Origin of the sequence: Leptospira selangorensis (assembly GCF_004769405.1) — a bacterium.
Taxonomy (GTDB): Bacteria; Spirochaetota; Leptospiria; order Leptospirales; family Leptospiraceae; genus Leptospira_B; species Leptospira_B selangorensis.
Map to the genome: position 1 here is coordinate 173,015 of NZ_RQES01000024.1, position 57,671 is coordinate 230,685.

The 57,671-nt window shown below is 39.8% G+C and carries 51 protein-coding genes and 2 pseudogenes (1 of these 53 cut by a window edge); 32 read left to right on the forward strand and 21 right to left on the reverse strand.

From position 1 onward, the window contains the following. Positions 1–16 precede the first annotated feature (16 nt). Positions 17–484 carry a bacterioferritin gene (gene bfr, locus EHO58_RS18740; RefSeq protein ID WP_100711546.1) on the reverse strand — a complete coding sequence of 156 codons (468 nt, stop codon included), beginning with the start codon at positions 482–484 and terminating at the stop codon, positions 17–19. Positions 485–615: 131 nt separating this feature from the next. Between bfr and EHO58_RS18745 the strand changes: the two genes are divergently transcribed. The 4 genes from EHO58_RS18745 (at position 616) to EHO58_RS18760 (ending at position 4,740) form a co-directional block, all read left to right on the forward strand. Further along, entirely contained in the window at positions 616–1,740 is a 1,125-nt protein-coding gene (locus EHO58_RS18745; protein ID WP_135680923.1) for a thiolase family protein, read from the forward strand. After that, positions 1,740–2,762, forward strand: a complete 1,023-nt coding sequence (locus tag EHO58_RS18750) for a glycosyltransferase family 9 protein (RefSeq protein WP_135680924.1) — start codon at positions 1,740–1,742, stop codon at positions 2,760–2,762. The genes EHO58_RS18745 and EHO58_RS18750 overlap by 1 nt, the downstream gene beginning before the upstream one ends. A gap of 2 nt (positions 2,763–2,764) precedes the next feature. Next, positions 2,765–4,054, forward strand: coding sequence for an aminopeptidase P N-terminal domain-containing protein (locus EHO58_RS18755; RefSeq protein ID WP_135680925.1), 1,290 nt, complete (start codon positions 2,765–2,767; stop codon positions 4,052–4,054). A 254-nt stretch (positions 4,055–4,308) separates the two neighbouring features. Continuing rightward, positions 4,309–4,740: a hypothetical protein gene (locus EHO58_RS18760; RefSeq protein ID WP_135680926.1), complete on the forward strand. Its 432-nt coding sequence runs from the start codon at positions 4,309–4,311 to the stop codon at positions 4,738–4,740. A gap of 197 nt (positions 4,741–4,937) precedes the next feature. On the opposite strand, the gene EHO58_RS18765 is transcribed toward EHO58_RS18760, so the two are convergent. Then, complete coding sequence (locus EHO58_RS18765; RefSeq protein WP_135680927.1) at positions 4,938–6,116, reverse strand: M20 metallopeptidase family protein; 1,179 nt, start codon at positions 6,114–6,116, stop codon at positions 4,938–4,940. Positions 6,117–6,242: 126 nt separating this feature from the next. On the opposite strand from EHO58_RS18765, the gene EHO58_RS18770 reads away from it, so the two are divergent. Beyond that, entirely contained in the window at positions 6,243–7,460 is a 1,218-nt protein-coding gene (locus tag EHO58_RS18770; protein WP_135680928.1) for a PQQ-dependent sugar dehydrogenase, read from the forward strand. 2 nt (positions 7,461–7,462) lie between these two features. Here EHO58_RS18770 and EHO58_RS18775 read toward each other — a convergent pair whose 3' ends face one another. Next, positions 7,463–9,037, reverse strand: coding sequence for an FAD-dependent thymidylate synthase (locus EHO58_RS18775; protein WP_135680929.1), 1,575 nt, complete (start codon positions 9,035–9,037; stop codon positions 7,463–7,465). A 152-nt stretch (positions 9,038–9,189) separates the two neighbouring features. Between EHO58_RS18775 and EHO58_RS18780 the strand changes: the two genes are divergently transcribed. Together EHO58_RS18780 and EHO58_RS18785 are read left to right on the forward strand one after the other, a co-directional pair. After that, entirely contained in the window at positions 9,190–10,179 is a 990-nt protein-coding gene (locus EHO58_RS18780; RefSeq protein WP_135680930.1) for an aldo/keto reductase, read from the forward strand. Between the two features lie 3 nt (positions 10,180–10,182). Next, positions 10,183–10,782, forward strand: a complete 600-nt coding sequence (locus tag EHO58_RS18785) for a TetR/AcrR family transcriptional regulator (RefSeq protein ID WP_135680931.1) — start codon at positions 10,183–10,185, stop codon at positions 10,780–10,782. Positions 10,783–10,877: 95 nt separating this feature from the next. Here EHO58_RS18785 and EHO58_RS18790 read toward each other — a convergent pair whose 3' ends face one another. From EHO58_RS18790 to EHO58_RS18805, 4 genes are all read right to left on the reverse strand, one after another. Next, the gene (locus EHO58_RS18790; RefSeq protein ID WP_135680932.1) at positions 10,878–14,168 is read right to left on the reverse strand and encodes an efflux RND transporter permease subunit; all 3,291 of its coding nucleotides are present in this window, start codon (positions 14,166–14,168) and stop codon (positions 10,878–10,880) included. Positions 14,169–14,294: 126 nt separating this feature from the next. Beyond that, the gene (locus EHO58_RS18795) at positions 14,295–15,023 is read right to left on the reverse strand and encodes a class I SAM-dependent methyltransferase (RefSeq protein WP_135680933.1); all 729 of its coding nucleotides are present in this window, start codon (positions 15,021–15,023) and stop codon (positions 14,295–14,297) included. Next, entirely contained in the window at positions 15,023–16,327 is a 1,305-nt protein-coding gene (locus tag EHO58_RS18800; protein WP_135680934.1) for an adenylate/guanylate cyclase domain-containing protein, read from the reverse strand. The genes EHO58_RS18795 and EHO58_RS18800 overlap by 1 nt, the downstream gene beginning before the upstream one ends. A 39-nt stretch (positions 16,328–16,366) precedes the next feature. After that, positions 16,367–17,740: an MptA/MptB family glycosyltransferase gene (locus EHO58_RS18805; protein WP_135680982.1), complete on the reverse strand. Its 1,374-nt coding sequence runs from the start codon at positions 17,738–17,740 to the stop codon at positions 16,367–16,369. A gap of 80 nt (positions 17,741–17,820) precedes the next feature. Between EHO58_RS18805 and EHO58_RS18810 the strand changes: the two genes are divergently transcribed. From EHO58_RS18810 to EHO58_RS18825, 4 genes are all read left to right on the forward strand, one after another. Beyond that, on the forward strand, positions 17,821–18,306 hold the full coding sequence (locus EHO58_RS18810) for a DUF4395 domain-containing protein (RefSeq protein WP_100724610.1): 486 nt from the start codon (positions 17,821–17,823) through the stop codon (positions 18,304–18,306). Positions 18,307–18,327: 21 nt separating this feature from the next. Then, positions 18,328–18,669: an arsenosugar biosynthesis-associated peroxidase-like protein gene (locus EHO58_RS18815; protein ID WP_100724611.1), complete on the forward strand. Its 342-nt coding sequence runs from the start codon at positions 18,328–18,330 to the stop codon at positions 18,667–18,669. Between the two features lie 14 nt (positions 18,670–18,683). Further along, positions 18,684–19,727, forward strand: a complete 1,044-nt coding sequence (arsS, locus tag EHO58_RS18820; protein WP_135680935.1) for an arsenosugar biosynthesis radical SAM (seleno)protein ArsS — start codon at positions 18,684–18,686, stop codon at positions 19,725–19,727. Between the two features lie 159 nt (positions 19,728–19,886). Next, complete coding sequence (locus EHO58_RS18825; protein WP_135627284.1) at positions 19,887–20,420, forward strand: LIC20153 family lipoprotein; 534 nt, start codon at positions 19,887–19,889, stop codon at positions 20,418–20,420. Between the two features lie 31 nt (positions 20,421–20,451). Here EHO58_RS18825 and EHO58_RS18830 read toward each other — a convergent pair whose 3' ends face one another. After that, positions 20,452–21,054 carry a TetR/AcrR family transcriptional regulator gene (locus tag EHO58_RS18830; RefSeq protein WP_135680936.1) on the reverse strand — a complete coding sequence of 201 codons (603 nt, stop codon included), beginning with the start codon at positions 21,052–21,054 and terminating at the stop codon, positions 20,452–20,454. 106 nt (positions 21,055–21,160) lie between these two features. Here EHO58_RS18830 and EHO58_RS18835 point away from each other — a divergent pair, with 106 nt between their 5' ends. The 7 genes from EHO58_RS18835 to EHO58_RS18865 all read left to right on the forward strand — a co-directional run bounded on the left by EHO58_RS18835 (position 21,161) and on the right by EHO58_RS18865 (position 29,801). Beyond that, positions 21,161–21,874 (forward strand): nitroreductase, encoded by a 714-nt coding sequence (locus tag EHO58_RS18835; protein ID WP_135627282.1) that lies wholly within the window; start codon positions 21,161–21,163, stop codon positions 21,872–21,874. 117 nt (positions 21,875–21,991) lie between these two features. Further along, a complete protein-coding gene (locus EHO58_RS19840; RefSeq protein WP_135627436.1) occupies positions 21,992–22,075 on the forward strand; it encodes a potassium-transporting ATPase subunit F in 84 nt (27 codons plus the stop codon). 9 nt (positions 22,076–22,084) lie between these two features. Then, entirely contained in the window at positions 22,085–23,767 is a 1,683-nt protein-coding gene (kdpA, locus tag EHO58_RS18845) for a potassium-transporting ATPase subunit KdpA (RefSeq protein WP_135680937.1), read from the forward strand. 11 nt (positions 23,768–23,778) lie between these two features. Beyond that, positions 23,779–25,869: a potassium-transporting ATPase subunit KdpB gene (gene kdpB, locus EHO58_RS18850; protein WP_135680938.1), complete on the forward strand. Its 2,091-nt coding sequence runs from the start codon at positions 23,779–23,781 to the stop codon at positions 25,867–25,869. After that, positions 25,866–26,435 (forward strand): potassium-transporting ATPase subunit KdpC, encoded by a 570-nt coding sequence (kdpC, locus tag EHO58_RS18855; RefSeq protein WP_135680939.1) that lies wholly within the window; start codon positions 25,866–25,868, stop codon positions 26,433–26,435. Before kdpB ends, kdpC begins: the two co-directional genes overlap by 4 nt. Positions 26,436–26,443: 8 nt before the next feature. Then, on the forward strand, positions 26,444–29,119 hold the full coding sequence (locus tag EHO58_RS18860) for a sensor histidine kinase (RefSeq protein WP_135680940.1): 2,676 nt from the start codon (positions 26,444–26,446) through the stop codon (positions 29,117–29,119). Between the two features lie 10 nt (positions 29,120–29,129). Next, positions 29,130–29,801 carry a response regulator gene (locus EHO58_RS18865; RefSeq protein WP_135680983.1) on the forward strand — a complete coding sequence of 224 codons (672 nt, stop codon included), beginning with the start codon at positions 29,130–29,132 and terminating at the stop codon, positions 29,799–29,801. Here the strand turns inward: EHO58_RS18865 and EHO58_RS18870 are convergent. From EHO58_RS18870 to EHO58_RS18880, 3 genes are all read right to left on the reverse strand, one after another. Next, positions 29,798–31,957: a cation:proton antiporter domain-containing protein gene (locus EHO58_RS18870; RefSeq protein WP_135680941.1), complete on the reverse strand. Its 2,160-nt coding sequence runs from the start codon at positions 31,955–31,957 to the stop codon at positions 29,798–29,800. The genes EHO58_RS18865 and EHO58_RS18870 overlap by 4 nt on opposite strands. 77 nt (positions 31,958–32,034) lie before the next feature. Next, entirely contained in the window at positions 32,035–32,895 is an 861-nt protein-coding gene (locus tag EHO58_RS18875) for a penicillin-binding transpeptidase domain-containing protein (protein WP_135680942.1), read from the reverse strand. Then, entirely contained in the window at positions 32,892–33,398 is a 507-nt protein-coding gene (locus EHO58_RS18880; RefSeq protein WP_135680943.1) for a hypothetical protein, read from the reverse strand. Before EHO58_RS18880 ends, EHO58_RS18875 begins: the two co-directional genes overlap by 4 nt. Positions 33,399–33,592: 194 nt before the next feature. Between EHO58_RS18880 and EHO58_RS18885 the strand changes: the two genes are divergently transcribed. From EHO58_RS18885 to EHO58_RS18915, 6 genes are all read left to right on the forward strand, one after another. Next, a complete protein-coding gene (locus EHO58_RS18885; protein WP_208728867.1) occupies positions 33,593–34,744 on the forward strand; it encodes a DNA methyltransferase in 1,152 nt (383 codons plus the stop codon). A gap of 105 nt (positions 34,745–34,849) precedes the next feature. Further along, a complete protein-coding gene (gene flgG / locus EHO58_RS18895; RefSeq protein ID WP_008590869.1) occupies positions 34,850–35,647 on the forward strand; it encodes a flagellar basal-body rod protein FlgG in 798 nt (265 codons plus the stop codon). A 5-nt stretch (positions 35,648–35,652) separates the two neighbouring features. Next, positions 35,653–36,561 carry a flagellar basal body P-ring formation chaperone FlgA gene (gene flgA, locus EHO58_RS18900; protein ID WP_135680945.1) on the forward strand — a complete coding sequence of 303 codons (909 nt, stop codon included), beginning with the start codon at positions 35,653–35,655 and terminating at the stop codon, positions 36,559–36,561. Between the two features lies 1 nt (position 36,562). Further along, entirely contained in the window at positions 36,563–37,228 is a 666-nt protein-coding gene (locus tag EHO58_RS18905; RefSeq protein ID WP_135680946.1) for a flagellar basal body L-ring protein FlgH, read from the forward strand. Further along, positions 37,225–38,292 (forward strand): flagellar basal body P-ring protein FlgI, encoded by a 1,068-nt coding sequence (locus EHO58_RS18910; protein WP_135680947.1) that lies wholly within the window; start codon positions 37,225–37,227, stop codon positions 38,290–38,292. Before EHO58_RS18905 ends, EHO58_RS18910 begins: the two co-directional genes overlap by 4 nt. Then, positions 38,289–38,762 (forward strand): rod-binding protein, encoded by a 474-nt coding sequence (locus tag EHO58_RS18915; RefSeq protein ID WP_208728871.1) that lies wholly within the window; start codon positions 38,289–38,291, stop codon positions 38,760–38,762. The genes EHO58_RS18910 and EHO58_RS18915 overlap by 4 nt, the downstream gene beginning before the upstream one ends. On the opposite strand, the gene EHO58_RS18920 is transcribed toward EHO58_RS18915, so the two are convergent. After that, the gene (locus tag EHO58_RS18920) at positions 38,759–39,340 is read right to left on the reverse strand and encodes a TetR/AcrR family transcriptional regulator (RefSeq protein WP_135627270.1); all 582 of its coding nucleotides are present in this window, start codon (positions 39,338–39,340) and stop codon (positions 38,759–38,761) included. The genes EHO58_RS18915 and EHO58_RS18920 overlap by 4 nt on opposite strands. Before the next feature lie 185 nt (positions 39,341–39,525). Here EHO58_RS18920 and EHO58_RS18925 point away from each other — a divergent pair, with 185 nt between their 5' ends. The 6 genes from EHO58_RS18925 to EHO58_RS18955 all read left to right on the forward strand — a co-directional run bounded on the left by EHO58_RS18925 (position 39,526) and on the right by EHO58_RS18955 (position 45,783). Further along, the gene (locus EHO58_RS18925; RefSeq protein WP_135680949.1) at positions 39,526–41,130 is read left to right on the forward strand and encodes an FAD-dependent monooxygenase; all 1,605 of its coding nucleotides are present in this window, start codon (positions 39,526–39,528) and stop codon (positions 41,128–41,130) included. Further along, a complete protein-coding gene (locus EHO58_RS18930) occupies positions 41,127–42,230 on the forward strand; it encodes a VOC family protein (protein ID WP_135680950.1) in 1,104 nt (367 codons plus the stop codon). The genes EHO58_RS18925 and EHO58_RS18930 overlap by 4 nt, the downstream gene beginning before the upstream one ends. Before the next feature lie 9 nt (positions 42,231–42,239). Next, positions 42,240–43,187, forward strand: a complete 948-nt coding sequence (locus EHO58_RS18935) for a fumarylacetoacetate hydrolase family protein (RefSeq protein WP_135680951.1) — start codon at positions 42,240–42,242, stop codon at positions 43,185–43,187. A gap of 1 nt (position 43,188) precedes the next feature. After that, positions 43,189–44,004, forward strand: a complete 816-nt coding sequence (locus EHO58_RS18940) for an SDR family oxidoreductase (RefSeq protein WP_135680952.1) — start codon at positions 43,189–43,191, stop codon at positions 44,002–44,004. A gap of 12 nt (positions 44,005–44,016) precedes the next feature. Further along, entirely contained in the window at positions 44,017–44,421 is a 405-nt protein-coding gene (locus EHO58_RS18945; RefSeq protein ID WP_135627265.1) for a DUF2721 domain-containing protein, read from the forward strand. Between the two features lie 411 nt (positions 44,422–44,832). After that, positions 44,833–45,783, forward strand: coding sequence for a sensor histidine kinase (locus EHO58_RS18955; protein WP_135627263.1), 951 nt, complete (start codon positions 44,833–44,835; stop codon positions 45,781–45,783). Between the two features lie 34 nt (positions 45,784–45,817). Here the strand turns inward: EHO58_RS18955 and EHO58_RS18960 are convergent, their stop codons facing one another. Genes EHO58_RS18960 through EHO58_RS18975 form a run of 4 tightly spaced genes read right to left on the reverse strand, consistent with a single transcriptional unit; the run spans position 45,818 to position 50,802 of the window. Further along, positions 45,818–48,070 carry a YhjD/YihY/BrkB family envelope integrity protein gene (locus EHO58_RS18960; RefSeq protein ID WP_135680953.1) on the reverse strand — a complete coding sequence of 751 codons (2,253 nt, stop codon included), beginning with the start codon at positions 48,068–48,070 and terminating at the stop codon, positions 45,818–45,820. Continuing rightward, positions 48,067–48,954, reverse strand: a complete 888-nt coding sequence (locus EHO58_RS18965; RefSeq protein WP_167483239.1) for a class I SAM-dependent methyltransferase — start codon at positions 48,952–48,954, stop codon at positions 48,067–48,069. The genes EHO58_RS18960 and EHO58_RS18965 overlap by 4 nt, the downstream gene beginning before the upstream one ends. Continuing rightward, positions 48,930–49,565, reverse strand: a complete 636-nt coding sequence (locus tag EHO58_RS18970; RefSeq protein WP_135680955.1) for a class I SAM-dependent methyltransferase — start codon at positions 49,563–49,565, stop codon at positions 48,930–48,932. The genes EHO58_RS18965 and EHO58_RS18970 overlap by 25 nt, the downstream gene beginning before the upstream one ends. Continuing rightward, a complete protein-coding gene (locus tag EHO58_RS18975) occupies positions 49,552–50,802 on the reverse strand; it encodes an ATP-grasp domain-containing protein (RefSeq protein WP_135680956.1) in 1,251 nt (416 codons plus the stop codon). Before EHO58_RS18975 ends, EHO58_RS18970 begins: the two co-directional genes overlap by 14 nt. 484 nt (positions 50,803–51,286) lie before the next feature. On the opposite strand from EHO58_RS18975, the gene EHO58_RS18980 reads away from it, so the two are divergent. Continuing rightward, on the forward strand, positions 51,287–52,150 hold the full coding sequence (locus EHO58_RS18980; protein WP_135627258.1) for a flagellar hook-basal body protein: 864 nt from the start codon (positions 51,287–51,289) through the stop codon (positions 52,148–52,150). 7 nt (positions 52,151–52,157) lie between these two features. Here the strand turns inward: EHO58_RS18980 and EHO58_RS19895 are convergent. Continuing rightward, positions 52,158–52,457, reverse strand: a pseudogene (locus EHO58_RS19895) (transposase); the annotation flags it as partial. Between the two features lie 315 nt (positions 52,458–52,772). After that, positions 52,773–53,422 (reverse strand): annotated as a pseudogene (locus tag EHO58_RS18990) (tyrosine-type recombinase/integrase). A gap of 219 nt (positions 53,423–53,641) precedes the next feature. Here EHO58_RS18990 and EHO58_RS18995 point away from each other — a divergent pair. Beyond that, positions 53,642–56,077, forward strand: coding sequence for a P-loop NTPase fold protein (locus tag EHO58_RS18995; RefSeq protein WP_135680958.1), 2,436 nt, complete (start codon positions 53,642–53,644; stop codon positions 56,075–56,077). 128 nt (positions 56,078–56,205) lie between these two features. Here EHO58_RS18995 and EHO58_RS19000 read toward each other — a convergent pair whose 3' ends face one another. From EHO58_RS19000 to EHO58_RS19010, 3 genes are all read right to left on the reverse strand, one after another. Next, positions 56,206–56,565, reverse strand: a complete 360-nt coding sequence (locus EHO58_RS19000) for a hypothetical protein (protein WP_135680959.1) — start codon at positions 56,563–56,565, stop codon at positions 56,206–56,208. 73 nt (positions 56,566–56,638) lie between these two features. Then, on the reverse strand, positions 56,639–56,884 hold the full coding sequence (locus EHO58_RS19005) for a hypothetical protein (RefSeq protein ID WP_135680960.1): 246 nt from the start codon (positions 56,882–56,884) through the stop codon (positions 56,639–56,641). 620 nt (positions 56,885–57,504) lie between these two features. Next, positions 57,505–57,671, reverse strand: partial view of a hypothetical protein gene (locus tag EHO58_RS19010; RefSeq protein ID WP_135680961.1) — the 3' portion only. 289 nt of this gene lie beyond the right edge of the window; the window shows 167 of its 456 coding nt (coding positions 290–456); the start codon falls outside the window, past its right edge — the gene reads right to left on this strand; the stop codon is at positions 57,505–57,507.

The window sequence follows — 57,671 nt, forward strand, 5'->3', positions numbered from 1 at the left end:
TTTTGGAATTCAATGCTTAGGCGATTTGTTGGGCCAAATAATTTTGGACCCCAATGGTTTTGATGATCTCTAGCTGGGCCTCGAGCCAGTCGATATGCTCCTCCTCGGAGACGAGGATCTTCTCGAGCAATTCACGTGTGCCGTTGTCTTTATTCTTGGTGGTAATTTCTATCCCACGATTCAAACGTTCTACGGCATTATACTCTACGTCTAAATCATTCTTTAGGATACTTTCGATATCCTTGCCTACATTGATCTTCATGTATCTTTGCAGATCAGGAATTCCGTCCAGGAAGAGTATACGTTCGATCACTTGGTCTGCGTGATTCATCTCTTCGATGGATTCCTTCTTCATGTAAGAAGCAAGCTTGTCATAACCCCAGTTCTTGTTCAACTTAGCGTGGATAAAATACTGGTTGATTGCTGTGAGTTCGGCGGAGAGCACTTCCGCTAAGATTTCGAGGACTTCTTGGTTTCCTTTCACGTCGTTTCTCCTACCTGAGATCACTATAAACGAGAGTGCCTATTTTGAAAAGCGAGATTCGAAAAAAGGCGTCGTCGTCTCTTAAGTTTTTGACTTTGCTCGAAATCAGGAGCAGTAAAATTTGTAGGAATATGACCTCGGCCTATGTGCTCGACTCTCATTTAAGTAAATTTGGCAAGACTGAGTCCGACTATCAATCGCTATCCTATGATACTGCGAATCATTTACTTAAGAAGAATCCGGGTTTTATTCCTGAATTTCTAATATTTGCATCTATGGCCCCGGAACGTTATACTGGGGAAATTTTTTTACCGGCAAAGATCAAAGAAGATCTTGGACTTTCTTCCTTATTCGCGATCCGTTCAGAGACTGCATCTTCTAGTGGGGCTTCTGCTCTGCATCTGGCCCGTTATCTTCTTCTATCAGGAAAATTTAAAAGAGGAATAGTGATCGGAACGGAGGTAATGAGCAGGCTTCCTAGAGAAGAGAATAATTTACTCTTGGGTTCGGTACTTTCTTCCCAGCAAAGGAATCTGGCAATGTCAATGGCCCAGGGTGGGGCATTGACCGCTACCAGGTATTTAAGGGATTTTGGATATACTAGAAAGGAACTTTTTAGATTATCTAAGAAACTTCATGATAACGGCCTTGAAAATAAGATCGCACATATTCAAAAAAACTTAAGCGAAGAGGAATATTTTTCCTCCCCGATGTTCTCAAGTCCATTATGTTTATATGATATTTCTCCATTGTCCGACGGTTCCTGTGCATTACTCTTGGAAACGGATCCGGCAAGATTGAAGAAGGACCGCAAAAAAATTGAGATCACCGGCACTGGGCATGGTTTAGGCCAAGTGAACGGGGTTCCTGGCGGACTTAGTTTTACTGCATCAAAATCTGCATTCGAGCAGGCTTATGCAGAATCTGGTAAAAAACCTTCCGATATTAAAGTCGCGGAACTTCATGATGCATTTACGATTTTTGAGATCATTGCAGCTGAAGATGCAGGTTTATTTCCTCAAGGTAAGGCACTTGCGAATGTGGCAGAGGGAATCACTGACAAAAGAGGAAGGCTTCCCATCAATCCATCCGGAGGGTTGAAAACAAGAGGTCATCCAGTCGGAGTTTCCGGCTTGGCACAGATTGCGGAACTTTGTGAATTTATGAACCAGAATGATTTGGATACTGCACTCAGTTTATCCATCGGAGGATTGGGTGTGAATAATTTTGCAACTATCTTAGAGGCAAAAAGGTAATGTCTGAAAATATTTTAGTCATCCAAACTGCATTTTTAGGGGACCTGATCCTAACAACTCCTCTATTTCGAGAGATCAAGAGAAGGTTTCCTGGTTCAAAAATGACAGTGATCGTGAATAAAGGAACCGAATCCGTTTTGGAAGAAAATCCTTGGATAGATGAGATCATTCCTTTGGATAAGAAGCAGATCAAATCTTCTTTTTTCGGATTTTGGGATTTTTGCAAAGAATTAAGAAAATATAATTTTACCATTTGTATTTCTCCACATTTTTCATTTCGTTCTTCTATTATTTCTTTTTTAAGCGGGGCCAAAAAAAGGATCGGATACCGAACGGCAGGGTTTTCATTTTTATTGAATGAAAGAAAGCCTAGAGTATTAAGAGGACCCCACGAGGTAGACAAACTTCTTTCTCTCATTTATTCAGAAGAAGAAAGGAAAAATATTTCGAGGCAACCTGAACTGTTTTGGAAACCGGAATCAGTTGCCGGAATCCAATCCGAAATGAAGAAGAACGGTTTAGAAAAAGGAAATTATATCCTGGTATCTCCTTCTTCCGTTTGGGAAACAAAACGTTTGCCAGCGGATAAATTCAAAACAGTCAGTAAACTTCTACATGAAAGAACCGGATTAAAAATTGTTCTAACAGGCGGCAAAGGAGATAGTAAACTTTGCGAAGAAGTAGGAGAGGGTTTCGGGATCAATCTTGCAGGAAAGACTAGTCTTCCCGAGATGAGTTATCTGATGAATGGGGCAGCACTTCTTGTGACCAATGACTCTTCTCCCATTCATTTTGCTTCCGCATTTAATGTTCCAACTTTGGCCGCTTTTGGTGCTACAATCCCGGCGTTCGGTTATACTCCTTTGGCAAGTAGAGCATTTATATCCGAGGTAAATGGTCTAGACTGTCGTCCTTGTGGGATTCATGGCGGAAGGGTCTGTCCTAAAAAACATTTTCGTTGTATGTTGGAACAGGATACGGACAGAATGGTGGAAGAAGGAATTCGTCTAATAAAAGGATAATTATGGACCAAAACATTTTTAGAAAACGGATCCGAGAAATTCAGAATCTTTTAAAAGAATCGGAAGTCCTACTCATCTTTGCTGCTCCTCAGAAGATCCGTAATAGAGATGTGGAGTATAAGTTTAGGCAGGACTCAGATTATTATTATCTGACAGGTATTGAGGAAGAAGACGGTGTTTTGGTCTTACGTAGGGACTTCTCTTCTCATTTTGCACTTCCTAAAGATAAAGAAAAAGAAATTTGGACAGGGATTCGTCTAGGCAAAGAAGAAATTAAGAGAAGATTAGAACTGGATCAAAGTTTTGATCTTGGAGAATGGGATTCTAAAATTTCCGATATTCTCACAAATCAGTTCACCTTATATCATTTTTTCGGAAAGGACTCCAAAAGAGATTCAGAGTTACTCGAACTAATCAGCTCATTAAATAGAAGATTGAGAGAAGGTAAATTCGGCCCTCAAAGATGGGAGATCCCTAATTTTCTTCATGAAATGAGAATGTTAAAATCTCAAGAAGAGATCGAAAAATTAAAAGAGTCTTCCAGGATCACTGCTCTCGGTCACGAAAGATTATTCAGAGAAACTAAAGTAGGAATGTACGAATTCGAGTTAGAGTCCATTCTTGAATCTGAATATTTGAAACATGGGGCCTGGGGTGGGGGTTACGGTCATATAGTTGCCGCAGGAAAAAATGCAACCATTCTGCATTATACCACCAATCGTGCAAAGATCGGTGATAACGAACTTATTTTAGTGGATAGCGGAGCTGAGAAGGATTATTATACCGCAGACGTTACTCGCGTTTTCCCTTCCGGGAAAAAATTCACTTCAGAGCAGAGAACCATCTACCAATTAGTTTTGGATGTGCAGAAACAAGCGATCTTGGATACAAAACAAGGCGTCGAATTTAATGCTGTACATGAGAAGACCGTTAAAAATTTAACCTCCGGATTGATCGATCTGGGTTTATTGAAGGGCGAACTTTCTGAAGTTATTGAGAAAGGAGAATACCGCAGGTTTTATATGCATAGGACCGGTCATTATCTTGGAATGGATGTACATGATGTGGGGCGCTATTTCGAGAATGGAAAAAGTAAACCTATGCAGAACGGTCTTGTGGTAACAGTAGAACCTGGATTATATTTTGATCCTACAGATGAGACAATTCCTGCAGGTTTCCGAGGTATCGGCGTTAGAATAGAGGATGATGTTTTGGTGAATGGGGATACTCCTATTGTTCTGACATCTATGATCGCAAAAGAAGTGGATGAAATTGAGGCGATGAGGAACTGATATATTTTTTCAATTCAATTTCCATGATATAGACCGGAATATTGATTCCGCGATATTCTTAATCTGTGGAGACCCTGTCGGCTTTTTGGTTGACTGAGGCTTCGATCTCTTGTTTACGTCTCCAAACTTTTCGTCTTAGCGCTAAAACTCGACCTAAGATGAACTAAATTCAAAAATTTTAATATTCTTCCCGTTTTTCATTTGAAGATAACTGCTCTATATTATGGATTCGATCTCAACATTCGGGAGCGAATATGGAAGAAGTTTTTAGAAAACAAATTTTAGAGAACAAAGGAATGATCCAAATTGATTGGAGAATCCCTCTGGAAATGGAATCGATTTGGAGAGATGCTGTCTTATATTTAGGAGAGCCGAAGGAGATCCTACAATTCATGATTTCCTCTTTTAAAGAAAGAAAGCGAACGGGTAGAATTCTAAAAGTCGACTTTGAAAAAGTAAAAAGTAGCGATTCCAGAAAAAGGATCAGGGTGTATGGCTCTGATTATTGGGAAGCTATGGGTTACGCTCATGAAAGAAATGTGTCTACTAGCAGTTTTTTAAGTTCACATTTGAGAATGGAGTGGATCTTAAGTTCGGGATTTCGGTCGATTCGGAAAGAAAATCCGGAACTGAAAAAGGAAACTTCTAAAAACGAAGAAAAGTTTCTGCCCTGGGACGCAGCGTGAATGCTGCATGGAATGTTGGAATTCCAACATTATATGTGGGTGTAAATTGGAGTTGTGGTTTAGAGGTTTTTAGTGTATAGGGGAAATGGCTTCTCCCACAAGCCCACCTCCTCCACCCGAACTTGGGTGGGGGCGGTTTCCCTTCTATGTAGGAGTTCCAACAAACGGTCGATCCCGCATCAGGAACTCCTACATCTTCAGTTACTTTCCAAATAAAGTCTGATTGCTTCCTTCATCACAGATAAACCGATCGGCAGAGAAGTTTCATCTATATCAAACTTAGAGCTATGATGTGGATGGATAAGGCCTTTTTCTTCATTCATGGAGCCTACGAAAAAATAACATCCAGGGACCTTCATTAAAAATGCAGAGAAGTCTTCTCCGCCCATAGTCTTTGCATGTTCTTCTGTAACTGAATTTGGACCTAAAATATTCTCCGAAGCCTTTCGGACAATATTTGCCATTTCTGGATGATTGATTGTTGGGGCGTTTGTTCTTTCGTAATGAATGGTCGCCTTTGCGCCGAAAGCAGAAGCAGTATTCTCCACGACTCTTTTGAATAATTCAGGCGCCTTATCAAACATTTCTTTTGTGAATGTTCGGATCGTACCTTTTAGCTCAGCAGTTTCTGATATTACGTTAAATGCATGTCCTGCATGAAATGCGCCTACTGTTACCACACAAGAATCCAAAGGATCAGTGTTTCGTGATACGATACTTTGCAGAGCGGTGACTATATGAGAGCCTACTAATATAGGATCCACTGTATGTTGAGGCATAGCTCCGTGACCGCTAATCCCTTGCACAGTAATTTGGAATTCATCTACTGCGGCCATCATCGGGCCGTCTACGATCCCTACTTTACCTACAGGAATATGATTCCAAACATGAAGAGCCAATGCGGCAGAAACATCATATTTTTCTAATATTCCTTCCTCTATCATTCGGTCCGCACCTTGGCCACCTTCTTCTGCCGGTTGGAATACCAATAAAACTCTTCCTTTAGGAACTATTGCGCTTGGACTTTCTTTTAGTTCCGAGGCAAGCCCCATTAAAACAGAAGTGTGAGCGTCATGCCCACATGCATGCATAACTCCATTATGAACTGAAGTGTAATCCGTCTTATTTTCTTCAAAAATAGGAAGAGCATCCATATCCGCTCTTACCAAAAGAGTTTTGCCCGGTTTTCCTGAATCTATCAAACAAGCAATCCCAGTTTTTGCGATCCCAGCTTGGAAACTATAACCTAAGGATTCCAAATGTTTGGAGACGAAATCCGCCGTCCCAACTTCTTCATATCTAAGTTCAGGATGTTTGTGAATGAATCTGCGGTATTGGACCAGTTCTGCGGTCCTTGTAGGGGAGATTGTTTTCATGATCTGTTCTAGGATGATTTACTCTGAAATCGGTTTTTAGTCCCTCCTTTTTTTATTTTTTCGAAAAGAGAGAAACCTGGTCTTTCGGCTTGTTTTCTATGTTAGAAGGATCATAAATTAAATAAGATGGGACTTACATCTAAAATCCAAAGGATCTGCATTTATACGATCTTCTTATGTTTTCTATCTTTTGCACAATGTTCTAAGCCCAATCATTCTAATATTCCACTTCTTCCTTTCTTATCAGGATGTAGTGAAGATAGAAACCCTCCTTGTTTGAAACTTACCGAGATTGCTTCCGGGTTCAATGCTCCATTGTTTCTTGTTTCTCCATCTGGAGATACGAGTCGGATCTTTGTTTTGGAACAAGGAGGAAAGGTCCGCTTAATCAAAGACGGCACTCTTCTTACTTCACCTTTTTTAGATCTTGGATCAGAAGGCCTGGATCTAATTTTATTCTCAGGAGAAAGAGGCTTACTCGGTCTAACATTTCATCCAAATTATAATTCTAACGGAAGGTTTTGGGTGAACTATACTCGCAAATCGGATGGGGCTACTGTGGTTGCAGAATATGCCAGATCTTCTTCCGATCCTAATCTTGCAAACTCAGGTTCCGGTTCCGTTTTGTTTACAGTTAACCAACCATTCACTAATCATAATGGAGGAATGCTGGCCTTCGATACTGGAGGTTATCTTTTGGTAGGAATGGGTGATGGAGGAGGGTCCGGTGATCCGAATAACGAAGCCCAGAATCTGGAATCTTCTCTGGGTAAAATTTTAAGGATAGATATAGATAATTATCCTACACCCGCTCCTGGAAATAGGCCTGCAACCGGATTAGAAAATCCTCATATATGGGACTGGGGTCTTAGAAATCCTTGGAGATTTAGTTTGGATCGGGGAACCGGAGATTTATACATTGCGGATGTAGGGCAAAACGATTACGAAGAATTGAATATAGAACTCGCGAACACAGGAATTAAAAATTACGGATGGAGGCTCACGGAAGGAAATCATTGTTATAACCCTTCTGTCGGATGTAATACTTCGGGGATCAGTTTTCCGAAATTAGAATATAGTCATTTTGTAGGAAGTTCTATCACTGGCGGTTATGTATATAGGGGATCGAACTTTCCTGAATTAAACGGAAGATACTTTTACGGCGACTTTATTACAGGTAAGATCTGGTCCATTCTTTGGGATGGTACCAAAGTAAATGGCCTCATAGAACATACTTCCGAAATGGGATTTTCTTCCAATGTATCTTCTTTTGGTGAAGATGCAAATGGAGAAATCTACGTGGTAGACTATAACGGAAAAATTTTCAGAATAGAAATACGATAGAACTACAGAGTTCTATCGTACTCATCCAGTTCTCTTTTCCAAACTTGGGTTCCGCAATAATGGTCCCCTTCAGGGCAATAAGGTTTGATATCACCTTGTAAGCGGATCCAGCAAGGAGCCTTGATCCATTTTGCGATCTCCGGTTGGACCTTTGTCAGATCTATAAGTTCATTGATAGAAGCCTGGAAAATTTCTTCCTGAGCATTATAACAGGTTCTCGCTCTCCATTTATGATGAAGATTTAATAGATCCCCACTTTCATAAAAACGGACCGGGAAAGCATTCGGAAGAAGATAAGAAGCATGTTCAGGAGATCCTCCTGCTTCAATAAAACGGTTCAAATTCTTGAAAATACCGTCCATTTTTCTTCTATAAGTTTCTTCTAATTGAGGATATTTTAATACTACTTTAGGAACGATATAGTCCGGCATTCCGGTATATTGGCTCATTAGTACCGGACGAGAACCTGGCACCATTCTATGTCTTTGGTCTTGGCTATCCGCAGAGTGAGAAATTCTCTTTTTGAATGAATAATGGACATTGAACATCGCTCTGGAAAGAGGACTCATTGTGGTTTCATTTAAAGTAGAAGTCAGATGTTTGTTCTTAGAAGGATCCATCACGAGTCGGATTGCTTCTTCATCATTTAGCGAATTTTTAGATAAACCTAAAACCGCACGGACAGAAGAAGCCAAAACTTCAGGTCCATTAGAAGAATAGGAAACCAATCTTGCGTAACGATTGTCCATATCCTCATCGAATTCTCTTACAAAATTTTTAGCTGCTTCCGGTCTATATTCGGAATGTCCATCTTGGTAGAAGTCTTTGAAAAATTTATACTCTGCAGTTTCTTCCAGAGGGATCGGGTCATCCATTTCTTCCACATAAAGAGGATCGATCTCTTTTACTTTTTCTATCATCTCTTCTACAACTAAACGTTGTTCCTCAGGTGCATCGAAAGAATTCATCAATCGATGGTATCTATGAAGGGTAAGCCCGTTTACCGAGTGATATAAATAAGTATAAGTTCCTAAAGGAAGAAGGTAACGCGCTACTTCTAAGCATTTCTTCTTAATTGGAAGCTGCCATTTTTCAGGATAATTTGCGCGAGCCTTATAAACTAGGAAATATTCGTCCTGGATGAATGAATGTAATAATTCCACATATTCAAAATATGCGTTAGATGCATATTCTATCGCTTCCAGATAATATTCTTTCTGTTTTCCTGAAAGAGTAGGTGGGATATAATAATTTTCCTTTTTAACTTCTACGTATCTTTGGCTCACCTGTTCCGAGTTATAGTACGGATGAGAATGTAGAAAGGACCAAACGAACTGACGGGATACCTTGTCCAATGTGAATATAAAATGAGGATGTTGTCTTGTGGTGAGGTGGCCGGCCTTCTTAGTGGATTTGGCTACCTTGTCCCTGATCTCCAGAGATTTTTCAGTGCGGATCATATCCTCAGGGAGCAAAATCCCCTTGGAAGAATAGCAAGTCCGAGCGGAAGCGATCGCTAGATTGAAAGGTTCTCTAGTCGCATCTAAAAGTTGAACGATCGGTTTTTGGTGATCCATGGATTTGCTACTCCGGAACGCTAGAATGGTATTATGTCGGAAAGCGAAAAGCAAGAAATGTGGGAATTCCCACAAAAATCAGGTTCAGAAAAGGCTTGCCATTTAGTTACAAATAATAAAAAATGTAAATTGTAACTAAATGGAGGTTTCGAATGAAACTGAGAAAATTAGGCAAAAACGGCCCCGAGGTTTCCCAAGTCGGTTTGGGTTGTATGGGGATGTCGGACTTTTACGGAACAAAAGAGACCAGAAACAGGCAGGAATCCATCGCGACCATTCATGAGGCCTTAGATTCAGGGATCAATTTTCTGAACACCGGAGACTTCTACGGGATTGGTCATAACGAACTTTTGATCTCGGAAGCGTTGAAGGGTAGAAAAACCAAACCAATGATCAGTGTGAAGTTCGGCGGACTTCGCAATCCAAATGGCGCATTCATAGGATATGATTTCAGACCGAACTCTGTGAAAAACTTCGCAGCACATTCTCTTACCAGGCTTGGAGTAGATGTGATCGATATTTACCAGGCTTCCAGGGTCGATCCGGAAGTTCCAATCGAGGACACTGTAGGTGCGATTGCAGATTTGATCAAGGAAGGATATGTACGTTATCTTGGACTTTCGGAAGCTTCTCCTGAAAATTTAAGAAGGGCTCATAAAGTTCATCCGGTCACTGCTTTGGAAATTGAATATTCTTTAGCAACTCGTGTGATCGAGAAGGAACTCCTTGAAACTGCGAGAGAGCTTGGAGTCGCGATCGTTCCGTACGGAATTGTGGGAAGAGGACTTCTTACCGGAAAGATAGAAAGTTCTTTAGGAGTTGCCGATTTTAGATCCATTTCTCCTCGCTTCCAGGGAAAAAACCTTGAAGCGAATTTGGAGCGTGTGAGTCTGCTTCAAGAGCTTGCAAAGAAGAAGGGTTGTACTACTGCCCAACTTGCTATCGCTTGGGTGCTTCATAAAGGAGAAGATATTTTTCCTCTGATCGGTTCCACAAGAAGAGAAAGTTTAAGGGAAAATTTAGAAGCTCTTTCGGTCCAATTAACTCCGGAAGAAGTGAAAACCTTGGATGATACTTTTCCGGAAGGAGCCTTCCAAGGAGATAGATATCCTTCTCATTCGATGCAGCTCGTCGTAAAATGAGAGATGCCTAAAACAGGTTTAAAGCCAGAAGAACTACAAGAAAAAGTGCTCGATGCCGCTGAAATTGAGATCAGAAGAAACGGTGTCGAGCGTTTGAAACTTACTGACGTGGCTAGAAATCTAAATCTTAGCCACGCCGCATTATATAAACATTTCGCAGACAAAGAAGCATTACTCGATTCCATTTCTAAAAGATGGTTGGATCGTATCGATCTTGCTCTCGCAGAAGTTTCCTCGAAAACAAGTCCATTGGAAGAAAGAATTTTAGAGTGGCTAATGACTCTTCATATGATGAAAAGAGAGAAGGTCCAGTCGGATCCAAGAATTTATACTGCATTCAATAATTCCGCAGAGAAAACAAGACCGTTCGTTAAAAAACATATCCAGACAATGTATATACAACTGGAAGCGATGGTCCAAGAAGGAATCCAAAAAGGATTATTTTTTTGTAATACTCCTAAGGAAGGAGCAAGGATCATTTTCGAAGGGACTGCCGCCTTCCATCATCCTAGAATGGTATTCGATAATATAGAAGAAGATCGGATCGAGTTTTTAAGATCCGTTGTGTCCACACTCCTGTCTGGATTAAAAAGTAAAAGATAAGGGCGGCTCCTCGCTTCGCTCGGACCAGGCTACTTCGGGCTGCGCTATCGCTCCGGTCCTTCGGACTTCCCCTGCGTATCCTTGCCGCGGGGAATTTACTTCCTCTTCTTCCCCCCGTTTTTGGAACGTTTGGATTTAGAGCTTCCCACTTCTTCCGGTTCTTCATGAGTAACCTCTTCTGAATCCCAGGAAACTTCTTCCAATGTTTGTGGAATTCTTTCATGGGCTCTGGAAGCTTGGAATTCAGACTCTAATTTTCTTTTACGAGCTTCTTTTCTTCTTTCCTGGTCTTGGTAAATATTCAGTAGGAATTCCATCACGATAGGAAGAAGTACTCGAGAAAGAACTGTCGCAACGATTACTCCGAAGATCACCACGGTTGCCAAAGGTCTTTGCACTTCCGCTCCAGCCATGGTAGATATCGCCATCGGAATAAATCCGACTGCGGCAATGATCTCAGTTGTCATTACCGGACGAAGTGAATGAAGTCCCGCAGACAACACCGCTTTGGAGATAGTGATACCTTTTTCTAATTCTTCTTTGAGAGTGGAGGCGTATACAACCCCGTTCAATACTGCGATACCGCTCACCGCGATAAATCCAACACCGGCAGGAATACTGAAAGGAAGTCCTCTAAGCACAAGGCCTATGATCCCTCCCGCGACTGCGAGTGGTACTACGATGAATACTCCCGCTGCATAATAAATATTTCCGAATGCAGCGATTAACATCACGAAGATGATTCCGAGTGCGATTGGAACTACGAGCATTAATCTATTTTTCGCTCTTTGGAAGTTCTCGAACTGACCACCCCAATCCGTTCTATAACCTTCCGGTAGAGTTTTTTCTATATCGGCTGTGACTTTTTGTGCTTCATTTACGAAACCTACTAAGTCTCTTCCTCGTACGTTTGCTTCTACCATGATCCTACGTTTTAACGACTCTCTGTAAATTGCCGCAGGACCCTCTACAAATTCGATGGTCGCTACTTGTCCCAGAGGAACCGTAACTCCGGTAGAAGTCATGACCGGAATGTTTTCCAATTTATCCAGATCCGAAACATCTAACTGAAGACGAACTACTAAGTCGAATCGTTTGAATCCTTCGAATACTTTTCCTGCCTTTCTTCCTATACGTAATGATTCTACGGTGGTTAAGATCTCTTCTGCGGCTACGCCGTAACGCGCCATCTTCTGTCTGTCTGCTTTGATTTGGATTAAAGGAAGCCCTAGAACTCTTTGTACTCTTAAGTCTGCAGCTCCCGGAACCTTCTTGATCTTATCCGCAAATTTGGATGCGGTATCTTTTAGGGTTTGGAGATCATCTCCATAAATTTTAATTACCACGTCCGCTTTAGATCCGGAGAGAAGTGCATTTACCCTGTTTTCGATCGGTTGTGAAAGTGAGATCGTACTAGAAGGAACTGATTTTAAGATCGCGTCCTTCATTTTATCCATAAGTTCGTCTCGGGAAGAAGCGGATGTCCATTCTTTAGGAGGAATGAGTTTCACCATGGATTCTCCTTCTTCCGTTCCTATCGGTTCCGCTGCTGACTCACCTCGACCCATCTTACTAACTACACTCGTTACTTCAGGGAACTGAGCTATTACCCTCTCTATTTCGGTATTCGTATCTCTGGAATAATTGATAGAAGTAGAGGGTAATCTTTTGATATCTATCGCAAATTCTCCCTCATCTATTCGGGGAAGGAATTCGGATCCTAAAGTAGATCCTAATATTAGAGAAACTGCAAATACGCCTAGGCCTGCTCTTAAGAATAACTTTTTGTTTGCCATTCCGAAGTCGAGAAGTTGCATATACAGCTCTTCCGCTCTGTCCCAAAACTTACTATGATGGAATACTGGAGTTTGGAATAAGATACTCGCCGCAGCGGGAAAGGTTGTAAGAGAGAATAAAAGCGCCATGGCAAGTGAGATTGCAACAGTCATCGCCATAGGTTTGAACATTCTACCTTCTACACCTTCTAATGTCATGAGAGGTAGGTATACTAGCAAGATAATCCCTACGGAGAAAGCTGCTGCTCTCGCCACCCTCACACAGGAATCGGTAATGATCTGTTCTGCCGCAAGTTTCCTATCTTCTTGTGAATTCTGTTGTTCATAGAATGCTTGTTTTAAGATAAAACCGTGAAGAACTGATTCCAACATCACAATGGTTCCGTCCACTAAGAGTCCGAAGTCCAATGCTCCCAAAGACATTAAGTTACCGACGATACCGAACATTCTCATGAATATTGTGGCGGCAAGCATTGGGATCGGAATGGATAAGCTGACTAGTAACGCACCTTTCACTGTTCCTAGTGCAAAGATCAAAACTATGATTACGAGTACCGCAGCTTCTGCCAGGTTTGTGAAGATTGTTCCTAATGTTCTTCCGATAAATTCTGAACGATCATAGAATGTTACGATCTTCATTCCTTCCGGAAGTCTGGCTCTTAGTACTTCTATTTTCTCTTTGACCTTTTTCACTACTTCCAAAGAGTTTTGGCCCATAAGCATCATTGCAGTGGCGCCTACTACTTCTCCCTTAGCATCTTTGGTCATAAGTCCGAAACGAAGTGCCGGACCGGTTTCTACAGTTGCGATCTGGCCTAAAAGAAGTGGAACTCCGTCTCTTTCTGTTTGGACTGCAACGTTACGGATCTCGTCCACGGTTTTGAACTGGCTTTCTCCACGGATCACGATCTGTTCCGCACTTTTGGTGATATAACCGCCACCTGTGTTTTGGTTGGCTGTTTCTAATTTATCACAAAGTTGAGATAATGTAATATTATGAACTGCTAATCTTTGGGGATCTATCTTGATCTGATACTGTCTTGCTTCCCCGCCGATGATATTTACGTCGATAATCCCTTCGGTTGATTTAATCTCCCTTGCAAGTTCCCATTCCATATAAGTCCTGAGCTCTTCCGGATTATGGCGATCACTTGTTAGAACGAATTCATAAATATCTCCAAGACCGGTTGCGATAGGGGAAAGTTCAGGACTACCATAACCTTTAGGGATCACAGCCTCTGCCGCTCTTAACCTTTCGTTAATGAGTTGCCTTGCGAAATAAATATCAGTCCCATCTTTGAAAATTACAGTAACACTACTCACTCCAGTTCTGGAAATAGAACGGATCTCTGTTACATGAGGAACTCCTGTAAGTTCCATCTCAATAGGATAAGTAATGAACTGCTCTACTTCTACAGGAGAAAGACCAGGGGACTGAGTTACAACGGAAACCTGAACGTTTGTAATATCGGGGATTGCGTCGATAGAAAGTTGATACGCATTATACAAACCTATTATGGTGATTCCTGCAGTGAGTATCAGGACGAAAATCCTGTTCTTAATGGAGAGACGTATCAGTTTATCTATCATGGAAGGGTTCCGGGCAAGGATACGTACAAATTCCCAGTAACTCCCGACTTGTCGAACGGTTTTTGGGGAAAAGGATCTCTTAAAAGTAACTATAGAAAGGAACTGATCTGAATATAAAGGGTCTAATCAAAACTTTTCAAAAAGTAAAAACTTCATCCCGTTTTTCTCATCCTTTCTTTTAAGTCCAAAATTTTTCTGAGAAACAGTTTTGATCAAATCATCGATAGGAAGGATCAGTTTGTTATACGAACTTGAAGTAACAATCCAACCTTTATCAGTTTTCTCGTGAAATATATCCGTAATATCCACTTTGTTCTGAATGAATTGTAATTGGCAGGTGAAAATTCGAGATTCTTCCGAACGGACCACGAATATACTTTTATCTCCTGGTTTTCCATAACTCAGATCTCTATAACCTAAAATTAATTTACTTCCTGGAGAAAGAAAGCTAGACCAAAGACTTACTGTTGTCTCCCAATCTTTTTCCGATTCTAAATGAGTGATCGTGTCCCCCATACATAAAAGGATTTCCGGAGAAACACCTTGGTATAAATCCCTGGATCTGATATCTGCAATCTTTGTTCTGATCTTTGTGTCCGGTTTTCTGGCCTTGATCTCAGATAATAATTTTTCATTGAAGTCTATTGCTAAAACTTGAAATCCTAATTCTTCCAAAGGAATGGATTGTATCCCACTTCCTGCTCCTAGATCCCAAGCGACCCCGTTTCCTTGGGGAGAAATCTCAAAAGATCTGAATAATTCCAGTTGGTCTTTTTCTTTAGCGGAAAGATCTCCCAACATCCAGGAATATTTTTCAGCTAAAAAGTTTTCGTAATGTGATTCCGGAGTTTGCATCAGGTTAATTTATAGATCAGGACTTCTTTTTCTCTTCCCTTTACTTTTACCGGGGGAAGTGACTCTGCTTCTAAGAAATGTTTTACATGTTCGTAAACCGTATCCGTGGCTAAAATTTCACTCCCGAAGTCTTTATTCAATTGTTCCACTCTGGACGCAAGATTGACTGTGTCTCCGATAATAGTGTATTCTTTCCTTTGGGAGGAACCTACACTTCCGGTCATTGCTTCTCCGAAATGCAGACCTATCCCGATCTTAGTTTCAGGGATCTTGCCGGAGACATTCATTTCTATTACTTTTTTCTGGATCTCTAATGCGGCAGAGACTGCATTCTTTGCATCTTTTCCATTATCAGAGAGTGGGGCGCCGAATACCGCCATAAACCCGTCCCCCAAAAATTTGTTTATAATACCATTATGTTTATTCACGATCTCTATCATATCTTCGAATAATGTATTCAAATAGGAGATTACTTCCGAAGGACTTTTGTCTTCGGAGAATTTTGTAAAGTTTCGGATATCTAAGAACATTACGCATACGTCTTTGTTTTCGGAGGCGGTATCCGCTTTTTGGCTCATCAATTTGTCCACTACGGATGGGGAAACATATTGACCGAACATTCCTAAAATTTCGTTTCTTTCTTCCAGACGTTCTACAGAGTTTTTAAGGATCTTTTTCAATCGTAAACCTACTAGCCCGGCTACGATCCCTGATGCTAAAAATAATCCGGAACGCATATATGTAGGAACTTTGGAATAGAAGAAACTATAGGCGGATTCTCCACTTAAAGGAGAGTCCGGAACAAAAAATAAACCTGTGATCAAATATTGGGTCGCAGCGATTGCTCCAGTAAATAGAGAAAGTCCAAACTCCATTCTTAAAACTGAGAGTATTATAAAAATAAAATATAAATTCGAGATAGGGGAGTTTGAAGGAACTACCGGGTGAGAATGTTTTTGGATCAAAATGAATAATATGATCCCGGGAAGGGAAGTTTCTATCAATGCGTTTCCGAATCTGGGTAGAAGTGGAAGTTTGAATTCTCTTTTTTTAAGATAATTCAGCAATTTTAAAAATCCGAATTCGTAAACAGTTCCGAATGCTAAAGCACCTATCAATACTTCGAAAGGGAATTCTATCCCTGTGCTTTGATTAAATTCTTCTTTTAAAAATAAGAATAGGATACTCCAGGAAATTCCTGCGAATGCAAAAGCGGCCAAAAGGATCTTACTTCGGATCTGTTCACTGGCCAGGATCTCTTTTTCCAGGGTATTAGATAAGGTTTCGAAATGTCTGGATAACATGGATGATTCCTAAGAAAGGGGAGAATTTTCGAAGTATATTTACCTTCTTCTATCTTTAAGCAAGAGAAAATTTTCTAAGAAGAAGGTCCCAAACACGAGAGAATATTCCAAGACCAGGGCCCAATTTTTGTCATAAAATGGAGAAGAGGAATAAGTAGAATAAGATAGTATCCAGACGGAAGATGCGACCAAGGGCCAAATCGTTTTTGTGAATACGGAGGCTGCAAGTATCGGAAGAAAATACCAAGGATGTACTGTGCTGGAAAATAAATAATAAATTCCGCATAAATGTATCCACACCGTAAGCAGAAGAGCGGTTTTGTTGTTTGTTTCTATTTTAGAAACTTTAAATGAATAAAAACAGATCGTGAAAATACTTAAGATCCCGAGTATGATCCCTGTAGAATAAGGATACCATGTATACCGGATCAAGTTTTTAAGAAGATAATAAAATCCTCCATGGAATTCGAATAATGTAAAATAGACTCCGATTCCTTTTCTCCAATGTTCTTCTAAAATTTTTCCTCCCGCTCCTGAGAATAAAAACCAAAAAAGTGCAGATCCAAATATTAGAATATTGGCGCCGAAAAAGAGTGAAATACTGCGAGCAGTTGACCTTCTGCACCAGTAAAAAAACAAAAAGGGTAGGGCTAATAAGGGAAGTATTTTGGTGAGGATAGAAGCCAGATAAAATATAGATCCTTTGAAAACTTTTCCGTTTTCCCAGGAGAGTATTCCTAAAAATAAAAAGAAAAATAGGATAGGCTCCGGATGGCCGTTCCCGATCCCTTCCCAAAGAACGAGCGGGTGGAGCCAGTATTTCAGGAAATTTCCGGATCCTTCTTCTTTTTTTCTTTTTGAGAATATATAAAGAATTCCTAATTCAAATAAAATTAAAATTCCTTTCCAGATGGAGATTGCCCAGAAAACGGAAATCCCTTTTTTTAAGAAGAACACCGGAACTAAAAATAAGAACTGCAATATGGGAGGATATACCGAATAATAATTGGGGGAATTCATTTTGGAGAGTAGTTCTTTCTCCAAGTTTTGGTCGAATCCCAAACTTACATTTATGGGAAGTTCAGAGTAAGGAGATAAACCTTCCGAGACCAAAAGCCCATCCCATAAAAAACGAAATGTATCTTCCGACAAAAATACTGGAGTAAATAAAAACCAAATCCTAAGTAAGATCCCGGCCCAGATACCGATCTTCTCATTTCCTTTTGAAAAGAACTTTAGAAATATAAAATAGAGACTTATGCTAAGGAAGAATGCTCCGCAGAGTTGCCAGATATCACTTCTTCTAAAGAATACTGGGAAGAAGGCGAGCGGGAGTGCCCAGAGGAGTAAAATTGTCGAAGTGACTACAAAACCCCGGCAATTATTTGTATATCGTACAATTATATTAACCATTTCGTTCAATATAGCGAAAATATTCTTGAATTTCCGAGAGTCGGAGTCTAACTAGGCGAAAAGGCATTGGGCAAGAAAGAATGATTCGAATCGGTAATTTTCCAGATACTGTCAATGAATATGCTGCAAGGACCGTTGCGGGCCTGGTTGTCATCTTAAGTTTGGCCGCAATAATTACGCAATCGCTTTGGTTGGTAGGAGCACTTTTCTACGGATTTTCAGCCAGAGTATTGTATGGACCGAAGTTTTCACTATTTGCAAAACTTGCGATACATGGGATCGTACCGTTACTCGGTCTTGGATCCAAAACAGTGGCAGGTCCTCCTAAGAGGTTCGCACAATTCGTAGGAGTGATCTTCAGCGGGACTGCATTTGTTCTGTTATTTTTAGGACAGGTATTCGCCTTCCAAGTTGTGCTTGGTGTTCTTGTACTTTTTGCAAGTTTAGAATCCATTTTAGGGTTTTGTGCTGGTTGTTTTGTTTTCGGATTTCTGATAAAATGGGGATGGATCCCAGAAGAAGTCTGCGAGAAGTGCAATAACCTACAATTCGTAATTAAAGAATAATTAAAATGATGGAGGCCTTTCGTGGCACAGGAAACAACCTATTATAAACCGGAAGATCTGAAAAAATTCGGAAATATCGGAGAATTCGAGCCTGACCTGGCAAAAAAGTTTTTCGACTATTACGGAGCAGTTTTTGCGGATGGAGCGTTATCTGCTAAGGAAAAATCATTGATCGCTCTTGCTGTAGCACATGTAGTACAATGTCCTTATTGTATAGATGCTTATACCACTGACACTGTAGAAAAAGGTGTAACCGAAGAACAAATCTGGGAAGCAATCCATGTAGGCGCTGCTATCCGTGGAGGAGCGACCTTAGTTCATAGCGTTCAAGCATTAAATAAAGTAAAAGAACTCGGTATATAAGGAGTTTCTAAAGTATGAGATCCCTATTAGCAAGAGGGAGCGAGCTCGCTTCTTCCAAAGAACAATTGAAAATTCTTACGGAAGTTTCCGGAAAGCTGGGTCTGCCTAGTTTTTCAGAAAAATTAAAAGAAGCAGGGCTCTATCCTTTGCGCCCGACAGGGGTAGACATACTACAAGTGAACGTGGGGAAACTCTGCAACCAGACCTGCAGGCATTGTCATGTGGATGCCGGTCCGGATCGCAGAGAGATCATGAGTAAGGAAACCATGCAGGAATGTTTGGTTGCCTTGGCCACGCCGGGTGTTACTACCTTGGACATCACCGGTGGCGCACCTGAGATGAATCCTAATTTCAGATGGTTCGTGGAAGAAGCTTCCAAATTAGGGAAGAAGATCATGATCCGTTGTAATCTTACCATTCTTCTTGCAGGAGAAAAATACAAAGACCTTCCTGAATTTTTCGCAAAACATAAAGTGGAAGTGGTTTCTAGTCTTCCTTATTTCCAAAAAAGAAGAACGGATGCCCAAAGGGGAGAAGGTGTATTCGATCGCTCTATAGAAGCATTAAGAAAGTTAAATACTGTCGGCTATGGTATCTCCGGTTCCGGACTTGTATTAAATTTAGTATATAATCCTGTGGGAGCATTTCTTGCGGGCGGTCAGTCCACTCTGGAAAATGATTTCAAAAAGGAATTAAAACAAGTACACGGAGTTGAATTTAATTCGTTATTCGCACTTACTAATATGCCTATCAGCCGTTTTTTGGAATCATTACTCGAAAACGATAATATAGATGCCTACTTAGAAAAACTTGTGACTGCATTTAATCCTGTAGCAGCGACTGCAGTTATGTGCCGCAACACGTTAAGTGTTGGTTGGGACGGAAGCCTGTACGATTGTGATTTTAACCAAATGTTAGATATGAAGATAGAAGATAAGGTAAGTAAAATATCCGAATTTAACAAATCAGTATTGGATTCCAGAGAGATCCTATTACACCAACATTGTTATGGATGTACTGCGGGAGCAGGCTCTTCTTGCGGTGGTTCCATCGCTTAAGAAAAAAAGTAAAGAAACCTGCCTTTTTTTCCAAATATCAAGCCAGAATGACAGAAATAAATATCAATTTCGGCATTTTCTTAAATATTGAGATTGAAACTCAGACCCGTTCTTGGGAAACGAGTATAAGGAACGACTGTTCTGTGGAGACAAACTCAAATGAAACAAAAAGCTATATGGTTATTATTGGTGCTTCTACTCTCGGCCTCTTTCGTTGATTGTAAGAAAGACGATGGTGAAGACCTAACAAACTTGGCAATTTTAAACACGCTTAGTGGTGGGGGAGATTGTTTAGTAGATTTCCCTGGTAAAGCAGCGGTAGGTGTGAACCGTACTCGCGTTACTGCTGGAGCTACTGGTGTACAAGTTATATGGGGAGCAATACCTTTCGTAAATCACCCGATTGCAATCGTAGAAACTCTTGGAGTTCAAACTGGTGATACTATTGTTTTTCATGGTTTGGATGTAATTGACAATCCGAATTACTCTGGGACTCAACCTACCATTTATGCGGCTTCCGATTGTCCTCTACCTGAATCGGCTTTATTTAACAATAATACAACTGTTAAATTTAACGTTTCAGGATCTGATCCATATAACTATCAAAACACTGTGTCTGGATCTTTTTACTTTTTACTTTATATAGTTGGCGCGGGAACTCCTCCAACTGTAACTGTTGATTTCCAAAATTAATTCAATAAACCTTTTCTCCGATCTGATTTCTTCAGATCGGAGATTTCTTCCCTGAATTTTTAATAATTGCATCTACCATTTCAGGCAAATCGTCTAACGCTGAAATTTTTCCTGTCAATTTCCAGATCTGCAATACTCCTTCGTAGCTAGCGAAAATTTTTCGAGCCAAGGATTGAGTATCTGCGTTTTTGGGTATCTGTCCTTTCTTCTGTCTTTCTTTTAAATAGATAGCTAAGAAGTCTACAGTTCTTAAGGCTAATTTTTTGACTTCTTCCGAGATAGAAGGAGAGGTGGATGCAATTTGAGCGGCCGTGTTTGCCATAGGGCAACCTGCGAATTCGCTATTTCTGGTCTGCCTTCTTAGAATATGTGTCCAGGCTTGTATAAAATCTCTCGCAGTCTCAGACCTGGATTGTAGTTTTTCTAATAAGACTAGTTGTTCTTTCCCATAAAATTCTATATATGCCTTTCCCAATAGATCCTTGGAAGGGTAATAATCATAAAAGCTTGCCTTTGCAGTTTGGGACTCTTGGATAATTTGATTGATCCCCGTATTCCCATAACCTTGGGTTTGGAAAAGCCTAACTGCGGTTTCCAAAATCCTATCTTTTACCCCTTTTTCTTTGGTTGACATTTTCTTTTTCCTGAGATCGAATAACAGACAGACTTGTCTGTCTGGTTCTTTCTTCTTCCAGAAAGACCGAAATTTATTAAAATGCAAGTCTAAATCGGAGGTCTATATGTCTTCTTTATCCTCAGAAACAGAATCAATCGATATATCAGGAATTGCTTCCAGTGTAGAAGAAGCTGTCTTCACTCGTCATAGTATCCGGGATTATCTTTCCAAACCTGTGGAAGATTCCGTATTAAAGGAATTATTCTCCAAGTCTTTGAGAGCACCCAGTTGGAAAAATAGTCAACCTTGGAAGGTGCATGTGGTGAGCGGTGCCAAACGGGATAAAATGGCGGAACTATTACAAGAAAGAGCTAAACAATCGGAAACTCCTGTGCCTGATACGATTTGGCCTACCGGTTTTCCATCGGATGCTAAGCGTAGAATGTTCGATCTTGGTATGAAGATCTACGGTGCTGCAGGGATTGAAAGAAAGGATAAGGAGGCCAGGGATAAGTTTATGCTTCGTAACTTCGAATTTTTTGGAGCTCCTACAGCGGTATTTATCACAACAGAATTCGAACTCAATTTTTATATCGCATTAGACATAGGCTGTTTTTTGAACACAGTTATGCTTCTTGCCAGAAGTTATGGATTAGGGACTGTTCCTCAGGCTGCATTATCCGCCTTCCCGGAAGTGGTCCGAAAAGAATTGGGATTGGCGGAATCCGAAAAAATAGTCTGCGGTTTAAGTTTGGGTTATCCTAAGCCGGACTCCGTATTAAATAAGTTTCATACACCCCGGGAAGAAGTTTCAGATTTAGTAAAATTCTATACTTAAATCTTAACGCAAAATTAACGCGTTTATAGGCTCCTCTCACGCAGGTTCGCATTGACGAATTCCAAAAAACAGGTTAAGTTTTTGGAATAGACGGAATGTTTCTGCCTGGGAGGAATCTTGTCTTATACATTTCTTATCGTTTTAGTCATTACATTATGCGGTTATCTCTCCTTCTCCATTTTAAAACCGGAAAAATTTTAGGGGATACCGATGAACGGAAACGACTCGATCTTCTTCTTTTTATATTTTGCGGTTTTATTTCTTCTCTCTCCCTTTTTAGGAATTTATATAGCGGACGTTCTCAAGGGAAAAGTTTCCAAACAATTTAGATTCTTTTCCAGATCGGAGTCTTTTCTATATAAGATTTCCGGAATAAAGGAAGATCAAAATTCGGATTGGAAAGGATATCTTTTTGATATCTGTATTTTTACCCTTTTGGCTTTGGCTGCAGTAGTTTTAGGCCTTCATTTTCAGAATCTTCTTCCTGGAAACCCGGAAGGTAAGTCAGGACTTTCTTGGGATCTGGCTTGGAATACTTCCGTAAGTTTTGTGACGAATACGAATTGGCAGGCTTATTCTGGCGAGGTTTCTCTTTCTTATTTTAGCCAAATGTTACTTTTAGGAGTACAGAATTTTGTAAGCGCCGGGGTCGGGATTGCTGTGCTTGCGGCTATGGCAAGGGGAATGAGCTCTAAGCCGGGCGAATATCCATCCGGGATCGGTAACTTCTATGTTGATCTGACAAGAAGTATATTATATATTCTTTTACCAATTTCACTCTTGGTCTCATTCATTTTGGTTTCCCAAGGTGTAGTCATGGATTTTTCCAAATATGTGGATGCTATTGGGATCGAAGGTCATTCTTTTAAAATACCTCTTGGGCCCGCTGCTTCTCAAATTGCGATCAAACAATTAGGGACGAACGGGGGTGGATTTTTCGGAGTAAATTCTGCTCACCCTTTTGAGAATCCTACCGTATTTTCCAGCTGGATTCAATGTATTTTGATCTTACTTCTTCCTGGGGCATTACCTTTTGCTTATGGAAGATGGGTGGGTTCTTGGAAAGCAGGTCTATCTATCTTTTTCGGAATGACTCTTCTTTTTGTCCTAAGCCTTTCTATATCTCTTTGGTCGGAAAGTAATTTCGCCGGGAATTGGGAAGGGAAAGAAACCAGATTCGGAGTGGCCCAAAGTATCCTTTGGGGAATGGCGACCACGGCGGCTTCTAACGGTTCAGTCAACGCAATGCATGATAGCTTTTCTCCTCTTTCCGGAGGGTTAGCTATTTGGAATATTCTTCTGGGAGAAGTTGTATTCGGTGGTGTGGGGGTTGGGCTTATAGGAATGTTATTCTATGTTGTCCTTACGGTATTTATCGCGGGACTTATGGTAGGAAGGACGCCGGAATATTTAGGTAAGAAGATAGAAGCAAAGGAAGTAAAACTCGCACTTATCGGAGTGTTGGTTCCCGGGCTTTGTATTCTTTTGTTCACTGCATTTTCTCTTCTCTATGAATCGGCTCTTTCTTCTAGAACAAATTTGGGACCTCATGGTCTGACTGAAATTTTATATTCATTTGCTTCCGCTTCCGGGAATAACGGATCTGCGTTCGCCGGTTTGAATGTGAACACTCCATTTTATAATCTTACTCTTTCATTCTGTATGCTTGTTGGAAGATTTGCAGTGATCGTTCCTGCTCTAGGGTTAGGTGGTGCTTTATTGGGGAAAAAGATCGCTCCAAAGGGAGATGGTACGTTCTCGACGGAAAGTCCTCTGTTTGTGTTACTTCTTCTTTCCGTGATCTTTTTGGTAGGAGCTCTAACATTCCTGCCCGTTTTGGTTTTGGGACCGGTGAGTGAACATATTCTTTTACATTCCGGTTCTAAGTTTTAGGATTTAATATTATGAAAAACAAAAATGCTTCTTTTTCCCAAGATCCAAAGTTTTTTCTAAAACCAATTTTGGATTCTTTCGTAAAATTGGATCCAAGAGTTCAATGGAAAAATCCTGTCATGTTCATCGTTTATATAGGAGCAATATTAAGTTCTTATGATCTGATTTTTCATCCTGTAAATTTGAGTTTTGGTCTGCAAATTTCTATCTGGTTATGGGCGACCGTTCTGTTTGCAAATTTTGCGGAGGCGCTGGCAGAAGGTAGGGGAAAGGCAAAGGCTGAATCCTTGAAAAAAACAAGAAAGGAATCCAAGGCAAATAAACTAAACGGAGGTTCTGTTATTATAGTTCCTTCTTCCGAATTAAGGACCGGAGACAAGGTGGTTTGTCAGGCAGGTGATCAGATCCCTGGTGACGGCGAGGTGGTAGAAGGTATCGCTTCTGTAGATGAGTCCGCGATTACAGGGGAATCTGCGCCTGTGATCAGAGAATCCGGTGGAGATAGATCTGCAGTCACCGGAGGTACAAAAGTTTTAAGTGATAAAATTATTGTCCAGATCACAACGGATCCCGGAAAAACCTTTATAGATAAGATGATCTCACTTGTGGAAGGAGCTTCTAGGCAGAAAACTCCGAATGAGATCGCACTCTCCATTCTTCTTTCCGCATTATCTTTGGTATTCTTGGTTGCGATTACTTCTCTTGTTCCCGCCGTATTCTATAGCCAAAGAGAAGGTGGGGGAAATTTAGGACTCTCCGGTTCCTTTCCTGCGTTAGTTGGTCTTTTGGTGTGTTTGATCCCTACTACGATCGGCGGACTTCTGTCTGCGATAGGTATCAGCGGTATGGACAGGTTAATGAGAAGGAATGTAATCGCTAAATCGGGTAGGGCAATAGAAGCAGCCGGAGATATTGACGTTCTTTTATTGGATAAAACAGGGACAATTACCTTGGGAAATAGAATGGCGACCCGATTTGTTCCTGCTCCGGGTATTGTAGAAAAGAAAATAGCGGATGCAGCACAACTTGCTTCTCTCTCGGACGAAACACCGGAAGGGAGATCCATTGTAGTATTAGCGAAAGAAAAATTCGATCTAAGAGGAAGGAACTTATCAGAGTTAGGCGGTAAATTTGTTCCGTTCACCGCTAAAAGTAAAATGAGCGGTGTGGACTTCGATCCTGATGCGGAGGGAAAAACAAGACCAGCAATCAGAAAGGGGGCCTCTGACTCCATCCGAAATTATATTGCAGGTTTAGGCGGAGAATATCCAAAAGAAATTTCTGACATAGTAGATGAGATCGCAAGAGAAGGAGGAACTCCTTTAGTAGTCTCGGAAGGAAGAGAAATTTTAGGAGTCATTCATTTAAAAGACATCGTAAAAGGTGGGATTAAAGAAAGATTCGCAAGGTTAAGACAGATGGGGATTCGGACAGTAATGATCACTGGTGATAATCCTTTAACTGCCGCAGCTATCGCTGCAGAAGCTGGAGTGGATGATTTTATCGCAGAAGCAACTCCGGAAACAAAACTAAAACGTATCCGTGAAGAACAGTCGGGCGGAAAACTTGTAGCGATGATAGGTGACGGAACAAATGACGCGCCTGCTTTAGCCCAAGCGGATGTAGGTGTTGCAATGAATACCGGAACCCAAACTGCAAGAGAGGCGGGGAATATGATCGATCTGGATAGTAATCCTACCAAACTCATAGAAATTGTGGAAATCGGAAAACAACTTCTGATGACAAGAGGTTCTTTGACCACCTTTAGTATCGCAAATGACGTATCTAAATATTTCGTGATCCTGCCTGCTATGTTTGCGGGATTATTTCCGATCGGTGGAATAGGAGCTTTATCTATTTTGAATATTCTAGGTTTTGCAAGTCCTGAATCTGCAGTTTTAAGTGCGGTGATCTTTAATGCTTTGATCCTGGTGTTTTTGGTTCCGCTTGCATTAAAAGGTGTGAGTTATAAGCCTGCAGGTGCGGATTCAGTTCTGGCTCGAAACGTATTTATCTACGGTTTTGGTGGACTGATCCTGCCGTTTTTCGGGATAAAAGGAATAGATCTGATTTTAAGTTTTACTACAAGGGTTTTCGCATGATAAGAGCAATTTTACAATTAGGGCTTTGGACTTTTGTATGCGGGATCTTTTATCCGGTTCTTGTATATGGATTTGCTAAGTTTTCTTTTCCAAAAGTAAGTTCAGGATCTTTGGTTGAAATGGACGGAAAGGTAATCGGTTCTGAATTACTCTCCCAGTCTTTCGAATCACCTGAATATTTTCATTCTAGACCTTCTGCCGTTGGATACGATCCTTCTTCTTCCGGTGCTTCTAATTTTGGCCCTACTAATTCTCAACTTTCTAAAAAGGTCGAGGAAAGAAGATATTACTGGGTTACAAGAGGCGGGACCGAGCCTGTACCTTCCGAACTTTTGTATTCTTCCGGAAGCGGGTTGGATCCTCATTTGAGTCCGGAGGCAGTGAAATATCAAATTCCGTTAATAGCGAAAACAAAAGGAATCCCAGAGGATATATTGGTCCAATTGGTAGAAGAATCCATAGAACCTCCTGAATTGGGATTATTCGGCTCTTCTAAGATCAATATTTTAAAATTGAATCTGAAATTGAGATCTGTTTATATAGAAAAGAATATTCAGAAAAAATAAAATTATCGGTGAGACCTGCAGAAGAAAATAGACCGGATCCGGACGAATTACTTTCTCGGATCGGAGGAGAAGGAGCTAAGACCAGAGGAAAATTAAAAATTTTCTTCGGTATGGCCGCAGGTGTAGGCAAAACTTTCGAAATGCTCCGAGATGCTCAAAAAGCAAAATCGGAAGGAATAGATGTTTGGATCGGTTATTTAGAAACTCATAATAGAAAAGAAACGGAGGCTCAGGCGGAAGGTCTTTCTATAATCCCCAGAAAAAGATCCAAGTACAAGTCTGTTGATTTGGAAGAAATGGATTTAGATACAATTCTAGAAAAAAAACCGGATCTGGTTTTGATAGATGAGCTTGCTCATACGAATGTTCCTGGTTCAAGACATCCTAAAAGATACCAAGACGTTCTGGAAATTTTGGGCCAAGGAATAAACGTTTATTCTACTTTAAATGTGCAACATTTGGAAAGTAGGGCAGGTATAGTGGAGGAAATTTCGGGAGCTCCCGTTTCGGAAAGAGTTCCGGATTCTATTTTAGAAATCGCTGATGAAGTAGAATTGATCGATCTGGTCCCGGATGATCTGATCAAACGTTTGAAAGAAGGTAAGGTTTATCCTTCCGATAAAGTTCCCCAGGCACTTCATTCGTTTTTTAAGATACCGAATTTGACTGCACTTAGGGAACTTTCTCTGAATTTCACTTCTAAACTGGTAGATCGAGAACTTTCTCGTTTGGAGCCGACCAAGGATTCTAAACTATCGGATAAAATTTTAGTGGCAGTATCTTCTTCTCCACAGGCTGCTAATTTGATACGTTATGCAAAACGAATTGCATTTGGATTAAAATGTCCTTGGGTTGCAGTACATGTCGATGACGGAAATGTATTAGATTTTCAGGAGAAGGATCTCCTAAAAGAAAACTTAGGTCTTGCTCGGGAGCTCGGTGCGGAAATACTAAATTTTTCGGATGGAGATCCAGTTCTTGGTATCGTCCGAGCAATCAATCGGACCAAAGCAACTCATGTAGTAATAGGTAGAAGCGGTAAATCCAAACTTTCCAGGATTTTGAAAGGCGGCTCCTTTATAGATAAACTAAGCGAGCAGCCTGGAGATTTTCAGATACTTCTTGCTCCTACTGAAATTGCAAAAGAGAAACCTAAACTTCGATTCGGATTTTTCACCAAAGGAACTAGATCCAAACCTATTCAATATTTTCTATCTTTTCTGGCATTGCTTGGGATCACTTCATTCAATCTTTTATTGAATATTTTTGCAGGTTATTGGTCTATCGGGCTCATATATCTGTTTTTTATAATGTTTGTGTCTTTGTTTGCGGGAAGAGGTCCTGTTTTAGTGACTGCCTCTTTAAGCGCAATCTTTTGGAACTTTCTATTCATCCCTCCTAAATTCACTTTCTATATAGAAAAAGTAGAAGATTGGATGATGTTCGGAACTTATTTTATACTGGCTTTAGTATTAGGAATTCTCACTACAAGATTAAGAGATAGGGAAGAAGCTTTACAAACAGGAGAAGAAGCACTCTCCGGTTTATATAGACTTTCAGTCGCATTGTCTAAGACCCATAGTTTGGACGAAATTGCGTCCGTTGCTGTGGAAACGATAGGTGATACTTTCCAATCTTCCGTTTTGATCCTACTTTCCGATCAGGATTCTTTACTTTCCCGCATTCCTCATCCTAAAAGCGGTTTTAAACCGGACATGAAAGAATCCGCATTGGCAGCTTGGACTTTTCAAAATCGAAAACCTTCCGGAAAAGATACGGATACTGTTCCAATGTCTAAAGGTTTATATCTACCATTACTCACTCCAGGCGGCTGTTTTGGAGTCATTGGATTAGATAGAGAACATAAGGATAGTTTGGAATTGGAAGAAGAAACACTTCTATTTTCCATGCTAAACCAAATCGCCTTGGCTTTGGAAAGAATACAATTATTAGGAATTCGTGCAAACGCAAAGTTAGTGGAGGAATCTGAAAAGTTTTATTCAGCGTTATTCAATTCGGTCAGCCATGATTTTAGGACTCCTTTAACCGTGATTCGTGCTTCTTTGGATCTATTAGAAATAAGTGATGGAAAAAATGAAAAGGAGAAGTCCGACTTATTCTCGGAGATCAGAATTGCATACAAAAAATTGGATCGATTAGTAGGAGACCTTCTGGATATGTCTAGATTGGAATCCGGAAGATTGATGTTGGATCTTCAATGGGAAGATCCTGTCGATCTGATAAATGAAACTGCAAGGATTGCCGAGTATGAAAAAGGAGAGCATACATTATCGGTTCAATCGGATGAAAGTATGCCTTTGGTTCGGATGGACAGAAGATTAATGATCCAAGTGTTGATCCATCTTTTACAGAATGCATTTTTACATACTGAAAAAAATAGCACTGTTATTGTAAGAGCAAGTGTGCCTAAAGATCATCTTCTATTAACTGTAGAGGATAACGGTGTTGGAATTCCTCCGGGACAAGAGGAAAAAATTTTCGAAAAGTTCACTAAAATTTCCGGTTCTATACAAGGAACAGGCCTCGGACTTTCTATCTGTAAAGGGCTAGTAGAAGCCCAAGGTGGAAAGATCTGGGCGGAGAACAAACAAGAAGGTGGAGCCAGGTTTTTGATCCGAATTCCAGTGCTTACTTTTCCTCCTTTGGAGGATTCGATTGTCTAGTCCGATCATTATGATTATAGACGATGAGATCCAGATCCGTCGATTGATCCGAGTCGCTCTTGAAAAAGAAGGTTATAAAGTAGAAGAAGCGATCTCAGTGGATGATGCATTATCAAAAGTTTATATGGTTCGTCCTGATTCCATTATTTTGGATCTGGGTTTGCCGGAAAAAGGTGGAGAAGAATTCTTAAAAAAGATCAGAGAGTCCGGTTCTAAGATCCCAGTATTGGTTTTAAGTGTTAGAGATTCAGAAAAAGATAAAATCTTTTTGTTAGATAGTGGTGCAGACGATTATCTTACCAAACCTTTCGGAGTGGGAGAGTTACTTGCAAGGATTAGAGTATTATTAAGACACTCTTCTCCTGAAAAAACAGATGTTAAAGTAAAGATCGGGCTTTTGGAATTGGATTTTGGGACCAGGAAAGTTTTGAAAGAAGGTAAAGAAGTCCGTCTGACACCTACCGAGTATTCATTTCTAAAATTATTAGCCACTTACCCGGGAAAAATAGTAACTCAAACCCAAATCTTAAAAGAATTATGGGGTCCGAATCAAATGGCAGAATCAGGTTATTTAAGAGTGTATGTAAACCAGATCCGCAAAAAAATAGAAAAAGACCCGAGTAATCCTGAAATTTTGATCACGGAGCCTGGAGTCGGATACTTTTTAAAAACGGATCTTTAATCTTTATAACGTACTAAGAAAAGCCCTGAGCCGTCTGAAAGTTCCCAATTCCTAAATTCGGTCTCTTCTTCCCAGGTTTCTAGATCGCAGATCACTAGGTCCGCTTCGGAGAGTATTTGAGGATTCTCTCCCTTTAGGATCGTGATCTTTTCTTTTTTAAGAAGATTTCTTTCTTTCTGAGAAAATTGAGGTACTTTTCCTCTTGGATCCCAAATAGAAAGTTTGGCTCCTATCTTTTTAGCCATTGCTAAAGCGAAACTTAATAGTTTCACATCTTTATCAGAGTAAACTGCTAAGATAAAACGATCTAGTTCCTTTAATTTTTCTGCGACTAAGATACCCGCGTTTGTTTCCGATTCGGAGAGAAGGGTTCTGATCTTACCGCCTAATACATCATCACTGAACAGTGATTTGGCGCCCCCAGTCAGGAATATATTATAATTTCCCGATTGGATTGTTTTGAGTATATCTCTTGTGACATTATCAGAAGGTTTATATAGAGTGTTCAGTTTGATCCCAAGTTCTTTAGAAAGTTTGAATAAAGGTTCGAAACTTTTTTTCTCGTATTTTTGAGCAGTTTTGCCCGAGATCCAAGAATCCGGAGTGAGGTGAAGTGCGGTTACTTCTTTTGTTTTATTGCCGTTTTGGAATAATCCGGAAGCTAACCTTAGTAGATCCACACCTCTGGAATGTAATGCGAATGCGAGTAGTATACCTTCTTCTCTTTTGTCTTTGACAACCGAGAAAATTCTCTCTATTAAATTCAAACTTGGACCGGTCATGTAAGTTGTGACCAATGCCATAAGCACCATCATAGAGAATATATGAGCAGATAATACGCCTATATCGTAACCGATATTGAGGACAATCAATTCCATGAGTCCTCTCGTGTTCATGAGCGCACCCAAGGATAAGGAATCTTTCCAGTTGTTTCCGGAGGCCCTTGCTGCGATTGCACTTCCAGCAAATTTACCTACAATGGCGACTGTAAGCACCATTGCAAAGTCCCACCATAAATTTCCTTGGTTCAATAATCCGATCTGTGTTCTGATTCCGGTTAACGCGAAGAATAAAGGAAGAAAAATTGCTGTACTTAAGTCTTCTACCTTTTCAGCAAGAAGTGTCCTAAGTTTGGGTTTGTCGGGCATAACAACCCCGGCTAAAAAAGCCCCGAACAATGCGTGTATTCCGATGGATTCTGTAATCCAAGCGGATGCGATCGGAAAAAGTAAAAACAGAGCCACTGCCATTTTGGTGAATGCTTCTCTGTTTGTGAAAATTCCACCCGCTCTATGCATCGCAGGTTGTACGATCTTCCACATTATAATAACGTAAATGATCGCAAGGATTATAGTGAAGAGTGCGGCTAAAAGTCCTCCAGCTTGCACAAGAGCGATCACTACCGCAAGTAAACACCAAGCGGTTAAATCGTCCGAAGCAGCGCAGGTAAGTGCAAGTCCTCCCAATTTTGTTTTGGTAAGTCCTCTTTCCTGAACGATCCGGGCAAGCACGGGAAAGGCAGTGATACTCATACCTATCCCCATAAACAAGGAGAAGGAGAGAAATGTTACCTCAGGAGGTGCTAATGTTTTATAAATAGAAAGTGCTAAGATAGCTCCGAGTAAGAAAGGAAGAAGAATGCTCGCATGAGAGATCAGTATAGCGGAGTCTGCTTGGTTCCTTAGGATCTTTAGATCCAATTCCATTCCGACTACGAACATGAAGAATACCAAACCGATCTGGCTTAATAGTTGTAAGGAGCCTAAGGAAACTTTCGGAAATAGGAATTGATACTGTTCCGGGAATAATAATCCGAATAAGGATGGGCCTAATAATATACCAGCAAGTATCTCTCCGACTACGAATGGTTGTCTTACAAGAACTGCAAGTTTACCCATTACTCTAGTGGCTGCTATTACGACTCCGATCTGTAATAATAGGAGAGGAAGAGGCTCATGGAAACCCTTCCATAGTTTTGCCCCGGCTTTTTTCCAAACGTCTATAGTATCTTCTGCGGACTCGACCGAGGTAGAAGAACTTGCTTCGACGACAGCAACTTTACCTATTTCTAATGACTTGCCTTGTTTCGCTATGAATAGAAAGGCTACTAAAGAAAATACTAATAGGGTAATGTAGAAAATTGCGTTTCGTTTCATCCTTAGAATCAGAAACCCTCGGAATGTTGGAGTTCCTCCATACTATAAAAATGGAAAGAATGAGAAAAGAATAATACTTAGTTTGAAGAAGAGAAATATTTTTCCCAAAACCCTTTTTCTTTTAGATATTCCATGCCGAACTTTGCAGCCTCTAAGGGAGAGAAGGTTTCGGATTCACTCTCGATCCTGGATAAGAATAGATAAGATCTTTTTGGGCCCTTCCAAAAGAACCAATACCAAGAGACTGATCTTCCTTGGGCATACCCGGTTGCAGAATCAGAATAAAAACCGGAGTAGTTCCCGAAGTTACCATCTAATCTATGAGTACCTGTTGGATTTTTGATCTCTCCCGGATTTCTTTCCAGCCCTTCTAATACCGAGTTTAGGTTCTTCTTTCTGACCTCTAACTCCCCGTTGAATAGTTTCCATAAGAATAAATAGAATTCTTCTGCTGTCCAAGAATATCCGCCATCCATCCAAAAGGATCTAGAAGGTTCGAATGGAACGGATATAGGAAGTCCGACAGAAGACAACCATGTCTTAAGTTTAGTAGTGCCGGTATCCGTCCAAATTTTTTGAAAGTACCAAACTGTGGAACTTTCTAAAGAAGACCTCAGATTCTGTTCCTTCTGCCATCTGATATATGGAAATTTGGTTTTGTCCCAAGGAAAATATCCATGAGGATCTTTTAATGTTCCCAGTTCCAATGCCGCGAGAGCAAGCACAGGTTGGAATACATACATAGAAGGGGAGCTTTTTTTACAGTTATCTTCTCCCACTTTCAAAAGTGTACCTTCTTCCATTTCAGCTAGGAATAAGCAGACTTTTCTGTCGGAGAGATTGAGTTCTTCTTTTTGGATGGCCAACGATTCTCTTCCTGTTTTTACCGAGCAGGAGAGAAGAAGGGCCACAAAAGAAAAACGGAATATTCGCCTCATTGGAACCAGGCGTAAATCGTAAGATAAGTGACGAATAGTGAAATCGGTACGTAGAACATCAGAAAAATTTTTCCGATCCTTCTCCAATCCGTAACCGTATATTTTTTTACGAACTCGATCATTTGCTCCCGATTCAGGGAGAATAACTCGCTCGAATCATTCCAACCGAAAATATTTCCTGCAAGTCTGCCTATTATCTCTTCTTTATGAGCTTGTATGGTTTCCCAAGCATCTTCCTTTTCGGAGGGGTTAGTCGAGAGAAGTTGAAGAAAAACTTTAGGAACCAAGAAAACTCTTCCAATCATTAGGCTAGAGACTCTCGTAAATAATCCTAAAAAGAACATTGCTGAGAAGAGTGGATTTTCTCTCTTGAACCAGAATACGATCCCGAGACTTACCACATAAGCTCCGTATCCTATATATAACCCCGCGAGTTCGAATCTTCGATTCGTTTTTTTCTCTTTTAAAAAATCTTCGTAAAGTTGAGCGGATACGGTTTTCATTCTCTTAGCGATCCGACCTTGGACTTCTCTAAAATTACGGATCTGAATGCTACGATTTTTGGATTCGGCAGGGAGACAAGTATTTCTGATCTCACTTCCGCCATTCCTTTCTTATGTCTCAGGCATAATTATAAAAAGCAAAACTGAAAATTGCTCCTTCTTCCGAAAATAAGAAAAAAGAAAAGGCGGAGCGGATGAGCGGCGCAGTTCGTAAAAAAGAAAGAAAGATACTCACCGGTGAATTTTGGACATCTAAACAAAGGCAATCTCATCCAATCCATTATGTGGTTAGTTATAGAGCTTCCTTTAAACCTGAATTGCCTGCCTTCTTCATTGGAAAATATTTGGAGAATCGAAAAGGGATCGTGTTCGATCCTTTCGGTGGAAGAGGGACCACTGCGGTCCAAGCAAACTTAGAAGGTTATGCTGCCATCCATAATGATATCAGTCCAATGTCCTTATTTTTGGCGAAGTCCAGACAAACTGTTCCTTCTATCGAAAAACTGGAAAGAGCTCTCGATTCCCTTAATCTGAGCACAAAAATTAAAGAAGAAAAAGAAGACGAGGGTCTTTTACATTTTTATCATAAAGATACTTTAAAAGAGATCAAGAACCTGAAAAAGGTCCTGGCTGATTCAGATTCTCCTGAACTTAGATATTTGGGCTTGACTGCATTATCCAGGCTTCATGGCCATAGTAATGGTTTCTTTTCTGTATATAGTTTTCCTCAGATCTCTATCCCTCCTTTGGCCCAAAAAAGAAATAATGAGAAGAGGGGAGTTGTCCCTGATTATAGAGAGATCAAACCAAGGATCCTCCAAAAGATGAGAAGAGATTTGAAAGAATCACTTACTCCTTTTTATCATGAGTTTTCTTCCAGAAACGAATACACGAATCATTCCTCCTTGGATCTTTTCGGTTTAGAGGATGATTCAGTGGATCTTGTGGTGACCAGCCCTCCATTTTTGGACAAGGTAAATTACGAAGAGGACAATTGGCTCCGTTATTGGTTCTTAGATATAGAATTGGAGAAGGACCAGAAACCAAGTATTTTCGCGACTCTTGCTGGTTGGTGTGAATTCATCCAGGGAACCTTATCAGAACTTTCCAGAGTGGTAAAACCCGGTGGAACAGTGGTCATGGAAGTAGGGGAAGTTCGAAAAGGTAAAACTGTCTTCAATCTGGACGAATATGTGATCAAATGTGCCGAATCCACAGGACTTGTTTGGGAAAATACATACATCAATGACCAGAAGTTCACGAAACTTGCAAATTGCTGGAATGTTTCGAATAATGAGAAGGGAACGAACTCAAATCGTTGTGTGGTTTTCCGCAATTTGAAGTAGGGCTCTTCTTCCTAAAAACCTGTATTTTGTCTCAAAAATCCCTAATATCCCCTGTGGATTTTTTGGGAATGGCCGATAGGTTAAGGGATCGAGGTATAAACTCAAATGATGCGTTCCCTTTGGACTGCCGCGACCGGAATGATCGCTCAGCAATTTCATATAGATACAATTTCCAACAACTTGGCAAACGTGAATACCACCGGTTTTAAAAAGAACCGCGCGGATTTTGAGGACTTAGTTTACCAACATATGGTTTTGGCAGGAACTCCTGCGACTTCCGTGAGTGAAATTCCTACAGGTGTGAATGTGGGTCACGGGGTGAGAGCGGCTGCTTCTCAGAAATTATTCGAGATCGGTTCCTTTCAGGCTACCGGTAATAAACTGGACCTTGCGATCACAAGCGAGATGGGATTTTTCAAGATCCAAATGCCTGACGGAAGTTTTGCATTCACTCGTGACGGTTCTTATAAGATAGATTCAAACCAACAAGTAGTAACATCCAACGGTTATTTGTTGGAGCCACCTTTAATTTTACCCGAGGGAGCAATCCTAAACACTCTGATGATCTCCGAACAAGGAGAAGTTACGGTTAAAATAGGAGCGGATATCCGTCCTACTGTGATTGGTCAGGTAGAACTTTATCGTTTCGTGAACCCTGCGGGTCTTCAGGCAATCGGTAAAAACTTATTCCAAGAGACTGTCGCTTCCGGTCCTGAAATTCCTGGAACTCCTGGTATGGAAGGCTTCGGGAATGTTCTACAAGGTTTCTTAGAGATGTCTAACGTAAAAATTGTGGAAGAGATGGTGAATATGATCGTGGCTCAAAGAGCCTACGAATCCAACTCTAAGGCTATCCAAACTTCAGATAACATGTTATCTACCGCGATCGGACTGAAACGTTAATTCATATGAGTTTCCGCTTTTACATTTCATTCTGTATCTTAGCCGGATTGTTTTTATCCGGTTCAGGTAAGATAGAAGGAATGGAGGCGGTATATCTACGTGGAAAACTTCTGACCCAAAAAAAAGAAGTCCTACTTTCCGAGATCGCAAAACTTCCCGACGGAATGAAGGATAAGGTTGTATTAAGAAATCTGAATGCACCTACAGTCATTCGCCCTGAGAGCCTAAAGGAAGTTCTGGCCGGTGTTCCAGTTTCAGGAAAGGAAACATTAGTATTACCTTTGGATTCCGAATTGGATCCGGAAGACTTGGAGGAAAGTTTAAAAAAAGAAGTTTCTAAACTTCCTCAAGATAGAGAAGGGGATTTTAAAATTTCTTATTTGAGCGGAGAAAGGTTTGTTCCAAGCCAAGGTGTGGATCTGAAATGGGCAGGTCTTCCTCAGGTCATTCATCCAGGGCAGGTAGTTGCTTCTTTAGATTTTTATTTCGAGAACAGAAAGGTCCATACCCAAAGGATCAAATTTAAATTAGAAAGAAGAACGAACGCACTTTTCGCCAAAAAAGAGATCCGTAAGGGACAAAAGTTACAAGCGGAAGATCTGGAAGAAAGAACCGTTTATATGGAAGAATCTTTTACGGACGGACTTTCCGGTAAGGATATAGGCTCCACTGCACTTAAGGATCTACAAACAGGGGAACTTCTCCGCAAAAAACAATTTAGGTTCTTATTCGATGTACAAAGAGGCGGGGACGTAAATCTAGTTTATACCAAGAGAAACCTGGTAGTAAAATCCAAGACAAAAGCATTAAGTTCAGGTAATATTGGAGAGATAGTGGATGTTTCTTCTCATTCCAAAGAAGGAAAAATATCCGCAAGAGTAGTGGAGAAGGGTACAGTCCTTTTAGAGAATTGATATGATCCGTAGTTTGAAATTTATACTTCCACTTTTATTTTTATCAGGAATGATCGCTCTATTTGCACAGGATCTTTCCCAATGGCAGGATAAAAATCCTTACTCCAGAAGCCAAAATTTGAGAGTGGGAACTACTATATTCGTAAAATTGAAAGAAGGTTTTACGGCGGAATTCGAAATTGAATCCACTGCGGATGAGAATATTACTATCAAAGCAGTTCCTGATAAAAAAGTGATCCCTGATAATCCTACTTATAATACGGACCGCACGATCGTTCGTAAGAATAAAGGAAAGATCAAATCTTTAGGTAAATTAAAAGGAAATCTAACTGCAGTAGTAACAGCGATAGATGCGAATACAGGTCTTTTGACTTTGCAAGGACAACGTTCTTCTACATATAATGGTGAACCTTCTCAAGTTCTTTTGACCGGAAGATTATCTCCCGAGTTTATTTCCAGAGACAATTCCGTGGACGCGGATCGGATTGCAGATTTACAAATCCAGTTTACCGGAAGAATTGAACCTAAAAATTTACAACCTCCTATCACTTTAAAAACGGTCAATAATCCCGACGGAACGGTAACCGTCAAAGCTGAACTTTCAGAAGAAGAAAAACAAAGATATATTCTGGAACAATTGAATCGTTTATTGGGAGAATCTAAATGAAAAGAGTAGTTTTACTTTTTATAATATTCTCCTTATCCCTTTCCGGTGCAGAAGTTCGTTTAAAGGACCTCGCTAAGATAGAAGGGATCAGAGATAATCAGATCACCGGTTATGGTATCGTGGTTGGACTTCCCGGCACTGGAGATTCCAAAACTCCAATGACTACTGAGAGTATGAAAAATTACCTCAAGAACCTGGGAGTGGATGCGAATTTAAAGCCGGAACAAACTAAAAATATCGCCTCCGTATTAATTACTGCTAATATTCCTTCTTATGCTCGAAAAGGGGATAGATTGGACGTGACCGTTTCTTCGATAGGAGATGCAAAGTCTCTGGAAGGAGGAGTGCTTCTTCAATCTCCTTTAAAAACTGCAAATGATAAAATTTATGCAGTGGCAAGCGGAGTTATCTCTTTTGGTGGAAAAGAAAACAGCGCAGGTGGATTAGGAAGGGCGTCCAAAAAAACAGTGGGGATTGTCCACGCAGGTGCAATCGTAGAAACTGAATTAAAAGAAGATTTCTTTTCCAATCAAAGAGTGGTTATCCGTTTAAATAGCCAAGACTTCTCTTTGATGAATAATGTAGTAAACCGTATCAAGGAAACTGTTCCGGAAAAATTCGGATTAAAAGCGGAATCCATCCAGGCTCTAACACCGTCCGAGATCGTGATAGAAGTTGGTGCAGGATTCTCTGCTAAATCTCCAGGACTTCTCAATCTTCTTTCGGATCTGGAAAACATCACTGTAGAATCTAATCCTAAAGCAAAGGTAGTGATTAACGAAAGATCCGGAGTCATCGTAATGGGTGGAAATATCACAATCGATGAAGTGGCGGTCGCTAGATCGGGTTTAAGTCTTTCCGTTGCGGATAAAAACAGAAGACCTACAAGATTGAGCGGAGAAAAACCGCCTACTAAAGAATCTTTCGTGATAGAAGAGGCTACTCAAGTCTCCGACGTGGTGGAAGCATTGAACAAAGTAGGAGCTTCTACAAAAGATATTATCGCAATCTTAGAAGCATTGAAGGCGGCAGGCGCACTTCATGCGGAACTGGAGATACAATAATGATAGATAAAATACAAGACTATCGATCTAAATTGGATCTTACAGAAAGACCGGAAGTCCAAAGGCTTTTACGTGAAGAAAAAAACGTAAAACCAGGTCAAAGTTTCCCGGACCAATTAAGAGAAGAATTTAATAATACTTTATCCGGAAAAATTTCCTCTTCCGAAGTGAGAATGCCTCATAATATTAAAGAGGAAATCGCTGCAGACCCTTATCGCAAAAAGTTATTCGATGCTTCCGGTGAATTTGAATCCATCTTCGTAAAGATGATGTTGAAAGAAATGAAATCCACAGTTCATAAGTCCGGGCTCATAGACGGTGGATACGCGGAAGAAATTTTCGAAGACATGCTTTATGACGAATATTCTAAAAATTTATCGGCGAATTCTTCTTTGGGATTGGCAGAACAGATCTATCAATCTTTATCTTCTAATCTTCCGCCGATCTCCAAACTAGATTCTAAAATTTAATTTCCTTCTTTTTCCCAGGCTCTGGCAAATCCTTTAGTGGAAAGGTTTTTTGCAACTTGAGGGCTTACTCCGAAACTTTTTAATACTAGGGTCATCATTTCCCGGTCGTGAGTGTTGTCCTTTGCGCGACCTTCTAGAATATTACGAATTCCGTAATGTAAAGCCCCAACAAACAAACCGAGTGCCGATTCTTCCGATTCAATTTGAAATTTTCCGGATTTAACTCCGTTCTTTAAATCGTTTCTGGGATAACTTAATAATAAATCGCTCATTCTGGGAGCAACTGCCGCGATCCGAATCAATGCCCAAGCCCAGTCAAAATCTTTTCTGGCTTTTTTGAAGAATAGGATCCCTGCAAGAGCCATTCTTTCCGCGGGATCTTTTAGGTCCTTCATTCCGATTTCAACTTCTTCCGCGAGCCCTTCAATCAATGCAAGAGAGGAAGCTTCGAGTAATTCTTCTTTGGTCTTAAAATAATTATAGAAGGTTCCGTTCGCGACTTCCGCCTCTGCGCTTACCTCTGCAATAGAAGTTTCCGCAGCGTCTTTTTGTGCAAATAAACGTAGTGCGGCTTTCATGATTTGTGCGCGGGTTCTTTCCCGTTTTGGGAGTAGTTTTTTCTTGGGAACTGAGGGCATTCCCCTGCATATATATTATCAATTCAATCTCTCCGCAATTACATTTTTGAGAGATCTCTCAAAAATGTAATTGACCTTTCTTTTTTATATTGATATATTCCTCATTTATGAGGATTTTATAAAAAATGAGAGATATCTCATATTTTTCTCAATCTGAAAAGCCGAACGTTGTCATTGTAGGAGCAGGTCCAGTAGGAGTCCTTACGGCGAATCTACTCGGAATGTACGAAATTCCAACCCTCGTGATCGATCAAAATCCAGGGATCTTAGAAATTCCAAGAGCGATTTCTTTGGATCAGGATGCTTTAAGAATTATGCAAGCGATCGGTTTGGGAGAAGAGGCTGCGCTTAGTATGCCTGCAATTTCCGGAGTCCAAATGATTTCTCCTTTGGGCGGGCCTCTTGCTAAGATAAATTCGTCGGGATCTCTGGACGGGCATCCAAGGCTCGTATCCATTTATCAACCTTCTTTAGAGAGAATTCTAAGAGCAGGTTTAGAGAGATTCGATCATGTAAGTTTGTGGTCCGAATGTGTTTATTTGGATCATCAGGAATATGATTCAGAAATCATAATAAGAGTAAAATGTAAAGAAGCAGAATATAGAATCGGTACTGGATTTTTATTCGGTTGCGATGGGGCTCATAGTTCCGTACGGGCCAAGCAAGGTTGGAAGCTACAAGGATCTTCGTATAAAGAAGACTGGTTGATCCTGGACGTCGCAAATCTGGGTAAAGTTTGGGATACAGTTGAATTTTTGTGTGACCCTAAACGCCCGGTTGCACATGTTCCTGGTCCGAACGGGTCCCAACGCTGGGAGTTCTTACTTAAGAAAGGTGAGACTAAGGAGGAAATGGAAAAGCCGGGAAAAGTAGCGGAACTGATGAAACCTTGGGGAGACGTTTCCTCGATGAATGTGGAAAGAACTGCGGTGTACAGGTTCCAAGCAAAAACTGCGGATTGCATGGGAAAGGGAAGAGTTTATCTTTTAGGAGACGCTGCTCATTTGACACCTCCTTTTGCAGGCCAAGGACTCGTAAGCGGAATGAGAGATGCATTCAATATAGGATGGAAAATCTCTTCGGTTTTGAAAGGTACGGCTTCTTCCAAAATTCTTTCCAGTTATCATTTGGAAAGAAAAGCACATGCAAAAAAGATGATACGATTAGCCGTATTTTTGGGATCTATCATAATGACCCGAAATAAACCGACCGCATTCGTCCGCGATCTTATCTTTAAAGTTCTATATTATTCACCTTTGCGTCCGTTTCTTTCCGATCTTCGTATCAAACCAGATAATTCCTTTAGAAAGGGTTTATTTTTGAAGAAAGGAAAATTAAGAAAATCGAATATTTTACCCGGATCATCATTCCCTCAGTTTCCAGTTAAGTTACCGGGAGGACAACTCGTACTTTCGGATATTCTTTTGGGTAAGGATACGATCATAGTCGGTTACGGTAAACATCCTTTATCTGAGCTTGATTCGAAAACCAAAGAAGCATGGGAATCTATCAATGGAAAGTATCGTTTAATAACGAGTCAGCAGCAATTGTCGGAGACTTATGTTTCTGATGCGGAAGATATCACTTCTTCCTTTTCTCGTTATTTTGGAGGAAATGGTCGATTCGTTATTGTCCGTCCGGATCGAATCGTAGCAGCTGCATTCTCCGCCAAAGATGCGAACGATATGATCTTAAAATATTTGGATATCTATAAAGGAAAATCGCCATGAAACAAATTCCTTCCGCATGTCCCGTTCGATCCGAACGCCCCTTAAGCAAAGCCGCGGATATAGCTTATATACGATTAGGTAGGAAAAATTTGGAATCTGCCTCCGCATATTATCAGGATTTCGGATTGGATGTAATGGAGAAAAAAGAAGGCCGGATCTTGTTTCGTGGAAATAGCTCCGATCTACCCTGTTGGTCCTTAGAAAAGGCCGACAGGGATTTTTTAATCGGCTTAGGTATATATATACATTCTTCGGAAGATTTTGAAAATTTGAAATCGATTCCGAATGCTGAATTCAAACAGAACGGTCGTATTAATTCTTTTCCATGCGTTACTCTTTTTGATCCTTCAGGTCTTCCCGTGGATGTAATTTATATTCCGGAAGAAAGAATTAGGATTCCTAAAAAGTCTAGGGAAGGACTTTGGAATTCTCCCGGAAAGTCACCTAGGGCGAATCTTCCCAGACCATATGATTCTAAACCTGCAAAAATTATCAGATTAGGACATGCAGTCTTTCTAAAACAGGAATTTCTAAAGAACGCATCTTGGTACTGCGAAACATTCGGAATGATCCCTTCTGATATCCAGATTCTTCCAGAATCCAAAGAACCTGTGATTGTTTTTTTGAGATTTGATCGAGGGGATATTCTTTCGGATCATCATTCGATCGTGATCGCTTCAGGAATCGCTGACAGTTTAGAACATTGCGCCTTCGAATTAGAAGATTTGGATGAGGTTGCAAGGGGAAGAGAATGGCTTTTGGGAAGAGGGCATCGTCCCGGTTGGGGGATAGGAAGACATTTACTTGGAAGTCAAATTTTCGATTATCATAGGGATCCTTCCGGTATGCTAGTGGAGCACTATGCGGATGGAGATAAATTCGATAGCTCGGTTCCAACCGGAATTCATTTGATAAACAGAAAAAGTTTATACCAATGGGGAGAGGATATGCCAAAAGATTTTTTGGATACTAGTCTTTCTCTTCGTAAATTATCGGAATTGTGCAAAGGGATTCTTTCTGGCAAACAAATCTCCATTCCCACTTTGATGGAATTGAAGAAGGTCGCAGAAGTTTCTCCTAGAACTTGGATTAAATATTAGGGAAATGTAATGGCTAAAAATTTTATACGTTTCGAGAAGAACGGCAAGATCGATTGGGGAGAATGGAAACAAGGGAAGGTTTTTCCTTTAGGTGCAGGAAAATTAAATACGAGAGAGTTTTTGGAATTTTTTAAAGAAGGTCCAACATACGATTCTAAATCCTATTCTCCCGAAGAGTTGGAAATTCTCTCTCCGATTACCGCACCTTGCCAAGTGGTTTGCCAAGGTGCAAATTATAGACAACATTTGATCGAATCCGGATTGGACCCGGATGAAAAGAATTATAATTTGTTTTTTAGCAAATCGGATGCGTCTTTGACTTCTCCATTGGGAAAAGTGATCCGTCCGAAAAATGTTCGTTTATTGGATTATGAAATCGAATTGGGACTTGTTTTCGGAAAATCAATTAAAGAACCTTTGGGGAAAAATTCAGGAGAAGTTTCCGACTATGTCGCGGCTTTTTTTATGGCAAACGATATATCCGCAAGAGATATACAACTTCCCCAATTACAGTGGTATAAAGGAAAATCCTATCGTACATTTTTACCTGCTGGTCCTGTACTTGCCGTTTTGGAGCCTGGTGATTTTCAGTTATGGAAAAGTTTAGAATTAACTCTACTTGTAAACGATCGAATCAGACAACATGATACGGCTGCAAATCTCGTCTTTAATCCGGAAGAAAGTATTCGGGAATTATCTCATTTTTGTAATATAGAACCCGGGGATGTTCTTCTTACCGGAACACCTTCCGGCTGTGCTTTAAGAGCTCCCGGAAAACTTTTACAGAAGATTGCCGCCCTTCTTCCGGAAAAGAAAAAATGGGAATTATTCGTAAAAGGCCAATTAAAACGATCTGAGTATCTTCAGCCGGGAGATACGATACGTTCTTTTATTCGTAGTGCTGATCGAAGGATCGATCTAGGTGATCAAATTCTTAAAGTGGATCAGGAGTCTTAAATTGGGAAAAAAGTTCGGATCCTTTTTCGAAGGGAAGGTTGTTTGGATTACCGGAGCTTCTTCAGGAATAGGTGAGTCCTTAGTAAAGAAGTTAAAAGATTCAGGCGCTAATTTGATCTTATCTGCAAGAAGAGAAGATGAGCTCGTTCGAGTCAGAAATGAAGCTGGATGGACGGAAGAAAATTCACTCATTCTTCCGTTAGATTTAGAGGACTTTCGCTCTTTGAAAAATTTGTCGGAACAGGCGATTGCCAAATTCGGAAAAGTGGATGTCCTCATCAATAACGGAGGGATCAGCCAACGTTCTTTTGCTCATGAAACTTCTATCTCCGCGTACGAATCCATTTTAAAAGTGAATTTTTTAGGAAATATCGGATTAACTCTAGCGTTACTTCCTCATTTTCGAGAAAGAAAAAAAGGTTGGGTGGTCTCCATCTCAAGTGTTGCCGGAAAATTCGGAGTTCCTCTTAGATCAGGTTATTCTGCGACTAAGTTTGCATTAACAGGATTTTATGAAGCGCTTAGAGCAGAAAATAATGATAGGAATTTGAAAGTATTGCTCGTTTATCCAGGCTTCGTAAAAACCAAAATCTCGGAGAATGCTCTTTCCGGAAACGGAGTTAAACATGGGAAAATGGATGAGGCGATTTTGAAAGGGATCGATTCTAATGAATGTGCAATAGAAATTTTGAATGCGATAGTGTCCGAAAGAAACGAGATAATCATCGCAGGCCCTAAAGAAAAAATCGGGATCTTCCTTCATAAATATTTCCCGGATCTTTTCGCAATATTTTTGACTAAGGCCTCGGTTACCTAACGATTGGAACCTATGGACACTTTGAGTTATAACGCTCCCGGTATTCTTTTTCCGGCAATCTCTTTACTCATGCTCGCGTTTACCAATCGGTTTTTGGGACTAAGTTCTCTTACTAGACAATTATTGGATAAATATAGAGAATCGGAGGATCCGAATATAGAGGCTCAGGTTCGAAATCTTGTAATACGAATTTCACATATTCGATTCTCTCAAACTTTCGGGATTTTGAGCATGACTTTCTGCACAGCTTCTATTCTATTCATTGCAGTTTGGAATATAGGAGCTTGGATCTGTTTTGGACTTTCCCTATTTTCGATGCTCACTTCATTAGTATTTTCCTTGTTGGAGATCCGACTTTCTGTGCGGGCGCTGGAATTGGAAATACATGCCGTATTTTCTTGGGATTCATCTCGTTAAAATTTTAGTCGATTGCTTGGAAACTCCCTGAAGTTCGATCTCAAATCCTCTGGGAAAGGAAATACTCTTCGAGCCGAAGTTTATTTGAAACCGAATTGACATTTGCCCGGTTCATTATGTAAACTAATCTTCCGGTTTGCATGATACAAATCAGCGAAATTCTAAATCTGATTTTCGATTCCATAGGTTTGGTCACGATAGTCGCTCTTTATCGGATCGGACTCATACCAAGGTATAAATATCTCTTTATAGGTTTCTTATGTGTTTGGTTTAGTAGCCTATTTACGGTTCTCGAAGGTTTTTTCTGGCCTGAAATCTTGAATTTTCTAGAACATTTCACCTTTTTATTGTCCGGAGTGTTCTTTCTATTCGGGATAAACGTTTATTTCTTAAAAAGGCAGGAAGTCTGAAATGAACGTTATATCTACCATGAGCTTGGTGACTTTTTTCCTATATGCGGCTTCTTTAGCTATATTGATCAAAAGTATATTAAAAAATCGTATTATGTTTGGGCCGGGGGTATTTGCGGCAGCGGCACTTATTACCGGATTTTTCGTATGTATTTCCAATTTTTTGGAACATTCGGGTATCAGCGATATTTTGGATGATTACGAAGGATTTGCTAAGGATCTTTTCGTGATGTTCCTTTTGATCTTTTTATACGTGGACTCCATGCATAGAGAACAGGCAAAAAGGGAGAAGGACCAGAAAAGAATACAAAACGAACTTAGAGAAAAAGCATTATTACTTACCGAGATCCATCATAGGGTAAATAATAATTTACAGATAGTTTCGAGTCTTCTTTCCATGCAGAGAGCAAATAAGGAGGACGAAAATATTTCTGAAGCTCTGAGGATTGCCCAGAATAGGATCCAATCTATAGCTAAGATCCATCAGATTATCTATGATTCTAATAATCTTTTACAAATCGGGGCCGATTCTATTTTAGATCCGGTAATTCAGAATCTGGAAAATACTTATAAAAATAAATCCGGCAAAATTTCAGTTAATATAGAAATAGATAAGAATATCAAATTGGATCCGGATACTGCGATGCCTCTGGGTTTGATTTTAAATGAACTCGTTACAAATTCCTTGAAACATGCATTTTGTGAAGGAGAGAACGGTGAAATTTCCGTCCGATTAGAACAGGATGATAAAAATCTAATATTGCTCGTTTCCGATTCCGGAAAAGGGATCGAAGACCCGGCCAACCAAACGGAAGGGATCGGAATGAAACTAGTGGAAAGTTTAGTTCTGCAGATAAGGGGAAGTGTACTTGTGGATTCTAAAGCAGGAATGTCCGTTAAGATTGTTGTTCCTAAGGAAGGAAAACCCAGTATAGTATTTTCTCTTCCTTAGAAAATTTTGAAAGTTTCTGATTGATGAGCTATGTTTATTCTATCAGATCTCTAAAACTAATCGCATCCAGATCTTTTTGCAGAGAAGTTTCCGCCTTATCCATTTTTTCCCGAACCTTATCCGGATATACATGAAAAGAAGGATCTTCTTTTAAAAGAGGTTCGGGTACCCTACGATAAAAATCACCCAAAGTCAGATCTTCTCCGGAAACCACAGGCAACCAGGCTCCACCTTCGTTTGTTTCCACTAAAAGTCCCGCTTCAGATAATGTTTTAGTGAGCCTTGGGATTTCTTCCGCATGAAGTCCTGATTTGATTGCAAGATCCCCATTTCGAGGGGCTATCTTATTTTCTTTCTGAACAGAGTAGACCGCTTTCAAAACTCCGATCAGCTTTCTGAATTCATAACTAAAAGAAGTATGATGTTCTTCTATCAATTGGAAAGGTGCGTAGTATCTTTCCGGATATTGTACACAGGCTGTAACTTCTGCTCCGAATAGAACGATCAATGATAATGAATACACTCCTATCAGGAAGATAGGAATAGATGCGAGTGCCTTATACACGATCATTGTGGTTTCGGAGAAGGATGTGATATATACCTGGAATCCGTATAAGAAGATCAAAAAGATCACACTTGTAAAACCGGCCCCCCAAGCGGATGCCCTGATCGGGACTTTTGTATTCGGGATTAAAGTGAATAATGCCAAAAAAAACAGCCAGATCCCTATCAGAGGAAAGAAGAATTTTAGAATATTATAAGGTGAGAATACTGATTCTCCTCCTTGTAGGATGATTGTTTCGTATTTGACATCCTTATATTCCGAAAGACTGATTTTTTTATATTCGCCTATATTCAATAATCTGAATCTTCCATTCTCACTTCTGTCCAATAATCCTGAGGCGAATACTTTACCTTTTGCAGGGATATAAAAAGTATTCCAATGTTCTCCGCCGTCTATGGAAACTAAGATATTACCGAGAGCATCTAAAAGGAAAATATCTGCGGATTCTTCGTTTTCTATGGACCAGACTTTCGTAAATGTGTATCTTTTATGGCTGAGGTTTTTCCAGGAATAACCGCCATCTTCCGTTTTGAAAACGGAACCTCTTTCTCCGGTTACAAAAAATTCCCCAGGTCGGATCCGATGTATATCTTTTAAGCCGTGACCTGTGATCTTGGTTGCATTCCAAGTATAACCACCATCTTCACTTTTCCAAACATTTCCGTCTTCATCTACGATATAACCCAGGTAAGGTTCCGGAAAATAAACCCGATTCGCTCGGATCTTAAGCACATTTGTGAATACCGGTTTGTAACTTCTTCCTTGGGTGAAAAAATGTAGGACTTCTCCATTGGAAAAAATCAGATAAAAATTCCCTTCGTTGATATATTCAAAATCTTTAAAATTAGAATTATCAAAAAAGATCGCATTCCATACGGAGCCGTCTACCGGTTTGGAAAGGAATAAACCTTTTTCGGAAAGCGCATATACTTTCCCGTCTTTGATGGAGACTCTTACGAAATTCTCTTTGGAGATATCAGGCTTTTCGCAAAAATCTACGCGAACTCCGAAAGAATCCAAACAACGGATATTTTTAAGATCAATATCCTTTTCATCCAAATAATAGTCCTGTTTGAGGCCGGAATCCATTCGAAAAAGTGTACCATTCTCACCTGCGATCCAGATATGATTTTCCGGATCCTTGTCCATACTTAGATAATGAGGAGGGCGGAAGACATCGGTCACTTTCTTGGCCAGATTGTCTCCGATCACAAGGAGTAGGGGGCCAATAGAAAGTACAAAAAAGTAAAATACGAATTCTTGTAGAACGGATCTTTTTTCTTCTATTCTCCAGATGGAGTTAAAAGAATTTTCTAAAGATCTTAATACTGTAGTTGCGGAGAATACTAAAAGAATAAAACCGATTGCACCGATCTGTCTAGCGGCATCGATCAATTCTCCCAAGGTATCCAAGTAAGGATTGATATCCAAATTGATATTACTGACTAGGAAAAATGCATTAATTTTATCGAATATTTCTTCCTTACGATTATCCAACCCGGAAGTGATTGTTAGGAGAGAAAGCGCCACAACAAGCATCGGGATCAAGGAAACGATCGTAGTATAAGAAATACCGGAAGCCTTGATAAGACATTCGTCTTTGACAAAACGGTAGGCGGATGCGGCCAAAACTCGGACCGTGAAGTTCAGTTTTCTTCCTAAACCTGCGTCCGGAATATAATCAAAAAATCTACTATACTTCGTATTCGGATGAGAATTCATTTCTTAATCGCGTAATGCACCATAGAAGAAGTGAGCGGTATTCCTTTTTTAGAAAGTTTACTTTTGAAATGGTAGAAAGAGATCCGAAACCATTTTAAATAATCCTTCCAACTTGAAAAACTTCCCCTTGATTTTAAAAGTTTGGCAGAAAGAGGGAAGTCCACTCCGAGGTAAGTAATCTGTCTTTCGAATCCTCTCATGGCAAGAATTTTCCGAAGGATTTTTGCAGAATAATAATACACATGGCCGGGAAGATAATAGTGATAATTTTTGCCCGCTTCCATTGCCTGCCAGGCATCAAAATTTGCGGTCTGTATGAGAAGTAATCCGCCCGGCTTCAGGACCCTTGCAAGTTTATTGAATACTTCCTTTGGATTTTCTAAATGTTCTATAACTTCGATGAGTGTGATCACATCAAAAAAATTTTCAGGAATTTCTACATCTAAGAATTGGCCCTGCCAAACCTTAAAACCTCTCGCTTCCGCTTGTTTGGCGGAATAGGGAGAAATTTCCACACCATAAGGCACAAAACCTTTTTCTTTAGCGCATTCTAAAAAACCGCCGAAAGAACAGCCGATATCTAAGAAGTTTCCGGAAGATTTGAATTTGGAAATATTTTTTAAACGAGCAAACCAAACATATCGATCGAATTTTTCAGTCTGTCTTTCGTCCCTGTAGGTAAATCCTTTATCACCCGTATAATATTCTTCCGTATATAATGATTCAGGTTCAGGTCTCGGGAATTGAGCTTGGAACCCGCAGGTTTTACAAACTTGGATGGAAAGATCGAAGTTACCGAATTCGGATCTATATAAAGGTTCCCAATTGCAGTCCCCTTTAAGAGGACATTCTTCTTGGATTATTTTTGGGCGAGAAAGATCCAATGACAAATCCTCTCATCCAATTTTCCTAATGGAGTTCTCTCCGTATAACCGATCTCAAAAGAAGAAAAATTTTTTAGAAGAGTTTGCACATCTTCTTTGGAATAGAACCAGGTTGCGCCGCCCGCAAGATCCGCAGTTCCTATTTTACCTTTTTCCGCTTTCAAATGAGTATCACCTTCCGCTCTAACGGAAGCCGCCAGATAGCCGCCTTTTTTTAAAATACGAAAAGTATCATCTAACATAGATTTTGCGAGATCCGGAGAATTATAATGTAGGACTCCCCAGCTTACAATAAGATCAAAATTTTCATCTGCAAAAGGATAGGGGGGAGAATTCAAAAGAAAAGTTTTTGCCCAGGGATAAGATTCCTTAACGGACTGAACAGAATTCTCGCTGTAATCCGCGGCATACACTTCGTATCCAAAATCTTTTAGAAGAACACAATGTCTTCCTGAGCCGGTCCCAAAATCCAATGCTTTGGGAGAAGAGGAAGAAGAAGGGAACTTTGAGATCATTCTGACTAAGTTCTCATCCGGATAAGAAAGTTTTGCTTTAGGTCTAGTATAATGAGTTTCCCAAGCTTCTTTGGAAGGATGATCAGCGGGCTTCATATTCCGCCTTCAAACGATTTTTCACGGAACCATTCCATTCTTCTTCAGAAGAAGATGCCTTGGATCTTAAACAAAGAACTCTGGTCCTTGTTTCATTTCCTAAAGAAGTATCCAATTTAGAACCGGGCTCTTTTAAGTTTTGGTTCAGAAGAATTGTTTCACCATAGCTTGTAGGAAAATTTTCCCAGGATTTCAGAACGGAAACGCCTCTGGGCGGAATATCAAAACGAACTTGAGATTTTAGTTTTTTAGGAATTTCTAAACTAGAAGGAGGAGGAATAATCGGCTCTCCCACCAAAAGTTTTACTAAATTAGTGAAATAATCGTAACCGGAATAGCCTGGGACAAGAACATCAGCCAGATATTCTCCACCGACTTCCGGAGCGGCTTCAATCAATACAAGATCCCCATTTTCATCCGATCTAAACTCCGCCACAAAAGGACAGTTTTTCAGACCGGTTGCTTTAACGATAGCTCTGCATAACATCTTGATCTCACCTTCCAATTCCGATTTAGGAAAGGGAAGTCTATGAGCGGCTTCTAAAAAAGGAGGAAAAGAAGAAGTTTCCTTCAGAGAAATATTTACAAGATGAAAATCGGAATCATCCACTAATCCTAAAACAGTATATTCAGGACCTGGAATATATTCTTCTAAAAGCCAGGTTTCAGGATGAGGAGAATTCGCTGCAGTTTTTGCTTTGGATTGTTTTTTGGGAGATAATACATTAGAAAGTGATTTCAGATCCGAGTCGGATTCCACGAGTTGGATGCCGGACTTACCGCTACCTTGGCTAGGTTTTAAGATCCAAGGATAAGGAAAAGATTTAGACCTGGCTTTGATCTCGGAAGCAGGAATTTCTCTCGGGACCCTGATCCCTTTCGGAGCCAAGGTCTCTTTTAAAATTTGTTTATCAGAAAATTTTAATACAGATTCCGTGCTTGCATACTTCAGCTTTAATTTTTCCGCAAGATATGCCGTGCTATAAGTAGCTTTGCCAAAAGATCTTGTTCCGACTCCTATGATCGGGGTGGGGAGGGGATTTTCGGCAACCGCTCTTAAGATCCTTCTGTATTCGAATGTAGATTCGATGATCCGTAGGCTCGCCATCGCGAAACCTGGAGCCTTATCGTTTTTGTCTACTGCGGCAACTTCTAAGCCGAGGGCTCTTGCGGCAGAGATCAAGGGTACCTGGTTTTTACCGGCTCCTAAGGAGAGAAAATACCCTTTTTTCTTCATCCCCTGGATAGATAGTGCTCAGAACAAGAGATGTCAAAGGTTTTTTAGGAATGAGACAAAATCCACCTTATTTGTAGGAGCTCCTACGATTTGTCGAAATCGGCCCCCACCCTAGTTTGGGTGGTGGAGGAGGGCCCGTGGGAGGTTGCTTCCAGGTTCTATATCAGAAAATTCTCAGATTATCAACTCGGGGTTCCACGCTTTTGGGATGGAATGTAGATTCTTGATTCCGTCACAATCTTGGTTCAGGGGAAATTTCCCCGATCACTGTTCCGCCAGGGATGCGAAGGGCTCGTCCCACCGAAGGTGGGATGAGGCGGACTCGCCGAACCCGTAGCAGCCCGGTCCCGCCTTCAGGCGGGAGGCGGCCAAACTTTTATGGAAATGGGTAGGAACTCCTTCTTATTTTTTCTTTTTATGTCTTCAAAAGCGTAATGGGATTTTTGAAAAACTCCGATCCTTTAAATGAGCAGGAGAAAGAAGAATGTTAAGAGGAATGTACACCGGATCCAATGGGATGATCGTGCAACAGACACGCATGGACGTGATCTCTAACAATCTTGCGAATGTGGACAAAACCGCATTCAAAAGGGACACAACGTTGTTCAAAACTTTTCCTGAACTTTTGATCCATAGATTCAGCGAAGATGGTGTGGGTAAGGTTCCGATGGGCTCGTTCGACACTGCTCCAGTGGTCGGCAAACTAGGATTAGGTGCCGAGGTAAATGAAATTTATACAAGATTCGAACAAGGTGCTGTGAAGAAGACAGACAATCCTTTCGACATGATGTTGCAAGATAGGCCAGGTACGGAACATCCTGCTTTCTTCAGTATTTTAACGAATAGAGGTGAAAGACTTTCTCGTTCGGGTGCATTCGTTTTGGATACGAATGGTTATTTGGTTACCCCTCAAGGTTTTCCTCTAATGGGTGAGAATGGTCCGATCAAAGTTGCTCGAGGCAATTTTTTGATCAGAGAGAATGGAGAAGTTTGGATTAACGGTGAGATCGGTAATGATCCTCGTAATTCTACCGGTACTGATAAGAATAAATTTGAAACTCCTGTTCTTTTGGATCGTATCAAGATCCGTACTGTGGAAAATCCTCGTCATTTGGATAAAGAAGGGGACTCTTTCTATAATGATACTCCCGAGTCGGGCGAACCAAGACCTTTTCTTTTGGAAGAAGAACCGAATCTTCTGCAAGGTTATTTAGAAGCTTCCAATGTAAGTGTCGTGACCGAAATGGTGGAAATGATAGAAGTGAACCGCTCTTACGAGGCAAATCAGAAAACCGTTCAGACTCAGGATCAGATGTTAGGTAAACTTCTGAATGATGTTCTGAGGTAGGGAACCTTTAAGTCCAATCCTCACATCGCTCTCCTTGCCGTCGCTCTCGGATGACAGCAAAAGCATCTCTATCTCTACACCTCATTCCAGTGTTGGCATCAACATCAACACACGACTCGACCAGCACATCAAGGCCGAATACGTTAGCGTTCTTAATGAAGCTAAACTCATTCAGATACATTTGCGAATATTTTGGTTTGATGTATCCGTAAGCCGCAAAAGCAGTTTTTAAAACTCTATGGTTTCCTTCTGCTACTTGGTTGTGGACTCCATTCTTCGACCAACGATTTCGAGCGAATCTGAATCTGTTTAACGAAGGTAGCAAGCCTTTAAAGTAGACTAAGAATATTTCTATATTTTCTTCTACCGTATCGACTACATTGCCTGCGCTACCAGCCATTAGGTTATAGACTATTCGAGTAGGAGATTTTTTATCTCGGGATTTGCTATATATCGTGTTCAACTCTGACCAAACAATTTTTGAAACGAACACCTGACAGTTATAGAATTCTTCGACTCGATATCTATAAGGAGGAATCATGAGGCTTACTATTTCTCCGGATTCGATCAATTCTAGAAGGGTGCTATTTTCGAGTTTCTCAAATAAGGTCATTTCTTTGTCTTAATCCCACTTGAGAAATTTCGAAGAATTGAAATAGGGCTTTGTGTAGAATAGTACGCTCGTATTTACATTGCTATGATTTAGAAGCAAGCGCACTGCTCCGGATCCAATTATGTCCATAAGCTTTGATGCGGCCGTATGCCTCAGGCTATGGGGGTGTATTAACCGATTGGAGCATGTTCTAACATTCCAAGAATTGACAATTAACTGAAGCCCTCTTGTAGATAAATTAGATCGTTCTTTTTGATTACCACGTGGAAGCGACAGAAAGAAATAATCATGATTACCTTCGAACCTAGAATGGTATTCTCGAATAAAGGTTAATGTTTCCTCAGCTATGACAGAGAAGGCTAATTCTTAGTATATGAGATTAATGTTTCTCCAGAAGGGGCCAGAAAAAGATCAGAAAACCTGAGAGAAACTACTTCCTTCGCACTCAAGGCAGTTAGATACATTAGATTTAGCAAAGCCCTATTTCGATAGTCTCTCTCCGAAACCGGATTGGAAAATTTCCCGATTAAATCTTTCATTGTCTGGTCGGTTAATCCCTTTCCGAGCATCAGTCCTGATTCGGGAGTCGATCTCCTTGGAGGTCCGGTTCTGGCATTCCTAAACTCAGATAGATTTACTACGTTAGTTCTTATTGACATGATTTAAAGCCAATCCAAAATAAGGCTAACGGATGTATAGCTTCCGATTGGTTAAAAGAAAAGGATTTTTTTGAATTCCAGTTTAAAAAACGGGTTGATATACATTATAAAAATATAAATTACATTCCGTTTCTTTTCTGAAGACGGAAGTAAGTTAAGCTAAATCTAAATGATGATTGTATTTATACGAAATAAGGACTATGGTAAATTTAATATAGCATGGAATTGAGCAAATTAATAAAACAAAATGTGAATGAAGCTGAAACAAGGCAAAAGATTATAGATGAAATTCTATACAATATACTAGGTTGGCCCAAAACTAATGTCATTCCAGAAAGTCGAACGAGCGGGAATGGCTATATTGATTACCTTCTTACAAAGAAAAATTCTAAGCCAATATGGTTAATTGAAGCGAAAAGAGTCGGAGTATACTTTGAATTACCTAATAATTTTAATAGCAATATTCTAAATCGTAGAATTAATTTGCGACAGCTTTTAACGGATAATAATATAAAGACTGCCGTTTTTCAAGCAAAAGAATACGCTGAGGATGTTGGATGTGATTACGTTACAGTTACCAACGGACTTGTTTGGATAACATTTCATCTGAAGCCTAAAGAAAAATCTTGGAAAGATCAAAATGCAAATGTAATTACAAATGTCGAATTTTTTATCGATAAACAGATTGAAGCAATAAACCTTTTCGGTTACAAAGCTGTAGTTGAGGACCAAGCTTTATTTAAGAATATAGGATCATCAATTTCTAAGGCGCAGGAACTTTGGTATCCGAATCAGCGGATTATTTCATACGATCGACCTGTGCAAGACAATGAATTTTCGTCTATTTTTGGTGGTCTTTCGAGGAAGTTTCTTGGCAATATACCAGAGACAAATTCTGACTTTATGGAAAAATGTTATGTTTTTAATAAGAGAGAAGATTCAAATTTAAAGAAGAATATAAATGGATTTATTGAAGATTCAATTACACCTTTTTTCGAATCAATAGGTGTACAGCAAATTGAAGATCAAAGTTCAGGTAGTAAATTTGGTAAGAAATTGCGTAAATACGCAACAAATAAAAATTCTGATTCAGTTTTAATTTTATTCGGCGGCAGAGGTTCTGGGAAGTCTACTTTTATTCGCAAGTTTCTATTTCATTCGCCACCGGATTTGATATTGAATCAAACAGTTATTAATATTGTTGATTTGTTAAGTTGTACTCAAGATAAAGAAAAGCTTTCCTCCGAAATTTGGCAAAATTTAGTAGAGAAGTTAGATTTTGATGAAGTATTAAAATCTGATAGAAGTGTCTTATTAAAATTTCTTGAACCAGAATACACAATCTTTAAAAGGCAACTTTTGTTTAATGCACAATCTGGCAGTGAGTTCTACGATAATTTGGTAAATGGCTTTATAGTCGAAAAGAAAAATGACAAAGTTTTTCTCAGTCAAAAATTTGCTAAATATTGGAAAGATAGAGAGAGGGCATTAATTATTGTAATAGATAATATGGATCAATTAGAATCGGATATTCAAGATATTTCTTTTCTCACTGCAATGGAATTATCAACTAAACTCTCATGCTTAGTTGTAGTCTCAATGCGTGAAGAAAGGTTTTATGAGGCAAAGAAAAGGGGAGTCTTGGATGCCTACCATAATAATGGATTTCATATAGCTTCTCCTGGGATATCCGAAGTAATCAAAAAAAGACTAAGGTATATAGTTGAACGTCTTGATAAATCTGCGGATTTGGAAGAAGAATTTGGAATTGAAGATGCAAATAACTTCGAAGTAATTCGATCTTTCTTAATTACTTGTATTCAAGATCTTTCTCGGATTAATTCAGAACTGCGTACTTTTTTAGATTTTGCCACCCATGGTGATGTTCGACAGGCTCTTGATTTCTTTAAAAGCTTTATTGTTTCTGGTTACACTAATATTCGTGAAATAACCTCTAAACATTCTTGGAATTTTTTACATCATCAAGTTATCAAACCAATGATGGTTCCGGACCGATATTTTTTTAATGAAGATGTTAGTCGGATCGTGAATATTTATAAGATTAGGAACAATGGTGACGGTTCTCATTTTACAGGCTTGCGCATACTACGAAGATTATATGATTTTGGGTCACAAAGTAGATATTCGAAATTTACTGACCTAAGATTTTTAGTTTCCCTTCAAGAAGAAATGTATGGGAGTTCTGTTGATGTGATTGAGAATATCGATATTTTTCTTCAACGAGGATTAATTGAAGCGAATAATCGGTTGGATCGATATTCGTTAGATGTGGATAGTGTTAGGATTACAAATTTTGGTCGCTATATGTTAAATCAATTAGTGAATAGTTTTGTTTACTATGATTTAATAAGTCTTGAGACTGGCATCAGAAATCAAAGCTTAGCAAATGAATTTGTATCTATGGCCCACTCTGAAGTTAAATATTTTGAAAATAATGAAATACTAAAGCGCTTAGAAGTAAGAATTAATAGAGTAAAGTTATTTGCAAATTATTTGTTTGAAGAAGAAAAGCGAGAATTAGAGGAATTAAATACAAACGATGAAATTACTCTTTTTATGCCTTTATTCAATGAACTAGTGATTAAAGAAACTGATAGCATTTTTGCTCGAGCTAAAAAAAGGAATCCTATCTAATATACAGATTATTTTCAGAAGATTAGTAAGATTATAAAGGCTCAATTTTACAGAAATCTACTTGATAGAGGATGAAAATATATTCCTACTTCCCATAATGCGTAATCTGTCACTTTAGCTAAGTAGTCTTAGAATAGGAACTCTAAAGCACACTTTGATCGATCCTTTGGTCTATGCCACTCCCCGTAGCCTTCTTTGATATCGTAGTGTATTTCGTAAACATCCGTTGCAAATCTTATACTAAATTTCTGGCCTCCATCAATCCTGAATCCACTAGGATTTTCTACATAAAGAGATTGGAGTCCAGTAAAGTAGATTTTTAGAATCTTATCCTCGGTAAATATTGTGTAACTTCGAATTTCATTGTTCTTGGCATTTTTCTTTTCATACCAGTTACCAAATATTTTTACATAACATCTTTCGCCACCGTTTTGATTACACCTGGCAATTAATCGATCCATAAAGTTGGAAACAGCTTCAGATTCCATTTATTTCACTTTATTAATATATTTCAGAAATCGCACATTCTGCTAATTCAATCTTTAATTTCTTCCTAATAACTTACAGGGATACACCAGCTGCAACGCTAAGGTAAGTGAGGCCATGTAGAGATGGAAAACTTGCACCTGCTTTCAAAAGTTCCAATTCAGCAAGACTTGCAGCTCGACCTAACCCAAATAAGGCACGCTCATCATTGTAAATATAAATTTTCTCTTGGCCATAAATTTGATTCTGCACTCCCATTTCCGTTTTGATGAAAAATCCAGTCGAGTGCATCCATTGAAGACCTATACCGAGTGTCCCCATTATGATATTTTTTCGTTCTACGGAATAGGATACAGATCCTGGATATAATTGAAGAGGGTCTGTAAAATGGACATTACTTCGTGATGCAGGTAGGGCGCTAACGTGAGCAGATATGAAAAAGATACCTTCGAAATGGAAATAATTTATAAATAAGTCCCCTGATAATTTATCCTAAGATTTATACATATCGCAAGTTTTTGAATTTGTAATATAGTCTACATCAGATGAACAGTTGATTACTTGATTACCATAGTTATTGGTTTGGCGGATTGTATATTGAATGGACGATCCAACACTAATAAATTTGTTTATATTATATCCAAAAGTTAAATTCCAAAAATTGAATGCTACGTTTGTCGAAGCACCTGCACTTACTGAAAAAGGTTTACTTTCTCTAAGTTCACCCTGAGATTGGGATTTCAAAATGCCAAGTGGTGCTAGAAGAAATGAACAAATGAGAATTGCAAAACCTAAATTTCTTTTCAATTTAAACCTCAAATAAGCATAAGAATCTATATAAATCACTGCAATGAATAGAAAACAACTAAATTAAAAGACAATGGATTAGATGATAATTGGTAAACGTTAATGTAATTTTTTATTAATTGAAACTTGTGAATTCACTTTCTAATAATTACTATGAGCTCAATCATAGCAATTAAGAGGAGAATGACAATTGCGTAAGGATAAATCCGTGTATAGGCAGGTTCATTTGAATTTCTTTTCAATTCTTCTTTAATTTCGGCTATATCAGTCTGAATACTATTTAAGAGATCGATTGTTTCCT

Coding starts and splice junctions, on each gene's coding strand:
- EHO58_RS19005 (WP_135680960.1), bottom strand. CDS start 56,884: ATGGGGACACTCGGTATAGGTCTTCAATGGATGCACTCGACTGGATTT.
- EHO58_RS18785 (WP_135680931.1), top strand. CDS start 10,183: ATGCCTAAAACAGGTTTAAAGCCAGAAGAACTACAAGAAAAAGTGCTC.
- EHO58_RS18955 (WP_135627263.1), top strand. CDS start 44,833: ATGAACGTTATATCTACCATGAGCTTGGTGACTTTTTTCCTATATGCG.
- kdpB (WP_135680938.1), top strand. CDS start 23,779: ATGAAAAACAAAAATGCTTCTTTTTCCCAAGATCCAAAGTTTTTTCTA.
- EHO58_RS18780 (WP_135680930.1), top strand. CDS start 9,190: ATGAAACTGAGAAAATTAGGCAAAAACGGCCCCGAGGTTTCCCAAGTC.
- EHO58_RS18995 (WP_135680958.1), top strand. CDS start 53,642: ATGGAATTGAGCAAATTAATAAAACAAAATGTGAATGAAGCTGAAACA.
- EHO58_RS18835 (WP_135627282.1), top strand. CDS start 21,161: ATGTCTTCTTTATCCTCAGAAACAGAATCAATCGATATATCAGGAATT.
- EHO58_RS18870 (WP_135680941.1), bottom strand. CDS start 31,957: ATGAAACGAAACGCAATTTTCTACATTACCCTATTAGTATTTTCTTTA.
- EHO58_RS18755 (WP_135680925.1), top strand. CDS start 2,765: ATGGACCAAAACATTTTTAGAAAACGGATCCGAGAAATTCAGAATCTT.
- EHO58_RS18810 (WP_100724610.1), top strand. CDS start 17,821: ATGATTCGAATCGGTAATTTTCCAGATACTGTCAATGAATATGCTGCA.
- EHO58_RS18975 (WP_135680956.1), bottom strand. CDS start 50,802: ATGAAGAAAAAAGGGTATTTTCTCTCCTTAGGAGCCGGTAAAAACCAG.
- EHO58_RS18970 (WP_135680955.1), bottom strand. CDS start 49,565: ATGAAGCCCGCTGATCATCCTTCCAAAGAAGCTTGGGAAACTCATTAT.
- kdpA (WP_135680937.1), top strand. CDS start 22,085: ATGAACGGAAACGACTCGATCTTCTTCTTTTTATATTTTGCGGTTTTA.
- EHO58_RS18865 (WP_135680983.1), top strand. CDS start 29,130: ATGATTATAGACGATGAGATCCAGATCCGTCGATTGATCCGAGTCGCT.
- EHO58_RS18770 (WP_135680928.1), top strand. CDS start 6,243: ATGGGACTTACATCTAAAATCCAAAGGATCTGCATTTATACGATCTTC.
- kdpC (WP_135680939.1), top strand. CDS start 25,866: ATGATAAGAGCAATTTTACAATTAGGGCTTTGGACTTTTGTATGCGGG.
- EHO58_RS18760 (WP_135680926.1), top strand. CDS start 4,309: ATGGAAGAAGTTTTTAGAAAACAAATTTTAGAGAACAAAGGAATGATC.
- EHO58_RS18945 (WP_135627265.1), top strand. CDS start 44,017: ATGGACACTTTGAGTTATAACGCTCCCGGTATTCTTTTTCCGGCAATC.
- EHO58_RS18960 (WP_135680953.1), bottom strand. CDS start 48,070: ATGAATTCTCATCCGAATACGAAGTATAGTAGATTTTTTGATTATATT.
- EHO58_RS18930 (WP_135680950.1), top strand. CDS start 41,127: ATGAAACAAATTCCTTCCGCATGTCCCGTTCGATCCGAACGCCCCTTA.
- flgG (WP_008590869.1), top strand. CDS start 34,850: ATGATGCGTTCCCTTTGGACTGCCGCGACCGGAATGATCGCTCAGCAA.
- EHO58_RS18795 (WP_135680933.1), bottom strand. CDS start 15,023: ATGCAAACTCCGGAATCACATTACGAAAACTTTTTAGCTGAAAAATAT.
- EHO58_RS19000 (WP_135680959.1), bottom strand. CDS start 56,565: ATGGAATCTGAAGCTGTTTCCAACTTTATGGATCGATTAATTGCCAGG.
- EHO58_RS18875 (WP_135680942.1), bottom strand. CDS start 32,895: ATGAGGCGAATATTCCGTTTTTCTTTTGTGGCCCTTCTTCTCTCCTGC.
- EHO58_RS18925 (WP_135680949.1), top strand. CDS start 39,526: ATGAGAGATATCTCATATTTTTCTCAATCTGAAAAGCCGAACGTTGTC.
- EHO58_RS18790 (WP_135680932.1), bottom strand. CDS start 14,168: ATGATAGATAAACTGATACGTCTCTCCATTAAGAACAGGATTTTCGTC.
- EHO58_RS18805 (WP_135680982.1), bottom strand. CDS start 17,740: ATGGTTAATATAATTGTACGATATACAAATAATTGCCGGGGTTTTGTA.
- EHO58_RS18825 (WP_135627284.1), top strand. CDS start 19,887: ATGAAACAAAAAGCTATATGGTTATTATTGGTGCTTCTACTCTCGGCC.
- EHO58_RS18775 (WP_135680929.1), bottom strand. CDS start 9,037: ATGGATCACCAAAAACCGATCGTTCAACTTTTAGATGCGACTAGAGAA.
- EHO58_RS18750 (WP_135680924.1), top strand. CDS start 1,740: ATGTCTGAAAATATTTTAGTCATCCAAACTGCATTTTTAGGGGACCTG.
- EHO58_RS18885 (WP_208728867.1), top strand. CDS start 33,593: ATGAGCGGCGCAGTTCGTAAAAAAGAAAGAAAGATACTCACCGGTGAA.
- EHO58_RS18920 (WP_135627270.1), bottom strand. CDS start 39,340: ATGAAAGCCGCACTACGTTTATTTGCACAAAAAGACGCTGCGGAAACT.
- EHO58_RS18765 (WP_135680927.1), bottom strand. CDS start 6,116: ATGAAAACAATCTCCCCTACAAGGACCGCAGAACTGGTCCAATACCGC.
- arsS (WP_135680935.1), top strand. CDS start 18,684: ATGAGATCCCTATTAGCAAGAGGGAGCGAGCTCGCTTCTTCCAAAGAA.
- EHO58_RS18800 (WP_135680934.1), bottom strand. CDS start 16,327: ATGTTATCCAGACATTTCGAAACCTTATCTAATACCCTGGAAAAAGAG.
- EHO58_RS18910 (WP_135680947.1), top strand. CDS start 37,225: ATGAAAAGAGTAGTTTTACTTTTTATAATATTCTCCTTATCCCTTTCC.
- EHO58_RS18745 (WP_135680923.1), top strand. CDS start 616: ATGACCTCGGCCTATGTGCTCGACTCTCATTTAAGTAAATTTGGCAAG.
- EHO58_RS18905 (WP_135680946.1), top strand. CDS start 36,563: ATGATCCGTAGTTTGAAATTTATACTTCCACTTTTATTTTTATCAGGA.
- EHO58_RS18935 (WP_135680951.1), top strand. CDS start 42,240: ATGGCTAAAAATTTTATACGTTTCGAGAAGAACGGCAAGATCGATTGG.
- EHO58_RS18980 (WP_135627258.1), top strand. CDS start 51,287: ATGTTAAGAGGAATGTACACCGGATCCAATGGGATGATCGTGCAACAG.
- EHO58_RS18830 (WP_135680936.1), bottom strand. CDS start 21,054: ATGTCAACCAAAGAAAAAGGGGTAAAAGATAGGATTTTGGAAACCGCA.
- flgA (WP_135680945.1), top strand. CDS start 35,653: ATGAGTTTCCGCTTTTACATTTCATTCTGTATCTTAGCCGGATTGTTT.
- EHO58_RS18880 (WP_135680943.1), bottom strand. CDS start 33,398: ATGAAAACCGTATCCGCTCAACTTTACGAAGATTTTTTAAAAGAGAAA.